Here is a 57671-nt window from a genome sequence, read left to right as displayed (position 1 = left end):
CTGCGCGCGGCGCGACACGGATGCCGCGAGCGCGCGGTTGCGGGCGGCGCCACACGGATGCCGCGAGCGCGCGGTTCCGCGACGACCGCGCGCCGCCCTACCCGCGCACCCGTCGCGCAGCCGCGCGCTCGGCGGATGGCCGGCGCGGCGGCGGCGGGCGCCGGGCGCCGGGCGACGCCCCACGGATGCCGCGAGCGCGCGATTTCGCGACGAGCGCGCGCCGCTCTGCCCGCGCACTCGTCGCGCAGCCGCGCGCTCGGCGGGCGACCGGGGTGGCGGTCGGTCGGCGGAGGGCCGGCGCGGCGCGCGGCGCGCGGCGCTACGCCTTGGCGGCCTTCGCCGCGGCCTTCGCGGCCTGCTTCGTCGCGCGCACCTTCTGCAGCGACTCCGGGTCGCGGATGTCGGCGACCGACGCGAACGAGCCCTCCTCGCCGTAGTGGCCGGCGGCCTCGCGCCATCCGCTCGCCTGCAGCCCGCACTGCTTGCCGAGCAGCGCCAGGAAGATCTTCGCCTTCTGCTCGCCGAAGCCCGGCAGCGCCTTCAGCCGGCGCAGCACCTCGGGGCCGTCGGGGTCGCCCTGCGTCCAGATCGCCTCGGCGTCGCTGCCCCAGTCGTCGCGCACCGCGTTGGCGAGCGCCTGCACGCGACCGGCCATCGACCCCGGGTAGCGGTGCACGGCCGGCGGCTGCTTGAACACGTCGACGAGGTGGTCGGGGTCGACGGCCGCGATGGTCTCGGGCTTGATCGAGCCCACCCGCTCGCGGATCTTCGCGGGCCCCGCGAAGGCGGTCTCCATCGCGACCTGCTGGTCGAGCAGCATCCCGACGAGCAGGGCGAACGCGTCCTCGCTCAGCAGCTGGTCGGCGGCGGCATCCCCGGTGATGTTCAGCGTGGTCATGGGCTCCATCCTCCCATCCGTATCGGGGGCGGGCCCGATCGTTCCGCAGCATCCGCTTTGCGAATGCGGACAGGAACTGACCGGATGGCACGCCAGACTGGCCGCAGGACATCACCCGCCGGCAGCACGACCACCGGCCTGACCAGGAGGACCACCATGGACTGGAAGATCGAGCTCATCTTCGTGCCCGTCACCGACGTCGACCGCGCGAAGGAGTTCTACGTCGAGAAGCTCGGCTTCAACGCCGACTTCGACCAGCGCGTCACCGAGGAGCTGCGCTTCGTGCAGCTGACCCCGCCCGGATCGGCGTGCTCGATCGCGATCGGCGAAGGGCTCGGCGGCTCGCTCGCACCCGGCTCGCTCGACGTGATCCAGGTCGTGATCCCGGATGCCGACGCCGTGCTCGCCGAGCTCCGCGCGAAGGGCGTCGAGGCCGAGGGCGTCGACGAGCAGCCGTGGGGCCGCTTCGTGACGCTCCGCGACCCGGACGGCAACCGCTGGACGCTCCAGCAGCTGCCCGACTACTCGGCCGCCTGACGCCGCGGGCGCGCGCCGCGCGGCGGAACCAGGTTGTCGCGCGGGAACCACGTCGTTGGCCGGTTCCGCTGCCAGAACTTGGTTCCGCGCCGCGGGGCGGGGCGCCGCGGGCTGGCGCCGCGGGGCGGGTGCGCGCGCCCGTCCCCGCGCCCGCGCCCGCGCCCGCTAGAGCCCCTGCGCGAGCCGGTAGTACGCCTGGTTCCAGCGCACCTCGCGCTCGAACGCGCGCCGCTCGGTCGACTCGTCGATGACGAGCAGCTCGAGCTTGGCCATCTCGGCGAAGTCGCGGAACACCTCGACGCCGACCGCGGTCGACATGACGGTGTGGTGCGCGGCGCCCGCGGCGAGCCACGCGGCGGCCGAGGTGGCGAAGTCAGGGGCGGGCTTCCAGACGGCGCGTCCGACGGGCAGCTTGGGCAGCGGATGCCGCAGCTCGACGTTCTCGACCACGTTGGCTGTGAGGCGGAACCGGTCGCGCAGGTCCGACATCGCCACGACCACGGCGGGCCCCGGGTCGGCGGTGAAGACCAGGCGCACCGGGTCCTCCTTGCCGCCGATGCCGAGCGGGTGGATCTCGAGCGACGGGCGAGCCGTCGTCAGCGACGGCGACACCTCGAGCATGTGCGCGCCGAGGATCAGCTCGTCGCCCGGCGTGAGGTCGTACGTGTAGTCCTCCATGAGCGACGCGCCGCCGGGGAGCCCCGCGCCCATGACGTTCGCGATGCGCACGAGCACGGCCGTCTTCCAGTCGCCCTCGGCGCCGAAGCCGTACCCCTCGGCCATGAGCCGCTGCACGGCGAGGCCCGGCAGCTGCTTCAGCGCGCCGAGGTCCTCGAACGACGTGGTGAACGCGCCGAAGCCGCCCTCCTCGAGGAACGAGCGCAGCCCGAGCTCGATCGCGGCGCCGTCGCGCAGCGACTGGTGCCGCTCGCCGCCGGCCCGCAGCTCGGGCACGACGTCGTAGAGCTCCTCGTACTCGGCGACGAGCGCGTCGACGTCGGCGTCGCGTGCCGCGGCGACCGCGTCGGCGAGCTCGTTGACGCCCCACGTGTTGACCTGCACGCCGAGCCGCAGCTCGGCTTCGGTCTTGTCGCCCTCGGTGACGGCGACGTAGCGCATGTTGTCGCCGAACCGGGCGAGCTTCATCGAGCGGGATGCCGCGAGGCCGGCGGCAGCGCGCTGCCACGTGCCGAGCTCGCCCTGCACGCGCGGGTCGCTCGCGTGGCCGACGATGGTGCGGCGCGGCACGCCCAGGCGCGTCTGGATGTACCCGAACTCGCGGTCGCCGTGCGCGGCCTGGTTGAGGTTCATGAAGTCGAAGTCGATCTCGCCCCACGGCAGCTCGACGTTCGCCTGGGTGTGCAGGTGCGCGAGCGGCTTCTGCAGCGCGTCGAGCCCGGCGATCCACATCTTGGCGGGGCTGAACGTGTGCATCCACGCGACGAGCCCGATGACGCGGTCGTCGGCGTTCGCCTCGAGCATGATGCGGCGGATCGCGTCGGAGTCCGTGAGCACGGGCTTCCACACGAGCCGTACGGGCACGTCGGATGCCGCGTCGAGCGTCTCGGCGACCTGCCGCGACTGGTCGGCGACCTGCTGCAGCGTCTCCGGGCCGTAGAGGTGCTGGCTGCCGGTGACGAACCAGACCTCGTAGCCGTCGAGCGAGGTGGTGAGCGGGGTGCGGGTCATGCGCGTGTCTCCTTGGTGCGAAGTTCGTGAAGCGGATGACGCGTCAGAGCGCGTCGACGGCGGCGGCCTCGGCGGCGAGGCCCGCGCGGTAGCGGTCGAGGTAGGCGGCGAAGCCGGCGACATCCGCCGGGTCGGGCTCGACGGTGGTGACGTCGGCGCCGGTGAAGACGTGCTCGTCGAGGTACCGGCCGAGGTCGACGTCGTCCGCGGCGCCGAGGTACGACGCGAGCACCGCGATGCCCCACGCCCCGCCCTCGGAGGCGGTCTCGCCGACGGCGACGGGCGCGTCGAGCGCACCGGCGAGCAGGCGCTGCGCGACGCCCGCGGTGCGGAAGATGCCGCCGTGCGCATACATGCGGTCGAGTTCGACGCCCTCGCCGTCGAGCACGCGCATCCCCAGCGCGAGCGTGCCGAACACGCCGTACAGCTGGGCGCGCATCAGGTTCGCGAGCGTGAGGCGGCTGTCGGGCGTGCGGACGACCATCGGCCGACCCTCGGCGAGGCCCGCGACGGGCTCGCCGGCGAGGTGGTTGTAGGCGAGCAGGCCGCCGGCATCCGCTTCGCCATCGAGCGCCTCGCGGAACAGCACCTCGAACACGGCGTCCGTCGAGAGCCCGGCTCCGGCCGCCTCGGCGAACCGGCCGAACACGCCCGCCCACGCGGCGAGCTCGCTCGCGCCGTTGTTGCAGTGCACCATCGCGACCGGGTCGCCCGCGGGCGTCGTCACGACGTCGATCTCGTGGTGCGCGCTCGCGAGCGGCCGCTCGAGCACGACCATCGCGAAGATGCTCGTGCCCGCGCTGACGTTCCCGGTGCGCGGGCGCACGGCGTTCGTCGCGACCATGCCCGTGCCGGCGTCGCCCTCCGGAGGGCAGAGCGGCACGCCGGCCTGCAGCGCCCCGGACGGGTCGAGCAGCGCGGCCCCATCGGCGGTGAGCCGACCGGCCTCGCGACCGGCGGGCAGCACCTCGGGCAGCAGGTCCGCGGCCCGCAGGCCGGGTGCGCGCTCGGCGACGAGCCCGTCGAACGCCTCGATCAGGCGGGCGTCGTACCCGGCGCCGTCAGCGTCGACGGGGAACATGCCCGACGCGTCGCCCACACCCAGCACGTCGCGACCAGTGAGCAGCCGGTGCACGTACCCGGCGAGGGTCGTGAACGAACGGATGGCGGACACGTGCGGCTCCTCGTCGATCACCGCCTGGTACAGGTGGGCGATCGACCAGCGCTGCGGGATGTTGAACCCGAACCGCTCGCTGAGCTCGGCCGCGGCCGGACCCGTCGACGTGTTCCGCCACGTGCGGAACGGCACGAGCAGCTCACCGTCGGCATCGAACGCGAGGTAGCCGTGCATCATCGCCGAGACGCCCATCGCACCGAACGTCGTCGGCGTCACGTCGTACCGCCGCTGCACGTCGGCGACCAGGTCGGCGTAGGCGGCCTGCAGGCCCGCCCGGATGTCGTCGAGGGTGTACGTCCACACCCGGTCGACGAACCGGTTCTCCCACTCGTGGCTGCCCACGGCGAGCACCTGCGTCGGGTCCTCCCCCACGAGGCACGCCTTGATGCGGGTCGAACCGAGCTCGATGCCGAGCGACGTGCGCCCCTCGACGATCGCGGCCGCAGCGGCCCGCGCGTCGGCCGGCACGCCGTCCGGCCGGGTGGTGGTGGTCATTCCCCCGGGTGTCCTCTCCGGTTCCGTGCGAGGGGCGGATGCCACGCGGCATCCGCCCCTCGTCTCCGGCTGCGCGAACGGGCTCAGCGCCCGCCCGACCGCCGCTTGTTGTAGACGTCGAACGCGACCGCGAGCAGCAGCACCAGGCCCTTCACGGCCTGCTGCCACTCGATGCCGATGCCCATGATCGACATGCCGTTGTTCAGCACGCCGATGATGAGACCACCGATGATCGCGCCGCCGATCGTGCCGACGCCGCCCTGGACGGCCGCGCCGCCGATGAACGCCGCCGAGATCGCCTCGAGCTCGAAGCCGTCACCGGCCTTCGGACCGGCGAGGTTCAGGCGCGCCGTGAAGATGAGGCCGGCGAGCGCCGCCAGCAGGCCCATGTTCACGAACAGGAGGAAGTCGACCCGGCGGGTCTTGATGCCCGACAGCTCGGCCGCGTGGCGGTTGCCGCCGATCGCGTAGATGTGTCGCCCGAAGACCGTGCGGTTCATGATGACGCTGTAGACCAGCACGAGGAAGCCGAGCACGATGAGGGTGATCGGGATGCCCTTGTACGAGGCCAGCGAGTAGGCGAAGAACAGAATCGCCGCGCCGATGAGCACGAGCTTCGTGATGAACCACGCGATGGGCTCGACGTCCTGGCCGTACTTCTGGCGGCCGCGGCGCGTGCGCACCTGCTGCACGACGAGGATCACGATGGCGAGGATGCCGATGCCGAGCGTCAGCGGGTCGATCTCGAACTCGCCGAACACGTCGGTCACGAAGCCGTTGCCGAGCGCGCGGTACTCGGCCGGGAACGAGCCGATGTTGGCGTTGCCGAGGACCACGAGCGCGAGACCGCGGAAGATGAGCATGCCCGCCAACGTCACGATGAACGCCGGGATGCCGACGTAGGCGATCCAGAAGCCCTGCCAGACGCCGACGAGGGCGCCGATGCCGAGCGACAGGATGATCGCCAGCCACCACGGCAGGCCCCATTGCACCGCGAACACGCCCGACACGGCGCCGATGAACGCGGCGACCGAACCGACCGACAGGTCGATGTGGCCGGCGATGATCACCATCACCATGCCGATGGCGAGCACGAGGATGTACCCGTTCTGCACGACGAGGTTCGAGATGTTCTGCGGGCGGAGCAGGATGCCGTCGGTGAGCACGGCGAACAGCACGACCACCGCGATCAGCGCGATGAAGATGCCGTTCTTGCCGAGGTCGGCGAGCACGTGGCTGAGTCGGTCGGTGAACTTGTTCTCGACGGGGTTGACCTGTGCCCCGACGGCCTGCGACTCCTGCGTCGGAGTCGGGTTGGGATTCGACATGGTGTCTCCTGGTTTCGATCCGCGAGCGTCGGGCTAGCGGGGCTTTTCCATGGTCATGAGCTTGAGCATCGACTCGGGCGTGGCCTCGTCGACGGGGAGTTCGCCCGTGATGCGCCCCTCGGAGAGCGCGTACAGGCGGTCGCAGATGCCGAGCAGCTCGGGCAGTTCCGAGGAGATGACGATGATGCCCTTGCCGGCCGCGGCGAGCTTGTTGATGATCGTGTAGATCTCGTACTTCGCGCCGACGTCGATGCCGCGCGTGGGCTCGTCGAGGATGAGGACGTCGGGGTCGGAGTAGATCCACTTCGACAGCACGACCTTCTGCTGGTTGCCGCCGGAGAGCTTGCCGGTCTTCACCAGGACGTTCGGCGCCTTGATGTTCATCGACTTGCGGTACTCGTTGGCGACCGCGTACTCCTCGTTGTCGTGCACGAGGCCGTACTTCTCGAGCTTGCGCAGCGACGCCATCGAGATGTTCCGCTTGATGTCCTCGATGAGGTTCAGGCCGTAGGTCTTGCGGTCCTCGGTCGCGTAGGCGATGCCGTTCTCGATCGCCTCGGCCACCGTGCGGGTCTTGATCTCCTTGCCGCGCAGGTACACCTTGCCGGAGATCTTCGAGCCGTAGGAGTGGCCGAACAGGCTCATCGCGAATTCGGTGCGGCCGGCGCCCATGAGCCCGGCGATGCCGACGATCTCGCCCGCGCGCACGTGCAGGTTGACGTTGTCGACCATGACGCGCGAGGTGTCCTGCGGGTGGTGCGCGGTCCAGTCCTCGACGCGCAGCAGCTCCTCGCCGATGTGCGGCGTGTGGTCGGGGTAGCGGTGCTCGAGGTCGCGACCCACCATGTCCTTGATGATGCGGTCCTCGGTGACATCCTGCTTGGCGATCGTCTCGATCGTCTTGCCGTCGCGGATGACGGTGACGGTGTCGGCGACCTTCTTGATCTCGTTCAGCTTGTGGCTGATGATGATCGACGTGATGCCCTGCCCCTTGAGGTGCAGGATCAGGTCGAGCAGGTGGTCGGAGTCCTCGTCGTTCAGGGCGGCCGTCGGCTCGTCGAGGATGAGCAGCTTCACGCGCTTGGACAGCGCCTTCGCGATCTCGACGAGCTGCTGCTTGCCGACGCCGATCTCGCGGATCTTCGTGGTCGGGTTCTCCTTCAGGCCCACCCGGGCGAGGAGCTTCGACGCCTCGAAGTTGGTCTTGTTCCAGTCGATGAGGCCGCCGGCGCCCTTCTGCTCGTTGTTGAGGAAGATGTTCTCGGCGATCGACAGGTAGGGGCTGAGCGCGAGCTCCTGGTGGATGATCACGATGCCCTTGGCCTCGGAGTCGGTGAGGTCCTTGAACTCGACCGTCTCGCCCTCGAAGACGATCTCGCCGTCGTAGGTGCCGTGCGGGTACACCCCCGAGAGCACCTTCATCAGGGTCGACTTGCCGGCCCCGTTCTCGCCGCAGATGGCGTGCACCTCGCCGCGCTCGACCGCGAGGTTGACGTTCGCGAGGGCCTTCACGCCCGGGAACGTCTTCGTGATGCCGCGCATCTCGAGAATGTGGTTGGTCATCCTTGCTCCTGCTCCATTGCCGGTGCACCGTCCGGTGCGACGGATGCCGCGGCCGGGACCTGAGGCGAGGGTACTCCCGCCTCAGGTCCCGACACGCGGTGTCCGGTCATGCGGTTCGGCTCAGCGGCGAATCAGCCGTTGATTTCCTCTTCGGTCCAGTAGCCCGAGTCGACCAGGACCTCGGTGATGTTGTCCTTGACGACGATCACCGGGTCGAGGAGGTACGACGGCACGACCTTCACGCCGTTGTCGTAGTCCTCGGTGTTGTTGACCTCGGGCTCCTCGCCCTCGAGCAGCGCGGTCGCCATGTCCACGGCCACGGTCGCGAGCTCGCGCGTGTCCTTGAAGATGGTCGCGTACTGCTCGCCGGCGTTGATCGCCTTGACCGAGTCGAGCTCGGCGTCCTGGCCGGAGATGATCGGCCACTCCTCGCCCGTCGAGTAGCCGGCACCCTCGAGCGCCGAGATGATGCCGCGCGAGATGCCGTCGTACGGCGAGAGCACCGCGTCGACCTGCGAGCCGTCGGAGTAGTTCGCCGTGAGGATGTCCTCCATGCGGCTCTGGGCGGTCTCGCCGTCCCAGCGGAGCGTGGCGACCTGCTCGATGTCGGTCTGGCCCGACTTCACGACGAGCGTGCCGTCGTCGATCAGCGGCTGGAGCTCGTTCATCGCGCCGTCGAAGAAGAAGAACGCGTTGTTGTCGTCAAGCGAACCGGCGAACAGCTCGATGTTGAACGGACCCTCGGGCGCGCCCTCGATCGGGGTGCCGTCGAGCTCGGTGAGGCCGAGGCCGTTGAGCACCGACCACGCCTGCTGCTGGCCGACGACGAAGTTGTCGAACGAGGCGTAGTAGTCGACGTTCTCGGAGTCGCGGATGAGGCGGTCGTACGAGATGACGGGGATCTCGGCGTCGGCCGCGGTCTGCAGCACCTCGGAGAGCGTGGTGCCGTCGATGGCCGCGATGATCAGGGCCTCAGCGCCCTTGGTGATCATGTTCTCGACCTGCGAGACCTGGGTGGGGATGTCGTCCTCGGCGTACTGGAGGTCGACCTTGAAGCCCTGCTCCTCGAGCTGCTCCTTGACGGAATCGCCGTCCTGGATCCAGCGCTCGGAGCTCTTGGTGGGCATCGCGACGCCGATGAGGCCGCCGTCGCCGCCGCCTTCGCCCCCGCCGCCGCCGGCGCCGCCCGAGCACGCGGCGAGCGCGAGCATCGAACCGGCCGCCATCGTGGCGAGGAGCACCTTCTTCGTGCTGTTCACGGTGTGTCCTTTCACTGTGTGGTCATGGACGTCGTCGTCTTGGTGACGGTTTCGGAACCCGGCCTCGTCCATGACGACCGGCTTCCCTGCGGCATCCGTTCGGGACCACGGGTGCCGCAAGCTCTGTTCAGTTGGGGACGGCACGGCGGGTGTCGGATGACTGGCCGTACACGTTCTGGTACCGGTCGTACAACCGGTCGATGGCCTCCTGCGGGATCGGGATGAGCTCGCCGGCCTCGCGCGCGAGGTGCACGGTGCGCGCGACGTCCTCGACCATGACGGCGGCCTTCACCGCGTCCTTCGCGTTCGCGCCGATGGTGAAGGGGCCGTGGTTCTGCATCAGCACCGCGCGGGAGCGGTGGCCGGAGAGCGTCTCGACGATGCCGCGGCCGATCGAGTCGTCGCCGATGATGGCGAACGGGCCGATGGGGATCGGGCCGCCGAACTCGTCGGCCATGGCCGTGATGACGCAGGGGATCTCCTCGCCGCGCGCCGCCCAGGCGGTCGCGTAGGTGGAGTGGGTGTGCACGACGCCGCCTACCTCGGGCATGTTGCGGTACACGTAGGCGTGCGCGGCGGTGTCGCTCGACGGGCTGCGGTCGCTGCCGGGGGTGCCGGCGATCACGGTGCCGTCGAGGTCGCAGAGGATCATGTTCTCGGGCGCGAGGTCGTCGTACGAGACGCCCGAGGGCTTGATGACGAACAGGTCGGCGCCGGGCACGCGGCCCGACACGTTGCCGCCGGTCCACACCACCAGACCGTAGCGGGTCAGCTCGCCGTGGAGCCGGGCGACCTCGGCCCGCACGCGCGCGATCGCGACCTCGATCTGCGGGCCGAAGCTGGTCACGCGAGACTCCCTCGTCGGTGGTGCGGTCGCCGGGCGGCGGTGGACTCGAACCATGCGACGGCTGATGTGACCGTTCACATGGCGCGTCACATGTTAGCCACACGATCGCGGACCGTGTCAACTGACCGATGGTCACGGAACGGTAACGCCGTGCGATCGCTCAGAATGCGGGAGCCCCGACCGAGTCGCGCACGATGAGCTCGGGCTCGATCGTGCCGCGGTACTCCGGCGCGCTCGAGTCGAGGTCGCCGAGGAGGAGTGCCACGCACCGCCGGCCGACCTCGGGGAAGTCCTGGCGCACCGTCGTGAGCGGCGGCCAGAAGTGCGCCGCCTCCGGGATGTCGTCGAAGCCGACGATGGACACGTCGCGCGGGATCTCGAGGCCCGCGTCGCGGACGGCGTGCATGACGCCGAGGGCCATCTGGTCGTTCGACGCGAAGATCGCGGTGAAGTCGCGCACGGTCAGGAGCTCGCGCCCCGCGTGGAAGCCGAACTCGGCCGTCCAGTCGCCGAGGATCGGCGCCGTCGTCGGCACGTCGTTGGCGCCCATCTCGTCGAGGAACCCGCGCATGCGGGCCTCGGCCTCGATCCAGTCCTGCGGGCCCGCGAGGTGGTAGATCATCCGGTGTCCGCGGTCGATCAGGTGCCGCGTGGCCTTGCGGGCGCCCGCGATCTGGTCGACGGACAGGGTGTGCTCGGGGTCGCGACCCGTGGACTGGAGCGTCACGTAGGGCACGTCGATCGAGAGCTCGGCGAGCGTGTCGAACACGCGCACCTGCGGCGCGATCACCACGAGCCCCTCGATGCCCTGGGCCCGCAGGTGCGCGAGTCCGTCGGCGATCGAGCCCGCGTCGGACGACTCGATGTTCGCCGTGCTCACCCAGTACCCGGACTCGCGCGCGGCCGCCTCGATGGCGGCGATGCTCGACGCCGGGCCGTAGTGGGTGCTCGACGCCGACAGGATCCCGATCGTGCGCGACCGGCTCGTGACGAGGGCCCGGGCCGCGCGGTTGGGCTTGTACTGCAGTTCGGCCATCACGTCGAGGACGCGCTGCTTCGTCTCGGGACGGATGCTCGGATGCTGGTTCAGCACCCGCGAGACGGTCTGGTGCGAGACGCCGGCAAGTCGCGCGACATCCCGGATGCTGGGGGCGCGGACGCGAGTCGGCTCCTGCGGCGGCTCTGACACGGTGACCTCGGGATCGATCTCGGCATGTTCACGGTCACACATGCCGGCGAGACCATTATGCACATCCCCGCGCGGAATGTGACCGTCACAATGTGACGGTCACATGAACTCTGCCCTACGCGGCTGCGGGACGGACCCGCGAGGCGAGCGCCACCCCGACGACGGCGATGGCGACGGTCACCACGAACTCCGCCGTGAAGGCCCCGCCGACCACCGAGCTCGCGACGAGCGCCGTCACCGCGAGCGCCACCGCGGCACCGAGCGACTCGCCGATCGTGAGCGCCGCGCTGTTGAAGCCTTGGGCCGCCTTCGGCGAGAGCTCGAGGACCGACACCGAGAAGCGCGGGTACATGAATCCCATGCCTGCACCGGCCGCCGTCCATGCGACGAACGCGATGATCGGCGAGAGCCCGAGCATGGCGACGAGCAGCACGACGACGAGCGCCGCGGCCAGGACGCCGGTGCCGATGCGCACCGCGTCGACGTTCGAGACCCGGTCGCCGAGCCGCCCCTGCAGCCACGACGCCGTCGCCCACGACAACCCCGCGCCCGTGAGCACCGCGCCCGCGAGGCCCGGCGAGAAGTCGTATCGGTCGATGAGCAGGTACGGCAGGTAGATCTCGGTGCCGAAGAACGCTCCGGCCACCACCGTGCGCATCAGCACCGTCGCCGGCATGCCGCGGGCGGCGCGCAGCGTGCCCACGGGGAACAGCGGCCGCACCGCGACGACCGTCAGCGCGATCGAACCGAGGGCGACGACCCAGCGCCACGGGTCGGCGAGCTCGGTCGACAGGCTCACCCCGAGCGCCGCCGTCGCCGCCAGCACCGACCAGGCGAGCCGGCTGCGGCTCCACGGCACGCTCGGATCGCCCGCGACGAGCTCGCGCACGCGCAGGAGCGGCACGAGCATCATGGCGCCCGCCGGCAGCACGAGCCCGATCACCCCGAGGAACACCCACCGCCAGTCGAGCTGCTCGGCGAGGAACCCGGCGATCGCGGGACCGATGATCGACGGGATCACCCACGCCGCCGCGAAGCCGGCGAACACGCGGGCGCGCACCGACTCGGGATAGACGCGCGCGACGATGACATAGAGCGGCACGATGACCGCGGCCCCGCCGATGCCGTGCACGAGCCGGCCGAGCACGAGGATCGGCATCGTCGGCGCGAGACCGGCGATCACGAGCCCGATCACGAAGAGGGCGCCCGCCGCGAGCAGCGGAGCGAGCGGACCGGAACGGTCGGTCCAGTTGCCGGCGACGACCATGCCGACGACGCCGGCCGCGAGCGGCACCGAGAAGGCGAGCGCATACAGGCTCTGCCCGTCGAGGTCGGCCGCGACGAGCGGCATGACGGTCGTCACCGCGAGCACCTCGAACGCCGCGAGGAAGATCAGGGCGAACATGCCGAGCGACAGCCACCGCCAGGGACGAGCGAGCGGCCCGCCGACGGGCTCGGTCTCGATCGGGGCGGTGGTGGAGCGTTCGGTCACTTGATCGAGCCTACGACGGCCCCGCGACATCCGCCCCGCCGGCGACGGTCGCCGAGCGTCGAGATGCTGCCGAGCTAGAGCTCCTCGTGCTCGTCCGGGTCGGCGCCCCAGAGGCGCCCCCGCTCGAGGCCCGAGATCGCGTCGACCTCGGCGTCGTCGAGCTCGATGTCGAAGACGTCGAGGTTCTCGCGTCGACGCGCGGCATCCGACGACTTCGGGATCGGCACCGCGCCGAGCGCCAGGTGCCAGGCCAGCACGACCTGGGCGGGCGTCGCCTCGTGCGCCGCGGCGATCTCGGCGAGCACCGGCTCGCCCAGAAGCTCGGTGCGCTTGGCGAGCGGGCTCCAGCTCTCGGTGCGGATCGAGTGCTCGGCGTGGTACGCCCGGAGCTCGGTCTGCGGGAAGTACGGGTGCAGCTCCACCTGGTTCACCACCGGGAGCAGCCCCGTCTCCTGCGCGAGCCGGTCGAGCATGGCGGGCGTGAAGTTCGACACCCCGATCGAGCGGACGACGCCGCGCTCCTTGAGCTTGATCATCGAACGCCAGCTGTCGACGTACCGGTCGCGCTTCGGGTTCGGCCAGTGGATCAGGTAGAGGTCGACCCAGTCGAGGTCGAGCCGCCGGCGCGACTGCTCGAAGCTCGCGAGGGTCTCCTCGAGCCCGTGGTGCCGGCCGGGCAGCTTCGTCGTGACGAACAGGTCGCTGCGGTCGACGTCGGTGCGGCGGATGGCCTCGGCCACCACCTCTTCATTGCCGTAGTTGTACGCGGTGTCGATCAGCCGGTAGCCGTCGTCGATCGCGGAGACGATCGCCTCGACCCCCGCCTGGTCGTTCAGCCCGTACGTTCCGAGGCCGATCGCGGGGATCGTGTTGCCGTCGGCGAGCGCGTACGCATGGGCGGTCATGGGGAACATCCTCACCCGGAACCACCCGCCGATGCCAGCCGCCGCGCCCGATCCCCAGCGCTTCGGCAGCGATCGGCGGCGTGGTCAGCGGACGGCGACAGGGCCGCGTGGCGCGCGGACCCGCCGCACGACGGTGACGACGACGGATGCCGCGGCGAGCGCGAGCGGCACGTACAGGTTCTGCCACGCGAGCACGAGCAGCCCCGCTGAGAGCACGGTCGCGACGACCGCAAGCCACCAGCCCACCGACCAGCGCCGGAGCAGGAGGGTCGCGGCGAGCATGCCCGCGGCGTAGATCGCGACCATGTTGCTCGTGTGGATGAGGATGAACGGCGCGAGGTCGAGTTCGAGCACGAGCGCGAAGCCGAAGTAGACCGCCATGAGCGTGCCGGTGAGCACGAGCGCGCGGCGCGGGACGGCGCCGTCCTCGGCACCCTTGGCGAAGAAGCGCGGCAGGTCCCCGTCGCGTCCGAGCGCCGCGCCGAGCTTGCCGAACGCGGGCAGGTAGGCGTTCAGCACGCCGACCGTGACGATCGCGGCGACGATCGCGACGAGCACCGGTCCGATGCCGGGCACGGTCGTGGCGACGAGGTCGACGAGCGGGACCTGGCCGTCGCCGGCCCGCTCGCCGAGGACGCCGACGGTGACGACCTGCAGCGCGAGGTAGCCGACGCCGACGATGACGATGGCGATCGCGGTGGCGATGGGGATGGTGCGGCGCGGGTCGCGGAACTCCCCCGCGATGTGCGTGCCGACCTCCCAGCCCGCGAACGCCCACACGAAGAGGCTGATCGCGGTGCCGACGCCCGCCCAGCCGTTCGGCAGGAACGGCGTGAAGTTCGACGGCTCGACCGCGGGGAACGTCGCCGCGACGACGCCGATGACCACGGCGAGCAGGAGGCCCGTGAGCGCGAACTGGACCCAGCCGGCCACGCGCACGCCGAACCAGTTGGCGAGGTAGGGCGGCACGTACACGGCGAGGGCGATGACGGGCACGGCGGCGCGGTCGACGCCGAGCACGGCGACGACGTACTCGCCGCCGAGGATCGCGACGACGGGCGCGCCGACGCACACGCCGAAGAAGAACCAGTACCCGGTCATGCGCGCGGCCGTGGCGCCGAGGGCGCGGCGCACGTAGCTGGCGACGCCGCCGGCGTCGGGGAAGCGGGAGGCGAGCGCGGCGAAAGTGCCCGCGAGCGGGATCGACAGCAGGAGCACGGCGGCGACCGCGACGATCGAGGCGGGGCCGGCGGCTTCGGCGGCGAGGCCGGGCAGCACGAGGATCCCGGTGCCGAGGACGCTCGCCACGTACAGTGCGGTGCCCTGCCCGAGACCGAGGCGGCCCCGGTGCACGGGGCCGGCGGTGACGTCGACGGATGCCGCGGCATCCAGCGTTCTCGTACTCACCCGTTCATCGTGCCGGATGCCGCCGACGCCGCGCGCTGGCAGGCCTGACACCCTTGCGCGAGATCCTGCCAACGGTGGTGGGCGGTCTCGGTACGCGGCTCCGCCGCCACTCGACCAGCGACGTCAGAGCCGGGCCAGCGCCTGGTCGATGTCGGCGAGCAGGTCGTCGACGTCCTCGATGCCGACCGAGAGGCGCACGATCGACTCGGGCACCTCCGCCTCGGTGCCCTTCACCGACGCGTGCGTCATCTCGGACGGGTAGTTCACGAGCGACTCGACGCCGCCGAGCGACTCGGCGAGCGTGAACAGCTCGGTCGACTCCGCGAACCGGCGCGCCGCCTCGCCGCCGCCGGCGAGGTCGATCGAGACCATGCCGCCGAACCCTGACATCTGCCGTGCCGCCAACTCGTGCCCGGGGTGCGACGGCAGGCCCGGGTACAGGACGCGCGCGATGCCCGCGTGCTCCGAGAGCCGCTCGGCGATCGCCTGCGCATTTCGGCTGTGCCGCTCCATCCGGATGCCGAGGGTCTTGATGCCGCGCGTCGTGAGGAACGCGTCGAACGGGCTCGACACGGCACCCGCGGCGAACTGGGTGAACCCGACGCGCTCCGCGAGCTCCTCCTGGCCGGCCGCGAACACGAGGCCGCCGCCGACCACGTCGGAGTGGCCGCCGAGGTACTTCGTGGTCGAGTGGATGACCACGCCCGCCCCGAGCGACAGCGGCTGCTGCAGCGCCGGGCTCGCGAAGGTGTTGTCGACCACGACGAGCACGCCCGCCTCGTCGCCGAGCTCGGCGAGCGCCGCGACATCCGAGATCTTCATGAGGGGGTTCGACGGCGTCTCGACCCACAGCACCTTGGTGGTGCCGAGCTCGATCGCCGCCCGCACCGCGTCGAGGTCGCTCGTGTCGACGGTGGTGTGCCGCACGCCCCAGTCGCCGAAGATGCGGCGGATGAGCCGGTGGGTGCCGCCGTAGACGTCGTTGCCGATGACGACGTGGTCGCCGGGCTTCAGGGCGGTGCGCAGCAGCGCATCCTCCGCGGCGAGCCCGGAGGCGAACGACAGGCCGCGGATGCCCCCCTCGAGGGCCGCGAGCTGCGTCTCGAGCGCGGTGCGGGTCGGGTTGCCGCCGCGCGAGTACTCGTACCCGCCGCGGAGCCCGCCGATGCCGTCCTGCGCGTAGGTCGAGGTGACGTGGATGGGCGGGATCACCGCGCCCGTCGTCGGGTCGAAGTCCTGCCCGGCGTGCACCGCGCGGGTGTCGAAGCGTGCGTCGCTGTTCATCTGGGGTCCTTACGAGGAGAGGTACGAGAGCAGGTCGGTGCGCGAGATGACGCCGAGCGCCTTGCCGCCGTCGGTGACGAGCATCGCGGGCGCGGTGCCGAACGCCTGGCGCGCGGTCGCGACGGGCTCGTTCACGCCGATGAGCGGCAGCGGCTCCCCCACGACGGTGGACACCTCGTCGGTGAGCTTCGCGCGGCCGGAGAAGACCTGCTCGAGCAGCTCCTCCTCGTGCAGGGCGCCGACGACCTCGCCGAGCACCACGGGCGGCTCGGCGGCGAGCACGACGAGCTGAGAGACGCCGGCCTGCGTCATCCGGTCGATCGCCTCGCGAACCGTGTCGTTCGGGTGCACGTAGACGAGCGGTGCCGTGCGATCGGCCTTGGCCGACAGGATGTCGCGGATCGTGTGCCCCGCGGGCGCGTTGCCGAAGCCGTACGCGCGCATCCACTTGTCGTTGAAGATCTTGCCGAGGTAGCCGCGACCCGAGTCGGGCAGGAGCACCACGAACACGTCGTCGGCCGTGACCTCGGGCCGGGCCGCGGCCTTCAGCGCCGCGACGACGGCCATGCCGCTCGACCCGCCGACGAGGATGCCCTCCTCGCGCGCGAGGCGCCGGGTCATCTCGAACGACTCGGCGTCTGAGGCCGCGATGATCTCGTGCGGCACGCTCGGGTCGTACGCGCTCGGCCAGAAGTCCTCGCCGACGCCCTCGACGAAGTACGGCCGGCCCGTGCCGCCCGAGTACACCGATCCCTCCGGGTCGGCGCCGATGATCCGCACCCGGTCGCCGGAGACCTCGCGCAGGTACCGGCCCGTGCCGGTGATCGTGCCGCCCGTGCCGACGCCCGCGACGAAGTGGGTGATGGTGCCGTCGGTGTCGCGCCAGATCTCGGGGCCGGTCGTCTCGTAGTGCGACCGCGGCCCGTTCGGGTTCGAGTACTGGTCGGGCTTGAACGCGCCCGGGATCTCGCGCGCGAGCCGGTCGGAGACGCCGTAGTACGACTCCGGGCTGTCGGGCGCGACTGCGGTCGGCGTCACGACGACCTCGGCGCCGTACGCCGTGAGGACGTTGCGCTTGTCCTCCGAGACCTTGTCGGGGCAGACGAAGATGCACTGGTAGCCGCGCTGCTGCGCGACCAGGGCGAGCCCGACGCCGGTGTTGCCGGACGTCGGCTCGACGATCGTGCCGCCGGGCTTCAGCTTGCCCTCGCGCTCGGCCGCGTCGATGATGCGGGCCGCGATGCGGTCCTTCGAGGAGCCGCCGGGGTTCAGGTACTCGAGTTTCACGAGCACCGTTGCGGGGGTCACCCCCTCGGTCACGTGGTTGAGCTTGACGAGGGGCGTGTCGCCCACGAGGTCGGTGATGTGCTGCGCGTACTTCATGCCGGTGTTCTGTCCTTGGTGTGGATGGGCGTCGAGCGGCGCCGATCGGCGCGCGACGCGAGGAAAGGGGTCGCCTGCCTAGCGACGACAGCAACACCGGGGCGAGAAGCTCACCCGGCAAGCCTAGCGGGTGACGGATGCCGCGTGGCAGGCCCGGCTCGCGGCATCCGTCGACGCGCTCTCTGGTGTTCTCCCAGTCCCATGCGTTTGGATGTTGGGTGATCCCCGTCAGGAAAGGCCACCCGTGACCACGCCCCCGCCCGGAAAGAAGCTCACCGTCAAGCAGCAGCGCGCAGCGGAGCGCGAACGCAAGCTCGAGGAGTTCAAGAAGCGCGAGGCGCGCATGAAGCGCAATCGCCGGATCGCCATCGGGGCGTCGCTCGCCGCCGGTCTCGCGATCGTCGCGCTCATCGTCACGACCGTCGTGCTCACGCCGCAGCGCCCGAGCTACACCGCCGGCGGTGAGGGCGTCGAGATCGACGGCGTCGAGACGTTCCAGAACGCGTCCGAGCACGTCGAGGGCGTCGTCGACTACGAGCAGACCCCGCCCGCGGGCGGTCAGCACAACCCGGCCTGGCTGAACTGCGGCATCTACGAGGAGCCCGTCCCGAACGAGAACGCCGTGCACTCCCTCGAGCACGGCGCGATCTGGGTGACCTACGACGCCGAGGCGCTCTCCGAGAGCGAGCTCGAGACGCTGCGCTCGAAGCTGCCCGGCACGTACGTGATCCTCTCGCCGTTCGAGGGCCTGCCCTCGCCCATCGTGCTCAGCGGATGGAACGTGCAGCTGCAGGTCGACGAGGCCGACGACCCGCGCATCGGCGAGTTCCTCGAGGAGTACTGGCAGAGCCAGAACGTGCCCGAGCCGGGCGCGCTGTGCACGGGCGCCATCGACGGCCCCGGCAAGGTGTCGTGACCGACCGCTCCACCGACACGCGGTCGAACGGCGGGGTCGGCCGCTGGGTGATCGTGCTCGCGGCATCCGTGGCGCTCGTCGTCGTGGCCGCCGTCGCGTTCTCGATCGGCCGGCTGTCGACGCTCGGCGACCCGACGCCCGCCAACGCGAGTGCCGAGGCCGGCTTCGCGCGCGACATGCAGGTGCACCACCAGCAGGGCGTCGAGCTCGCGATGATCGTGCGCGATGCGACCGACGACGAGGCCACCCGGCTGCTCGCGTACGACATCGCCACGGCGCAGGCGCAGCAGTCCGGCCAGATGTACGGCTGGCTCGCCGAGTGGGGCCTGCCCCAGGCCGGGCCCGAGCCGTCGATGACGTGGATGACGCGGCCCGCCGCCGACGGCTCGCACGACGACCACGGCTCGGCAGACGGCGACGGCCCGGCCCACGAGCCGGGCGAGCCGATGCCGGGCCTCGCGACCCCGGAGCAGATCGAGGAGCTCCGCTCGCTCGAGGGCGTCGAGGCCGAGCGCGCCTTCCTCGAGCTCATGATCGCCCACCACCGCGGCGCGGTGGAGATGGCCGAGGCCGTGCTCGCCCGGTCCTCCTACCCGGTGGTCGTCTCGCTCGCCGAGTCGATCGTTCGCAGCCAGGAGTCGGAGATCCGCCTCATGGAGGACATGCTCGCGGCGCGGTCGTAGCCCCGACTCAGCGGAAGTACTCGGGCCGGCTCACGGCCGTGTCGGAGACGAACATCACGCCCGATCCCGCCTCGAGCACCGGTCGGAGCCCGTCGACGAGCGTCTGCGCGCGGTCGGCCGGGACGACGGTGATGAGCAGCGTGAGCGCATCGCGGTCGTTGAAGAGCATCCGCCCGCCGTGGGCGCCGTGGTGACCGAAGCCCGACACCCCGCCGAGCGCGGTGTAGCCCGTCGCGCCGATCGAGCGCATCAGCGCGGTCACGGCGTCCACCTCAGCGGTGGGGATGACGAGTTCGATCTTGGTCATGGGCGTGAGGCCGTCGATGGTCATGGGTGCTCCTCGGCGTGGACGGGTCGGGCGGGTCGGGGTTCGGTTCGTGCGGCGGGGTGCTCGGCGACCTCGCCGATGCCCTCGCGGGTCCAGCCGAGCGGCCCGTAGCGCAGCCACGGGTGGCGTTCGCCGGAGCGCACGCGGAGCGCGATCCAGCCGCCCTCGAGGAGGCCGCGGACGAGGCTCGAGCGGTCGACGATCTCGCACACGCGCGCGACCGGCGCCTGCACGAACACCTGCAGCCGGACGGGCTCGTGGACCGCGCGGCGCCCCACGCCGACCGACTGCCAGGGCAGACCGGTCCGCAGGTCGCCGCCGTAGCCGGCCTGCACCGCGAGGTCGCCGACGACGTTGGCGAGCGGCTTCGGCCCGGCGCCCCAGCGGTCGGGGTCCACCGTCGAGGCGAGGTACTGCGCGTTGATCCATTGCGCGACGATCATGGGCGCGGTGAGGATCGTCTCGAGCGCGGCGCCGTCGGGGTCGGCGTCGGGCTCGTAGCTGTGCAGGAAGGTCCGGCGGCCGAGGTCCATCCGACGCGTGGCGCGACGAGGTGCGACGATGAGCGCGGCGTTGCCGGCGAGGCCCCACTCGGGGTACGCCTCCGACCAGTCGGCGGCGCGCCGCTCGGCGTCGCCCGCGAGCGCGTCGGCTTCGTCGCCAGCGGATGCCGCGTCGGGAGCGCCCGGCAGGGTGGCGAGCCGTTCCCGCAGCGAGGCGGCTCGCGCTGCCGCCAGCAGCTCGTCGCACCGCGCCAGGTCGGCCAGGTGCGAGGCGGGGACCGACCACGGCTCGCACGTCGTGACGCGGTCGGTGACCGTGTCGTGCTCGACGGCGACGAACACGGTGTCCTCCGGCACCCGGATGCCGCGGGCGGCGAGGCCCGCGCGCGTGCCGGGGTCGTTGAGGATCGCGGCGGCGGCGCGCGCGTTGCTGCCGCCCGGGTGCCCGCCGCAGGCCCCGCAGTGCAGCGCCGACGCGAACGGGTTGTTGACGGTCGCGGCGCCGTGGCCGGCGAGCAGCACGAGCCGGGCGAACCCGTCGACGAGGCCCATCATCCGCAGCGCGGCCTCGGCGTAGGCGATCCGCTCGTCGAGCGCGAAGACGGCGTCGGCGTCGGCACGCGTGGCCGGCCGGGCGGCACTGCCGCGCCAGGCCTCGACGAGGCGGCTCCAGCCGACCGGGGCCGCGGTGCGGGCCGCGGCAGCGAGGCCCATGGGCCAGCCCGCGGTCTCGGCGAGCGCGTACGGGGCGAGCGTGGAGTCCTTCGTGCGCGCGACCACCGCGGAGGCGGCGGAGCGGGCGCGGACGCCGTCGAGGTATCGGGCGGCGCCGGCCGAGTCGGCGGCGAGCTCGGTGACGTCGCGCCGCGGTTCGAGCAGGACCGGGCAGGCGGCGGCGGGCGGGGCCCCGTCGAGGTCGTGCCAGCGCATGGCGACGGCGAAGAACCCGGCGAACCCGAGCGTCTCGACGACGACGCCGCTCCGGTCGGCCTCGCGCTCGAGCGCGCGACGCAGGCCCTCGGACCGCGGGTCGATGCAGAACACCGCCTGCGCGAGCGGCCGCGGCGACGGCTCGGCGTCGCGGTCGGGGGCGCGGTCGTCGTCGCGCTCGTCCGCCGCGCGGACGCGAGGCGGGGCGAGGGTGCGCGCGGCGCTGCGATCGAGCGCCTCCTGCCAGATCGTGGTGCGCTCCTCGGGAGGCACGAGCGAGAGCACGCGCCCGACGGTCGAGCGCGCGGTCGCGTCGTCGCGGTCGAGGCCCAGGCGGTCGAGGACCGCGTCCACCCGTCGGGCCTCCGCCGCCGCCGGGTCGCCGGCACCGCCGCGGGACTCGGGGCGCGTCGGCAGCCCGGCGTGGGTCGCGGGCAGGAGCAGCCGCTCGTACGTCGCCCGCACGGCGACGAGGTCCACGAGGTCGATCGCGCGTCCGACGCTCGCGGCGTGGGCGACGTGGCCGGCGAGTCCGGGCAGCGCGGTCAGGTGCGCACGCAGGAACCGGTCCGCGTCGTCGCCGAGCAGCCGCCAGTGCGCGAGCGCATCGGCGATCGCGTCCTCGGGGTGCACCGCGAGTCGACGGATGCCGCGGCGCACGCGCCGGGGAACCCACGGATCGCGCGCCGCGAGCCGCTGCCAGGCGGGCCAGAACGCCTCGTGGCGCATCGGCGACCAGGTGCTGCTGCCGCTGCCGAGGTAGGCGGTGACCCACCGCAGCACGAGGTCGTCGACCCGTGCCGCGACGCGGGCGTCGGCCGTCTCCGCGGGCGTCGCGAGCTGCCGCTCGGGCGCCGGCGCGGGCGGCGCCGCGACGAGGTCGGCGAGCAGGATGTCGGCGACGGCGAGGCCGTGCCGGCCGGGGCTCGGCGACCGCCGCTCGCGGTCGCGGGCCTCGGTGACGTGGCGCTCGAGGGCGCCGCGGAGGTCGGCGTCGTCGATGCCGCCGTCGCGGTGGCGGCTGCGGAACCCGGGCTCGTCGAGGGTGAGCCGGGTGCCGTGCTCGGTCGCGACCCGCGCGGCCGCCTCGTCGAAGCTCCAGCGCTCGTACCCCGCGAGCGGGTTGCGGGCGATGAAGGCCGTGAGCGGTCGATGCGGGGCGACGACGCGGTCGGCGGCGGCCACCATGCCGCGGAGCACGGCGCGCCGCGCAGCGGGATTCGGCTCGCCGTCGACGCGGGCGGTCGGCGGGGTCGCGGGGCTGATCTCGGGCTGGTCGGTCATGGACGGCTCCCGTACTCGGAGGGGACGGCGGATGCGGGCCGGCGGCGGTCCGCCGGCGGAAGGGGCGGGCGCGCCCAGCCGAGCGCGAACCCGTACAGGGCGGCCGCCGCCCGGCTGCGGCGCAGGGCGAACGCGAGGAGCGCGAGCACCGCGGCGACGGCGGGCACCACGGGCCACGGCAGGGCGCCGCCGGGGGCGTCGAGGGCGAGCCAGTCGCCGAACGCGTGGGTGACGAGCACGTAGGCGACGCCCACTCCGGCGGCCGCGGCGGCCAGCGCCCAGGCCACGCCGGGACGTCCAGCGAGCCCGCCGAGCGCGCCGCCGGCGGCGACGGCCACGGCGAGGACGGTGAAGAGCAGCATGGCCGCCGAGGCGGCGGTCGCGCCGCCGAGTGCGAGCGCCGCAGCGACCGGCGCCAGCGCGGCGACGGCGACGGCGCCGAACCGGACGGCGGGGTGCAGCGGCCCGGAGGGGGCCGGCGCGCCATCCGTCGTCTCGGGCTTGGGCACGACCGTGCCGGAGCCGAGGAACAGCGCCGCCTTGAAGAGCCCGTGGGCCATGACGTGGAAGATCGCGAGGTACCAGGCGCCGATCGCGCAGGCGAGGAGCATGAAGCCCATCTGCGCCGCCGTCGAGTGCACGAGCCGGCCCTTGACGTCGGGACGCGTGAGCATCGCCGTGCCCGCGATCGCGACCGTGGTCGCGCCGGCGGCGCCCGCCACGAGGCCCGCGACGGGGCTCGGCAGGTCGGCCGTGCGGAGCAGGAGGACGGCGCCCGCGTTGACGAAGCCCGCGTGCAGCAGCGCGGACACGGGAGTGGGCGCCGCGAGCGAGGCGGGGAGCCAGCCGTGGAAGGGGACGGCCGCGGCGCGGGAGATCGCGGCGAGCGCCACGCCCGCGCCGGCCAGCGCGGCGGTGGCCGGGGCCGCGTCGGCGAGCCCGCCGAGCGCGGATGCACCGACGTCGAGCCGGACGGCGACGACCGCCAGCCACAGGCCCGCGTCCCCCACCAGGAGCGCGACGGCGGCGCGACGACGGGCGATGCGCGCCTGCCCCCAGTCGCCCGCGTGGCCGAGGAGCGCGATCACGACGACCGTGCCGGCGGTCCACGCGAGGGCGATGGCGACGAGGTCGGCGGCGGACGCGACGAGACCGGAGGCGAGGGCGAGCCACGCGGCGAGCGCCGCGAAGCGCCCGGCGGCGGGGTCGCCGCGGAGGTTGGCGCGCGCGAAGCCGAGCACGAGCGCGGTGACGGCCAGCACGAACACGACGAGCACGGCGCCGACGCGGTCGCTGTCGCGCAGCGTCGCGTCGACGAGCGCGGCGAGGGCGACGAGCGCGGCGGCGATGCCGCCGCGCAGGGCGATGCGGGCCGCGGTCGCCGGGCGGCGGATGGCGGCGCTCGTCGCGATCGCGGTGGCCGCCTGGACGGCGAGGGCGGCGATGAGGAGGAGCGACATGCGAAGCAGATTACCGGCGTTGTTCTTCGCATGTCAAACTATTCCGGTCTTTTGTTTCTGGTTATGGCGAGCGGGGTAGCATGGGCGCATGAGCGGATGGACGTTCCTCACCAACCACGCCCACGTGCTCATCTGCCTCGCCCGCGACCCCGAGATCCGCGTCCGCGACATCGCCGACGCCGTCGGCATCACCGAGCGCACGGCGCAGGGCATCATCACCGACCTCGTCGACGCGGGCTACGTGCACCGCGAGAAGGACGGGCGGCGCAACCGCTACGAGACGGTCGACGAGCTGCCCCTCCGGCACCCCATCGAGTCCGACCACCGCATCGGCGAACTCCTGGAGGTGCTCGCCGCCACCCGGACCGACTCGAGCGCCGACACCGGGCCACGGGCCGGCTGATCACCCGCCCCGGCCCGCTCGGCGCGCCCGCCGTCAGGAGGGCGCGACCGGGACCTCGGGCCGCTCGGCCTGCTGGCGGTACAGCGACGCGTACACGCCGCCCGCGTCGATGAGTTCCGCATGCGTGCCGCGCTCCGCGATGCGCCCCGCGACGATCACGAAGATCACGTCGGCCCCCACCACGGTCGACAGCCGGTGCGCGATCGCGATCGTCGTGCGCCCGCGCGATGCATCGTCGAGCGCCTGCTGCACGACCCGCTCGCTGATCGTGTCGAGCGCGCTCGTCGCCTCGTCGAGCACGAGCACGGCCGGGTCCTTGAGCAGCACGCGCGCGATCGCGATGCGCTGCTTCTCGCCACCCGAGAGCCGGTAGCCGCGCTCCCCCACCACGGTGTCGTACCCCTCGGGGAACGACGCGATCGTCTCGTGGATGTTCGCCGCGCGGGCCGCCGCCTCGAGCTCCGCGTCCGTGGCATCCGGCTTGGCGTACCGCAGGTTCTCGGCGATCGACGCGTGGAACAGGTACGTCTCCTGGCTCACGATCCCGATGTGCGACATGAGCGAGACCTGCGACAGGTCGCGCACGTCGACCCCGGCGAAGCGCACCGCGCCGCTCGACGCCTCGTACAGCCGCGGCACCAGGTACGACACCGTCGTCTTGCCCGCCCCGCTCGGACCCACGAACGCCGCGAACTGGCCGGGCTCGATCTCGAACGACACGTCGTCGAGCGTGGGCCGCTGGTCGTCGTCCGCGTCGGGGTACCGGAACGAGACGTGGTCGAACTCGATGCGGCCGAGCAGCGGCCGGCCCGCGGCATCCGTGCCCGTCGGCACCTCGCGCGCGTCGGGCCGGTCGGTGATCGCCGGCTTCAGGTCGAGGTACTCGAAGATGCGCGCGAACAGCGCGCTCGAGGTCTGCAGGTCGAGCGCGACGCGCATGAGGCCCATGAGCGGGAAGAGCAGGCGTGCTTGCACCGTGGTGAACGCGACGATCGTGCCCGCCGTGATGTCGGCGCCGCCCGTGATGAGCCAGCCGGCGACGAGGTACACGATCGCCGGGATCGACGACATGAAGATCGACACCATCGCGAAGAACCACTGGCCCGACATCTGCTGGCGGACCTGCAGCGAGATCTGGTTGCGGTTCTCGTCGGCGTACCGGTCGATCTCGCTCGCCTGCCGGGTGAAGCTCTTCGAGAGCAGGATGCCGCTCACCGACAGCGTCTCCTGCGTGATCGCGGTCATCTCCGACAGCGACTCCTGCGTCTTCGCCGCGATGCGCGCCCGCACCTGCCCCACCCGCCGCTGCGCGATGACCATGAACGGCATGAGCACGAGCGCGATGAGCGTGAGCTGCCAGTTGAGCAGCAGCATCGCCACGAACGCCGAGATCACCGTGACCGTGTTGCCGAGCACGCTCGACACCGTGTTGGTGAGCACGGATGCCACGCCGCCGACGTCGTTCTGCAGGCGCGACTGGATGACGCCCGTCTTCGTGCGCGTGAAGAAGCTGAGCTCCATCGACTGGAGGTGGCTGAACAGGCGCACGCGCATCGCACCCATGACCTTGTTGCCGATGGTCGCGGTCAGGTACGTCTGCCACACGCCGAGGAGCGCAGAGACCAGGAAGACGGCGATCATCGCGCCCACGATCCACGCGAGCGCCTCGAGGTTCGGCGGGGCGATCCCGCCCGCGCCATCCGTCGGGAACAGCGCGTCGTCGAACGCGCGCTGGGTCAGCAGCGGCGGGATGACGCTGAGCGCCGCGCCGACCAGCACGAGCACGACCGTGACCGTGAGGGCCGCCTTGTGCGGGGCGAAGAGCTCGACGATGCGACGGAACAGGTGCGGGATCTTCGGCGCCGCCGCGTTCTCGGCGCGCTGCGCCTCCTCGTCGGCGCTCGAGATGCGCCCCCGCGGGCCGGGACCGCGACCCGGCCTCCCGCCCGAGCCCCCCGCTCCCCCGCCGTGCATGCTCATGGATTCACCCTAAGCGGCGCCTCCGGCACGCCGGCCGGGACGGGCCGCCCCCAAGCGGGGTGTTCGCCGAGGGCGTGCGCGCCGCTCAGCTCGCGGTGATCGCCTTGTCGCGCGCAGCCGGAACGAGGATCGAGGCGACCTCCTCGAGGCGCGGGTCTCGCTCGCGCCCGTCCTCCACCACGCCGCGGTGCCACGTCATCGCGAGGCCGTCGGGTTCGTCGCGCAGGAGCGCCAGGTTGTTGTCGAACCACGGCCCCTCGACGGTCCGCCACTGGAACGGCGGATCCGGGACCTTCGCCGAGCGCGCGACGAGCGCACCGACCGGGGTCGCCACCCCGTAGGAGGTGACCACCGTGAACCAGCGCAGCACGCGCGGCAGCGGATTGCGCACGGGCGAGCAGACCGCCTGCACGATGCGGCTGCCGCCGTCGCGCTCGACCTCGGCGAGGTAGGAGTAGTGCACGTCGCCGGACAGGAAGGTGACGCTCTCGGGCGCCGGGCCGCGTTCGCCGTCGGCCAGCTCGATGATCATGCGCGCGACCGCCTGGAAGCTGTTCTGCCACGCCGCCCAGTGCTCCAGGTCGACCGCCTGACGCAGCCGCTCGCCGATCCACGCCGCCGGGCGGCCCCACGCGCCCTGCGAGATCGCCTCGTCCCAGGCCTCGACGTGGTGCAGTCCCATCGGCAGCAGGTACGGCAGCGAGGTGGCCACGAGCACGTGACGGATGCCGCCGCGCAGGCGTTCGTCGAACCACTCCAGCTCCGGCGGGTCGACCAGTCCGCGCGCGTCCGGTCGCAGGTCGCGGGCCGCGCGCGAGTCGACCACGACGAGGCGGATGTCGTCGAAGTCGCGGCTGTAGCTGAACCGGTACGTCGTCGGGTCGGCGTCGACGCGCTCCGCGAACTCGTCGACCGCCTGCGTGAGATCGAGCTCGGCATCGCCGTCGTGCGACGCCACGCGCTGCCACAGCGGGTCGGTCGCGCGCTCCTCGGGCGACAGGTTGCCGAGGTGCTGGTAGACCCAGTACGACCCGAGCCCCGCGACGATGCGCCCGTGCCACCACGAGGTGGCCTCCATCTTGCGCTTCCAGTCGAGCGACGCGTTCCAGTCGTCGCGCACGTCGTGGTCGTCGAAGATCATCGCGCTCGGCACCGTCGACAGCAGCCACCGGTTCGCGTCATCCGACCAGGCCAGCCGGTAGAGGTGCGCGTACTCCTCGTAGTCCTTGAGCTCCTTGCCGGGCGGCTCGCGGAGGCTGCGACGCGCACGGATGAACTCCTGCATCTCCTTCGACGTCGAGTCGGCGTACACCTGGTCGCCGAGGAAGAGCACGAGGTCCGGCCGCGGCTGCTCGTCGGCGGCGAGCGAGAGGGCGAAGGCGCGCAGCGCATCGACGCCGTGCGTCCGGTTGCCCGAACGGTCGTGGGGCACGCTCGTGCGGCACGAGCCGAACGCCATCCGCAGGGGGCGACCGGGCTCGCGCGTCGCGATCACCGGCGGTGGTCGGTCGGATCCTTGCTCGGGCCACACCGTCGCCCCGTCGAACCGGACCTCGTACGCCAGCTCGGAGCCGGCCTCGAGTCCGTCGACCTCGACGAGGGCGTAGTGGTGCCCGTGTACCGCGAACGTGCGCGCCGACCACGAGCGGCCGCCCGCGTGCACCGCGACCACGCCGCCCGCGCGCGTCTCGACCCAGATGCTCGCGGATCGCTCGTCGACGTACCGGAGCATCGGTCCCAACAGGAGCGGGGAGCTCGCCATGGTCCTGTTCTACCCTGCGCGATGCGTCGTGACCATGGGTTGCGCCGGCTCGATCGACGGCGAAGGGGCGGGTGCCGAAGCACCCGCCCCTCCGAGGCGTCCGAGCGGATGCCGCGGCATCCGCTCGCCCGTCAGCCCTTCGTCGAGCCCGCCAGCAGGCCGCGCACGAAGTAGCGCTGCAAGCTGAAGAACACGATGAGCGGAACCACCAGCGACACGAACGCCGCCGCCGTGAGGCGTTGCCACTCCTGGCCGCGACTGCCGACCAGCTCCGCCAATCGCTGGGTCAGCGGGGCGGTGTCGGCCGTGCCGTCGGTGAAGACGAGCGCGACCAGCAGGTCGTTCCACACCCACAGGAACTGGAAGATCGCGAACGACGCGATCGCCGGAAGCGCCAGCGGCAGCACGACCCGGAAGAAGATCTGCGAATGGCTCGCGCCGTCGACGCGCGCCGCCTCGATGACCTCGCCCGGGATCTCCGAGATGAAGTTGTGCAGCAGGAAGATCGCCAGCGGCAGCGCGAACACGGTGTGTGCGATCCACACCGGGAGGAAGCTGTCGTCGGGCAGGATCGGGATGACCTCGTTGACCTGCCGCTGCCACGGGAGGATCGTCGCCGAGAAGATCTGGAGCAGCGGGATGAGCGCCATCTGCAGCGGGACGATCTGCAACGCGAACACCAGGACGAACAGCGCCGCCGAACCCTTGAACTTGATCCACGCGAACGCGTACGCGGCCATCGATGCGATCACGAGCGGGAAGATCGTGGCCGGGATGGCGATGACGAGCGAGTTCACGAAGTACGACCCGAGCTGTGGCGCCGACCCGGACGCCGAGAACAGCACCTCCTGGTAGTTCTCGAGCGTGAAGCCCGGGTTCTCGAAGATCGTCCACCACCCGGTGGTCTTGATCAGCGGCTCCGGGCGGAACGACGAGATGAACAGGCCGAACGTCGGGATCGTCCAGAGGACCGCGATGATCAGCGCCACGACCGTCGCGGTGCGCGAGGTGAGTCGGCGCTTGACGCGCGCGGCCTTCGGCTCGCGCATGACGTCGACTTCGAGTTCCCCCTTGCCGCCTGCGACCGGGAGGTCGGCGGGTGCGACGCTGCTCATCGGATCTCCCTCTGCTTCCTCAGGATGTTGACGTTGTAGATGACGATCGGCAGGACCATGAGGAAGAGGATCACGGCGAGCGCCGCGCCGCGTCCGGCCTCGTTGGCGCGGAACGCCTGCGTGTACATCTCGTTCGCGACGACCGAGGTCTCGAAGTTGCCCGCCGTCATCGTCCGGACGATGTCGAAGACCTTCAGTGTCGCGATCGAGATCGTCGTGACGACGACCACGAGCGAACCGCGGATCGAGGGGATCGTGACGTTGGTGAACCGCTGCCACGCGTTCGTGCCGTCGAGCTCGGCCGCCTCGATCTGCTCGGTCGGCACGCCCTTGATGGCGGCCGACAGGACGACCATCGCGAATCCGGTCTGCACCCAGATCATCACGACGATCAGGAAGAAGGTGTTCATCGGCGCTTCCTGCAACCAGCGCACGGGTTCACCGCCGAGCCCGGTCACGATCGCGTTCAGGAGGCCGATCTGCTCCTGGTTCGGTCCGCGGTACTCGTACACGAACCGCCAGATCACGCCGGCGCCCACGAAGGAGATCGCCATCGGCATGAACACGAGCGACTTGTAGACCCGCTCGCCACGGGCCTTGTCGATGAACACGGCGTAGGCCAGGCCGATCGCCGTCGACAGCAGCGGCACGAGGATCACCCAGATGACCGAGTTGCGGATCGAGATGAGGCCCGCGGGCTGGGTGAAGGCCCAGACGAAGTTGTCGAGGCCGATGAACTCACCCGCGCGATTCGCGAACGCGAGGGTGGTGGTCCGGATGGCGGGGTAGATGAGGCCGAAGCCCAGCAGCAACGCGGTCGGGAGCAGGAACCCCGCCAGTTGCCAGTAGTCGCGTCCGCGCTTGGGCGCGCGGTCGACGAAGAAGAGGATCAGCCCGATGATCGCGGCGAAGACGGCGACACCCAGGATCACCACGAAGATCTTGCCGATGAGGTCGGCGGTCGTCATTGCACTCCCTCCTCGTTGAGGAAAAGGGGGCCGCGCGATGGTCGCGCGACCCCCCGTTGGTTGATGGTAGGACCCGAATGGGCTCGGTGGCTACTGCGGCCAGCTCGCTTCGATCTGGTCCACCACCGTCTGGGTGTCGGTGCCGCTGATCCAGTCGACGATTCCCGCCCAGAACGAGGCGGAACCGACCGCACCGGGCATGAGGTCCGAACCGTCGAACCGGAACGTCGTGTTCTCGTCCTGCAGGATGGCGTACGCCTCGCGCAGCAGGTCGCTCGACAGGTTCTCGGGGTCGACACCGCTGTTGGCGCTGATGACGCCGCCCTCGGAGACGCGGTTGTTGGCCCACAGCGGGGTCGACAGGTACGTCTGGAACGCCTGGACGGCCTCGCCGTCGGTGAACGCGCCGACGATCTCGCCACCACCGGTCACGTCCGAGGCGCCCGCCTCGGTGCCCGGGGTGATGAACGCCCAGATGTCGCCGTCCTCGGCCACGGTCGTACCTTCGGGCCAGAGCCCCTCGTAGAACGTCGCCTGGTGGTGCATCGCGCACTGGCCGTCGAGGATGGTCCAGCCGCCCTCGTTGAAGGTGATGTCGTTGATCGAGCGGACGTCGCCGTAGCCGCCGTTCACGTAGTCCTCGTTCTTGAGGATCTCACCGGCGGCATCGAACGCCTCGACGATGCGCGGGTCGTTGAACGCGATCTCGTGGTTCACCCACTGGTCGTAGACGTCGGGACCGTGCAGTCGGAGCACCATGTCCTCGACCCAGTCCGTGCCGGGCCAGCCGGTGGCCTCACCCGAGCTGAAGCCCGCGCACCACGGCTTGTCGACCGCGCCTGAGCCCGCGATCTCCTCGGTCAGGGCCATGAGGTCGTCGAGCGTCTCCGGCTGCTCCCAGCCGTTCTCCTCGAACATCGAGGGCGAATACCAGACGAAGCCCTTGACGCTCGCCATGAGCGGCGCGCCGAGGAAGGTGCCGTCGACGGTGCCGAAGCCCTTCCAGTCCTCCGACCAGTACTCGTCGACGTTCGCCTCGACCTCGGCGGGAGGAGCGACGAGGTCGTCGGCGAAGGTGCCGAAGAGGCCGGGCTGCGGGAAGATCGCGAGATCGGGAGCGTTGTCGCCGTCGACGAGCACGCGGACCTGCGTCTCGAACTCCTGCGTGCCCTGGTAGGTGACGTCGACGCCGGTGCAGGTCTCGAAGTCGGCCCACGAGGCCTCGAGGCGTTCCGCCTCGACCTCCACGATGGTGCCGTAGACGCTCACCTCTTCGCCGTCGAACGTGCCGTACTCCTCGTAGTCGCTGCAGTCGGTGTCTGCCGCGTCCTCTGCCGCGATGTCGCCCGTGCAGGCCGTCAGGGTCAGCCCGAGGGTCGCCGCCGCTGCGATCGGAACGATCCAGCGACGATGCCGAATGGAACTCATCTCTCATCTCCTCGTCGAGTGGTGCGAGTCGGTGCAGGGCGGAACCGGGAACCGGTTCCAGCGACAACGCTAGGCGAGGATGGAGAAGGCGGCAAGAGCCGCGCCGGTCACGATCCGGTGACGGGTCCGCGCGATGGGAACGGTTCCACATCGGCTCGATTTCGGCGTACACTCCGATTCGCAGGCCCGATGGAGGGAGGCGAGGATGGCCGCGATCACCGACGTGGCCCGTCTCGCCGGGGTCTCGAAGTCCACGGCGTCGCGAGCGCTCTCCGGCCACGGATACGTCTCCGAGGCGACCCGCCGCCGGGTGACGGCCGCCGCTGCCGAGATCGGCTACATCGCCTCACCCAACGCGGCGAGCCTCGTGACCGGCCGGACGAAGAACGTCGGCATCGTCATCCCGTTCGTGAACCGGTGGTTCTTCGGCGAGGTGCTGGAAGGCGCCGAGCGGGCACTGCTGGCCGCGGGCTACGACCTCACGCTCTACAACCTCGCGCTCGAGGGCCCCGAACGCGACCGCGTGTTCGACTTCTTCCTCGCGCGCAAGCGCGTGGACGCGGTCATCGCCGTCGGCGTCGACCTCGACCAGCGCGAGGTCGACGTCATCGGGCTGCGCGGCAAGCCCATCGTGGTGCTCGGCGGCGACGCTCCGGGAGCACCGCGCCTCGCGGTGGACGATCGCGCGGCCGGACGCCTCGCGACCGAGCACCTCATCCAGCTCGGCCACACGCGCATCGCCCACCTCGCGGGCGCGGCCCCGGGGTCCGCGGCACGCAGCGTGCAGCGCCTGCGCAGCGAGGGCTTCCTCGACGCGATGCGCGCCGCCGGCCTCGAGCCCGCGGGCGTCGACGGCGGCGTCCTCGAGGCCGAGATGACCCTGCCGGGCGGCTACTCGGCGGGGCTGCAGCTGCTGGGTCATCCCGCTGCGCGCCCCACGGCCGTGTTCGCGGCATCCGATGAGATCGCGTTCGGCGTGATGCGCGCGGCCGAGCGACTCGGCATCGCGGTGCCCTCGGCGCTGTCGGTCATCGGCTTCGACGGCCACGAGTACGCCGAGCTGTTCGGCCTGACGACGGTCGAGCAGTACCCCGAGGACCAGGGCCGCATCGCCGTCGAGGAGGTCATGCGGGCGCTCGGCGAGAGCCCGTCCGGCGACGAGCGCGGCTGGGCCGATCGCCCGCTCGCGACCCGGCTCGTGGTGCGCAGCAGCACCACCGCTCCCCCGCGGTGACGGATGCCGAGGCATCCGCTGCCCGCAGACGACGGATGCCCCGTGGTCGCATGGACCACGGGGCATCCGTTCGTTTCAGGTGACGCAGGTCACCTCAAGCTGCGGACCCGCTGACGCGGGCGCGGATTACTTGAGGGTGACGGTCGCGCCGGCCTCCTCGAGCGAGGCCTTCGCCTTGTCGGCGGTCTCCTTGTTCGCGCCCTCGAGCACGGCCTTCGGAGCACCGTCGACGACGGCCTTCGCCTCGCCGAGGCCGAGCGAGGTGAGCTCGCGGACGACCTTGATGACCTGGATCTTCTTGTCGCCGGCAGCCTCGAGGATGACGTCGAACGAGTCCTTCTCCTCGACCTCCTCGGCAGCGGCGCCGCCGCCGGCGGCAGCGGGGCCGGCAACGGCGACGGGGGCGGCCGCGGTGACCTCGAAGGTCTCCTCGAACGCCTTGACGAACTCCGAGAGCTCGATGAGGGTCAGGCCCTTGAACTGCTCGAGCAGCTCCTCAGTGGACAGCTTCGCCATGATTTCTTCTCCTTGGATTCTCTGGTTACTCACCGCTTGAGAGGCTCGCGCCTACGCAGCGGACTCCTGCTTCTCACGCAGCGCGTCGACCGTGCGAACGGCCTTCGAGAGCGGTGCGTTGAACAGATATGCGGCTCCGAACAGCGAGGCCTTGAAGGCGCCGGCGAGCTTCGCCAGGAGCACTTCGCGGGACTCGAGGTCGGCGAGCTTGCCTACCTCTTCGGCGGTCAGGGGCTTGCCATCGAAATAGCCGCCCTTGACCACGAGGAGAGGGTTCGCCTTGGCGAAGTCGCGCAGCGCCTTCGCGACGGCGACCGGGTCGCCGTGCACGAACGCGATCGCGGACGGACCGGCGAGCTCGTCGTCGAACGACGAGATGCCGGCGTTGTTCGCCGCGATCTTGGTCAGCGTGTTCTTCACCACGGCGTAGCTCGCGTCCCCACTGATGGACTTGCGCAGCGTCTTGAGCTGGGCAACAGTGAGGCCGCGGTATTCGGTCAGCAGAACGGCGGTCGAGCTCTCGAACAGGTTCGTGAGTTCGGCAACCGCGGCTTCCTTGTTCGCCATGGCCACTCCTTGTGTCTTCAACGTGCATCGCGGTGGCGGTGCACGGCCTCGGAGCGCTGGCCGGTTCTCACGAACACGGGCCGGAAATGGAACGAGCTCCGGCGCAGACGCGCGGAGCTCGATTCGGGAAACCCGGAAAGTCTTCGTCACACCTGCGCGGGCCCCTGCATTCGCAGAGCTTCGGTCGGCCCGTCTTGCGACGCGCACGACGACCAGCGGTCTTCGGCTCCGACAAGGGTAACGGATGCCGCGGGCGCCGCCAAATCGACGCAACCGGGCGCCGTGGGAATAGTTGACCGAGGTCCACCGGTTCTCTATAGTTGACCTTTGTCAATCAGATCAGGAGCCCCATGACCGACGCCGCCCGCACCGCCCCGCCACGCACCGACTCCGGCATGACCCACCGCGAGGTGCTCACCGCCCTCTCCGGGCTGCTCCTCGGCATGTTCGTGTCCATGCTCGCGTCGACGGTGGTCGGCAGCTCGCTGCCGGTCATCATCAGCGACCTCGAGGGCGACCAGTCGGCGTTCACGTGGGTCGTCACCGCGACGCTCCTCGCGACGACGGTGTCGACGCCCGTCTGGGGCAAGCTCGCCGACCTGTTCGACCGCAAGCTGCTGCTGCAGCTCGCGCTCGTGGTCTTCGTGGTCGCGTCGGCGGTGGCCGGTTTCTCGCAGGACACCGGCACCCTCATCACCATGCGCGTCCTCCAGGGGCTCGGCGCCGGCGGCCTCGCCGCCCTCAGCCAGATCGTGATGGCCGACATCATCAGCCCGCGCGAGCGCGGGCGGTACGCGGGGCTCTTCGGCGCCGTCATGGCCGTCGCGACCGTGGGCGGCCCGCTGCTCGGCGGCGTCATCACCGACGGCATCGGCTGGCGCTGGAACTTCTTCGTCGGCCTGCCCATCGCCGTCGTCGCGCTCGTGCTCCTGCAGCGCACGCTCCACCTGCCCAAGCGCCCCAGGACGAAGGTGTCGATCGACTACGCCGGCATCGTCCTGATCTCCTCCGGCGTCTCGCTCCTGCTGCTCTGGGTCACCTTCGCCGGGAACGACTTCGAGTGGATCTCGTGGGCGACGCTCGCGATGGTCGGCGGCGCCGTCATCCTGCTGGCGATCGCCGTGGTCGTCGAGCTGCGCGCGGCCGAGCCGCTCATCCCGCTCGGCCTCTTCCGCAACCGCACGTTCACGCTCTCGGTCGTCGCGTCGGTGTCAGTGGGCGTCGCGATGTTCGGCACGGCCGTCTTCCTCAGCCAGTACATGCAGCTCGCCCGGGGCGCGACGCCCACCGAGTCGGGCCTGCTCACCATCCCGATGATGGCGGGCGTGCTCATCGCCTCCACCGTGATCGGCGCGCTCGTGAGCCGCGGCGGCAAGTGGAAGGCGTTCATGGTGACCGGCGGCATGCTCCTCATCACGGGCAGCGTCGGCCTCTCGCAGCTGCACTACGACACGCCCTTCTGGTACGTCGGCATCTCGATGTTCGTGCTCGGCGCGGGCGTCGGCATGCTCATGCAGAACCTCGTGCTGGTCGTGCAGAACACGGCCGAGGTGCGCCACCTCGGCGTCGCGACGAGCGCCGTCACGTTCTTCCGAAGCCTCGGCGGCACGGTCGGCGTGGCCGTCATGGGCTCGATCCTCGGCACGGTGGTCGCCGACCGCATCCGCGAGGGCGTCGGCGCGCTCGAGCCCGAGCAGCAGCTCGAGGCCGCACGCACCCTCGGCGAGGGCACCATCCCGCAGATCGCCGCCCTGCCCGACTTCCTCCGCATCGTGGTCGAGTCGGCCTACGGCACGGGCGTCGGCACCGTCTTCCTCGCCGCCGTGCCCCTCGCGATCGTGACGCTCATCGCCGTGGCCTTCCTGCCGAACGTCGACCTCGGCACGCAGAACGCCATCCAGCGCGCGAAGGCCGAGCACGGGCCGGATGCCGCTGCCGGGCGCGAGCGGGAGCTCGAGGATGCGGAGGATGCCGCGATCGACACGGCCACGGCATCCGTCGCCCTCACGCCCGTCGGCCTCGCGCACGACCCCGCCGTCGACGGCGCCGGCCGTCCCGCCGGGCGGACCGGGCAATAGGATCGGCCGCATGCCCGCCACCCCCGCGGCCGACCCCCGCTCGGCCACCGACGAGGAGATCGCGTCGGTCGAGGAGCAGCTGCGCCTGCTCTTCGTCCGCGTGCGCGCGGTGTGGAAGGAGGCCGCGGCCGCCGTCCACCCCGACCTGCAGCCCGTCGGGTACAAGATCCTCTCCGCGGTGGTGCGGCGCGGCGCGATGAACGCCGGCGCCGTCGCCGAGGCGCTCGAGATCGACAAGAGCGTCGTCAGCCGCCAGCTCAAGCAGCTCGAGGCGCTGGGTCTCGCGACGAGCGTCCCGGACCCGAAGGACGGCCGGGCACGCATCATCCAGCCCACACCCGTCGCCGTCGAGCGCGTCGGGCAGCGCAGCTCGCGCATGCAGCAGCAGCTGTACGCCAAGCTGCGGACCTGGTCCGCCGACGACGTCGAGCAACTCGCTCGCCTGCTCGCCCGCCTCGGCGGCGACGTGCTCGGCGAGCGCGAGGCTCAGGACCCCGCCGCATCCTGAGCCCCGCGTCCAGCGACCCCTGAGGCGCCGCGCCGTCGGCGAGTCGATGTCGAATGCACCGCTCGGTCGCGCGAGCGGTGCAGTTCGCATCAACTGGCGCTCTGCGGAGCGGGGGTGCGGGCGCGGGTGCGGCGGGGGTCAGTCGACGGGGAGCTGGACCGCGAACTCGGTGCGGCCGGGCTCGCTGTCGACCGCGACCGTGCCGCGGTGCGCCTCGACGACCGCGCGCACGATGGCGAGGCCGAGGCCCGTGCTGCCCGCGCGACGGGAGCGCGACGCGTCCCCGCGGGCGAAGCGCTCGAACAGGGTCGCCCGCACGTCCGGGCCGATGCCCGGACCGTCGTCGGTCACGGTGACGCGGACCCGGTCGCCTGCGGCATCCGTCGACGGCACCGGCTGCAGGCGCACGACGACCTTCGTGCCCTCGGGCGTGTGCACGCGGGCGTTCGCGAGCAGGTTCGCGAGCACCTGGTGCAGTCGCGACGCGTCGCCCGCGACGGTCACGGGCTCGGCGGGGACGGCCACGCGCCAGTCGTGGTCGGGTCCGGCGACCTGCGCGTCGCCCACGGCGTCGACCACGAGCTGTCGCAGGTCGACGGGATCGCGGCGCAGCTCGCGGCCCTCGTCGAGCCGTGCGAGGAGGAGGAGGTCCTCGACGAGCTCGGTCATCCGCAGCGACTCGGACTCGATGCGCCCGATCGCGTGCACGACGTCGGGCGGCAGCTCACCGCCGTGCATGCGGGTGAGCTCGGCGTAGCCGCGGATCGAGGCGAGCGGGGTGCGCAGCTCGTGGCTCGCGTCGGCGACGAAGCGTCGCACCTTCCGCTCCGACTGCTCGCGGGCCGACAGGGCGGATGACACGTGGCCCAGCATCCGGTTGAAGGAGGTCGCGAGGCGGCCGACCTCGGTCCGCTCGTCGTCGACGGGCACCTGCTCCGGCAGTTCGACGTCACCCCGCGCGAGCGGCAGTTCGGAGACGGCCGTGGCGGTCTCGGTGACGCGGTCGAGGGGCTGGAGCGCGCGGCGCACCGTGACGGCGCCGAGCGCGAGCGCGCCCGCGAGCCCGGCGAGCGCGACGATCCCGATCGTGATGCCGAGCTGCGCCGTGGTCGCGTTGACCTCGTCGAGCGGCAGCGCCACCACGAAGGAGTACCCGCCGTTGGTGGGCGCGGCGATCGCGCGGTAGTCGCCGAGTCCCTCGAGTTCGACCGTGCGCGGTTCGCGGTCGACGGGCACGGCGGCGAGGGTGCGCAGCGCGTCCGGCGACGGCTGGACGAGCTCGCCCTCCTCGTCGATCGTGCTCGACGCGAAGATCGTCCGGTCGACGACGAGGGCGGCGACGGTGCCCACGGGCTGGCCGGGGATCCGCAGCAGCACCTCGGCGCCCTCGGGCGGGATCGGCAGCGGTCCGCCCGGGTCGTCGAGCGCGCGTCCGGCGCGGTCGGTGGCCTGCTCGAGTGCGGCGTCGAGGCGGGCGACGAGCTGGTTGTGCAGCACCGCGACGCTGACGAGGCCCACGATGGCGCTGACGAGCACGACGAGCGCCGCCACCACGATGAGCAGCCGGCGGCGCAGGGTCTTCGGCGCGGGACGCCCGGCCGCGGCATCCGTCACCCCGGCCGCCTCGGCCCGCCCGGCCGCGGCGCGCCGGGCCGCGGCCGCGTGGCCGGGGTCGCCGGGATTCGTCACGTCGCGGCCTTGAGCATGTAGCCGGCGCCGCGCACCGTGTGGATCATCGGCTCACGGCCCGCGTCGATCTTCTTGCGGAGGTAGGAGATGTAGAGCTCCACCACGGTCTCGCGACCGCCGAAGTCGTAGCTCCAGACGCGGTCGAGGATCTGCGCCTTCGACAGCACGCGCCGCGGATTGCGCATGAGGAAGCGGAGCAGCTCGAACTCGGTCGCGGTGAGCTCGATGGGCGTGCCGCCGCGCTCGACCTCGTACGAGTCCTCGTCGAGGGTGAGGTCGCCGACGCGCAGCACCGGATCCTTCGCCTGGGCGAGCGTCAGCGTCGAACGGCGGATCAGCCCGCGCAGGCGGGCCACGACCTCCTCGAGGCTGAATGGCTTGGTGACGTAGTCGTCGCCGCCCGCCGTGAGGCCGGCGATGCGGTCGTCGAGGGAGTCCTTCGCCGTGAGGAACAGGACGGGCGTCTCGGTGCCGTCGGCGCGAACCCGTTGCAGCACCTCGAGGCCGTCGATGTCGGGCAGCATGATGTCGAGCACGATCGCGTCGGGACGGAACTCGCGCGCCACGCGCACGGCGCCGAAGCCGTCGGACGCGGTGCGCACCTCCCAGCCCTCGTAGCGGAGGGCCATCTTCAGCAGGTCGGTGAGCGAGTGCTCGTCGTCGACGACCAGCACGCGCACGGGGCTGCCGTCGGCCTTCGCGATCTGCGGGCGCTGGCCCGCGCCGGGGGCGGTGGTCGACTGGCTCATGGTTCCGAGTATGCGCGCGTTCCTGTGCGCTTCCTATGACGCGAGCGGATGCCGCCTGTGATCCCGCCATGTGACCAAGGTCGGGTGCCGCCCGGGCGCGACGGCGTACGGTTCCGGTGAGGGGCGGTGACGCGATGGGGTTCCTCGGGCGGACGACCACCGCCGCGGCGACGGCGGCGGCCGTGCTGCTGCTTGCCGGCTGCGCGACCGGCGGCGGCCCCGCTCCCTCGACGTCGGCGCCGCCCACCGGGTCGCCGTCGGCCACCTCGACCACCGAGCCCGCGCCGACGCCCCCGGGACCCGACGCGACCCCCGCACCGCTCACGCTGTACCTCGTCCGCGTCGGCGACGACGGGGCGTCGGGCGAGCCGATCGGCTGCGGCGACAGCCTGGTGGCCGTGCCGACCGGGCCCATCACGACCGACGACCCGCTGCGTGCGAGCATCACCCGGCTGCTGCAGACGCCCGAGGGCGAGACCGTGGACACCGGGCTGTACACGGCCGTGCCCGGCGGTTCGCTCGACTACGTCGACGGCCGCCTCGAGGCCGACGGGACCGTGACGGTCGAGCTCACGGGTCGGCCGCTGCTGCGCGGCGTCTGCGACGACCCGAGGTTCGAAGCACAGCTCGAGCGCACCGCCACGACGGCCACCGGGGCGTCCGAGGCGCACATCCTCATCGACGGGGTGCCCCTCGAGGAGTACCTGCGACTCGACTGAGGTCGGCATAGCCGACGCAGGGGCGACGCATCGCCGGACCACAGCGGGCGTGCCTAGCGTCCGGAGTGAGCCCGCCGACCGGCGGGTGCACGCCGACCTCGAGGACCCCACCATGTTCTTCACCTACCTCCGGCGCGAGCTCGCCGGGCGTCGCAGGCAGACCGCGATCGTCGCGGCCGGCATGGCGCTCGCGATCGCCCTGGTCATGATCGTCAACGCCGTCTCGACGGGCGTGCGCGACGCGCAGGCCGCCGCGCTCGAGTCCGTCTACGGCGTCGGAACCGACCTCACCGTGTCGCAGGCGCCGACGGCGCCCGGCGACGGCGAGGGCCCGCCCGGCGTCCGCTTCGAGTTCGGGCAGGAGGATGGCGCGACGGCCGAGGACGGCAGCACCACGGAGCTCAGCAACTCCATCCTCACGCCCGGCCCCGGCTCGTCGACGTTCGACGCCTCGACGCTCGGGACCGCCCGGTCGGTCGACGGCGTGGCCGCGGCATCCGCGACGCTCAGCCTCACGAACGTCGCCTTCGACGGCGAGCTGCCCGCGCCCGCCGGCGGTGCCGACGGCGACGTGGCGCTGCCCGCGCCCGGGGACGGCGGCGGCTTCGCCGGCGGCGCGTTCGACGTGTCGAGCACGACCGTGACCGGCGTGGACCCGGCCGCCGATGCCGTCGGCCCGCTCAGCGCGGTGGAGGTCGTCGACGGTCGCGGCCTCGACGCCGACGACGCCGGACAGGCGGTCGCCGTGCTCGACGCCGACCACGCCACGAGCGAGGGGCTCGCCGTGGGCGACACGATCGACCTCGGCGGCACCGAGTTCGAGGTCATCGGCACGGTCGCGTCGACCTCGGCGGATGCGACGACCGCATCGAACGCCTACATCCCGCTCGACGTCGCGCAGGAGGTGTCGGGCCTCGAGGATCAGGTCTCCGACATCGCGGTGCAGGCGGAGTCGGCGTCGATGATCGGCTCGGTGAAGGCCGACCTCGAAGCGGCCCTGCCCGACCAGCAGGTCAGCACGCAGGAGGACCTCGCGGCCACCGTGTCGGGCTCGCTCGGCACCGCGTCGCAGCTCGTCTCGAACCTCGGCCTGTGGCTGTCGGTCGCGGTACTCGCGGCGGCGTTCCTCATCGCGATCCTGTTCACGATCCAGGGGGTCACCCGGCGCACGCGCGAGTTCGGCACGCTCAAGGCGATCGGCTGGTCCAACCGCCGCATCACCGGCCAGGTCGCGGGCGAATCGCTCGTGCAGGGCCTCATGGGCGGCGCGGCCGGCCTCGTGCTCGGCTTCATCGGCATCGCCGTCGTCAACGCGATCGCGCCGACGCTCGCCACCACGTCGGCACCCGGTGCCGCGGCCGACGGACCCGCCGGCTTCGGCGGCGGCAACCCGTTCGACGCGATGCAGGCGTCGACCGAGGTGGTGCTCACCGCACCCGTGACCGCCGCCGTCGTCGCCCTCGCCGTGGGCCTGGCCGTGCTCGGCGGCCTCCTCGCCGGCGCGATCGGCGGATGGCGCGCGAGCCTGCTCCGCCCGGCCGAGGCGCTTCGCAGCGTCGCCTGAACGGATGCCGCCGGCATCCGCTCGACCACCCACCACCGCACCACGGAAGGACCCACCCATGTACACCCTCGAGAACGTCTCCAAGACCTACCGGCAGAAGGAGCGCACGGTCGCCGCGCTGACGGACGTGAACCTGACGATCCCGCGCGGGCAGCTCGTCGCCGTCCAGGGCCCGACGGGCGGCGGCAAGTCGACGCTGCTGCAGTTGCTCGGCGCGCTCGACCGGCCGACATCGGGACGCGTCGCGCTCGGCGAGTCCGACCTGTCGACCATGCCCGATGCGAAGCTCGGCGACGTGCGGGCGAGGGAGATCGGCTTCGTGTTCCAGGGCTTCAACCTGATCCCCACGCTCACCGCGCTCGAGAACGTCGAGACGGCGCTCGACCCGCTCGGCGTCCCGGCCGAGGAGCGCCGCCGCCGCGCGACCGCCGCACTCGAGTCGGTCGGGCTCGGCGACCGGGCGCATCACGTGCCCGGCGAACTGTCGGGCGGCCAGCAGCAGCGCGTCGCGATCGCTCGCGCGCTCGTGAAGGAGCCCGAGGTGCTGCTCGCCGACGAGCCGACGGGCAACCTCGACGAGCAGACCCGCGACGAGATCATGGACCTGCTCGAGGGCCTCTGGCGCGACCGCGGCCTCACGCTCGTGATCGTCACCCACGACTCTGCCGTGGCCCGGCGCGCCGAACGGCGCCTGCACCTGAAGCAGGGCACCGTCACCGAGCGCCGGTAGCCGTCGCCGAGCGGTCGTAGACTCGGCCCCACGGAACCGGCGGCACGGGCGGGAGGCGCATGGACGCGACGACGACGAGGCCCGACGCGCCGGTGGACGAGGTCGCCGCGGGCGAGCGGTACCTGCTCATCGCCGACATCTCCGGCTTCACCGGGTTCATGGCGAGCGTCGAGGAGGCGCACGGCGTCGACTTCAGCGGCGGGATCCCGACGGCCTACTCGCTGCTCGGGGCCCTGCTCGACAGCGTCGCGACCGGCGTCGAGCCCGACTTCCAGCTCGTGAAGCTCGAGGGCGACGCGGTGTTCGCGTGCGCGCCGGCTGCCGCCCTCGACGGCAGGGGCGATGCCGTCGTCGAGCGGCTGCAGCAGATGTACGAGCGCTTCCGCAGGGCGCGGACGAACGCGACACCGGGACCGGAGCACGACTGCACGGCCTGTCCCAACGTCGCGTACCTCGACCTCAAGGTGATCCTGCACCGCGGGATGTGCGTCCGGCAGTCCGTCGGAACCGGGAGCGACCTGCTCGGACCGGCGGTCACGGTCGCGCACCGCCTGCTCAAGAACGCCATCCGCGAGCGCGTCGGATCCCAGCCCTACCTCTTCGTGACCGATGCGGCGGCGAGCGGCCTCGGTCTCACGCCCGGCGGGCTCCCCCACCGCGAGCAGTACCCGGACGCGGGCGAGGTGAGCGGGACCGTCCTCGACCTGCGGGCGGCCGGCGCCGAGACGTAGCGCCGAGCCGCCCCGCAGGTCGCGGCATCCGCTCGCCTACTGGTTCGAGAACGCCGCGTCGAACGACGCGGTCGGGCGCGGCCAGATGAGCGAGCGCACGAACTCGAGCGCCCGCGGGCCGCCGTGCAGGCGGTCCATGCCGGCGTCCTCCCACTCCACCGAGATCGGGCCGGTGTAGCCGATGGCGTCGAGCGCACGGAACGCGTCCTCCCACGGCACGTCGCCGTGGCCGGTCGACACGAAGTCCCAGCCGCGTCGCGGGTCGCCCCACGGCAGGTGCGAACCGAGGATGCCGGAGCGGCTGTTGGCCGTGCGGATGCGGGTGTCCTTGCAGTCGACGTGGTAGATCCGGTCCTGGAAGTCCCAGATGAAGCCGACCGGGTCGACGCCCTGCCACATCATGTGGCTCGGGTCCCAGTTGAACCCGAACGCCGGGCGGCGTTCGATGGCCTCGAGGGTGCGCACGCTCGTCCAGTGGTCGTACGCGATCTCCGACGGGTGCACCTCGTGCGCGAACCGCACGCCCTCGTCGTCGAACACGTCGAGGATCGGGTTCCACCGGTTCGCGAAGTCCTCGTAGCCGGCGTCGATGACCGACGCGGGCACGGGCGGGAACATCGCCACGTACTGCCAGATCTTCGACCCCGTGAAGCCGACGACGGTGTCGACGCCGAGCTTCCGCGCCACGCGCGCCGTGCGCTTCATGTCCTCGGCGGCCCGCTGCCGCACGCCCTCGGCGTCGCCGTCGCCCCAGGTGTAGGGGCGCACGATCGCCTGGTGGCGGAAGTCGATCGGGTCGTCGCACACCGCCTGGCCCGTGAGGTGGTTCGAGATCGCGTAGACCTTCAGGTCGTAGCGCTTCAGGAGCTCGAGCTTCTCCTTCAGGTAGCCGGGCTCCTCGTCGGCGAGCTTCGTGTCGAGGTGGTCGCCGCCGATGCCGATCTCGAGGCCGTCGTAGCCCCACTCGGAGGCCAGGCGCGCGACCTCCTCGAACGGCAGGTCGGCCCACTGGCCGGTGAACAGGGTGACGGGGTGCGTGGAGGCGGGCGAGTCGGTCATGCTCGGATCCTTTCGTGGGGGTCGGACGTGGCGGACGCTCCGAGGCCCTGCCAGTGCAGGACCAGGTCGCGGACGTCGGTGGCGTGGACGCGGTCGCCCGCGCCGTCGAGGAAGCGGGGGTCGGAGGCGAGCAGCAGCGGGGTGTCGGCCGCCGAGTCGGGCAGTCGCCCGTGCGTGCCGCGCACGCACGACGGGTCGAGGGGCACGGTGCTCATCGCGTAGCGGAGGCCGAGCGCCTTGCGGGCGAGGTTGCCGGCCGCCTTGGCCTTCGCGAGCCGGTCGGCGGGGTCGAAGAACAGCTCCGCGGGGTCGTAGCCGGGCTTGCGGTGGATGTCGACGCCGCGCGCGTACTCGGGCGCGCGGTCGTCGTCGAGCCAGAAGTAGTAGGTGAACCAGGCCCCGGGCTCGGCGACCGCGACGAGCTCGCCCGAGCGGGCGTGGTCGAGCCCGTACCGGGCCTGCGCCTCGCGGCCCAGGACCTCGTCGACGCCCGGGAGGCCGCGGAGGATCGCCGCGACGCGAGCCTCGTCGGCCGGGTCCGCGACGTACACGTGCGCGACCTGATGGTCGGCGACGGCGAACGCGCGCGACGTCCATGGGTCGAGCTGCTCGCGGCCGTCCTGCACGTACACCTCGAGCAGGCCCTCGCGGCGCAGTGCCCGGTTGACGTCGACCGGCCGGTCGGCCCGCGCGATGCCGTACTCGGCGAGCGCGACGACCGTGACGTCCTGCGCCTCGGCCTGGTCGAGCAGCGGCGCCATGGCGGCGTCGAGCTCGACGGCGGCGCGACGCCCCTCCGGCGAGTCGGGACCGAAGCGCTGGTGGTCGTAGTCGAGGTGGGGCAGGTACGCCATCGTCAGGTCGGGCGCATCCGGGCGATCGAGCACGCGCCTGGTGGCGTCGACGATCCACTGCGTGGACCGGATCGACGCGGTCGGCCCCCAGTACTGGAACAGGGGGAACTCGCCGAGCTCGTCGCGCAACTCGTCGTGCAGCGCGGGCGGCCGGGCGTAGAAGTCGGGCGACTTCCGCCCGTCGGCGTGGTAGATCGGGCGGGGTGTCACGGTGAGGTCGGTCGTCGCGCCCATGGCGTACCACCAGCCGAGGTTCGCGCTCGTGTAGTCGCCGCCGCGGCGCCGGCGGGCGGTCTCCCAGAGCTTCTCGCCCTCGACCAGGCGGTTGTGCTGGCGCCACAGCAGCACGTCGCCGAGTTCCCGGAAGTACCATCCGTTGCCGACGATGCCGTGGCCCGAGGGCATGCGCCCGGTGAGCACGGACGACTGCACCGAGCAGGTGACGGCCGGCAGCACCGTGCCGAGCTCGGCGCGCGCCCCCGCACGGGCCAGGTGGGTGAGTCGCGGCATGTGCCGCAGGGCGTCGGCGGTGAGGCCGACCACGTCGAGCAGGAGGACCTTCGCGCTCATGCCGGCTGCTCCGCTCGCTCGAGGAGCTCGGCGTTCGCCCACCGGAGCTCGGCCGCGATGCCGTCGACGAGGTCGACCGGCGCCCCCGGGAGCACCGACCACGTGTAGGTCTCGACGTCGAGGTGCACCTGGTCGACGTCCTGCACGGCGCGCACGGCGGCGAGCGCCGTGCGGAGCACGTCGGTCGTCGACGCGAGCGGCGGCTCGGGCACGAGATGCAGCGGCACGTGGAAGTGCACGCGCCACGGCGCCGTCGCGGGCAGTTCCGCGAGTGCCTCGGGCAGGTCGTCGACGCGGATGACGCCACCCGGGGCGTCTTCGCGAACCTGGTGCAGGTAGCGGTCCTCCGCGTAGGCGCCGACGGCCCGGCGCGCGTCGGCGTCGGCCGGGCGCTCGACGTGCAGCGCGGCGGAGGCCTGCACCTTCACGACTCGGATACCGGCGGCGGCGATCCGCTCGACGGCCTCGGCGGGGTCGGCGAACGAGACCGCGAGGTGGCACGTGTCGAGGCACACGCCGACGAGGTCGAGGTCGAGCCGGTCGCGCCGCGCCGCCAGCCACGCCACGACGTCGTCGACGTCGTCGAGGGTGCAGCCCGGCTCGGGCTCGACGGCGAGGCGGATGGTGCGGCCGGTCTCGGCGCGGATCGCGCGCAGCTCCGCCCCGAGCGCCGCGAGCGCCTCGGTCGCCGCGCGGTCGGCCGCGGCGTCCCACCCGTCGCGCCAGCCGAGCGGCAGCGTCGAGATGGAGCCGTCGGCGCCGTCGGGCAGCAGCGCCGCGAGGACGCGGGCGGCGTCGACGGTGTATTCCAGCCGCGCGGGGTCGGTCCAGTCGGGGCGGTAGACGTCGAGCTTCACGACCTCGGCGTGGAACGCCTCGTACGGGAACGCGTTGAGGGTGCGGACCTCGAGCCCCTCGTCGTCGAGCGTGCCGCGGAGTCGCGCGAGCGCCTCCGGCTCGGACGCGAGCCGTGCCGCGAGCGGCGCGGGCAGCCAGAGTCCGACGCCGAGCACCGCGAGGCCCGCCGCGCGGCGCACCGGCCCGGCGGCCTCGCGCAGTTGGCGGATGACGCCGTCGAGGTCCTCGGCCGGGTGCACGTTCGTGCAGTACGACAGGTGCATCAGCGCACCGCCTCGGTCACGGCCGGCACCGTGGCATCCGCCCCACCCCGTCGCACCGAGTTGCCGGAGAACGTCTCGGGCGCGTTGGCGAGCGCGAATCCGGGCAGCGGCGTGAGGTCGAGCCGGCCGCTCTGCGCGAAGAACTCGACCGGGTTCTGCCAGAGCACGCGGTCGACGTCGGCTGCGTCGAAGCCGGCGTCGAGCATGGCCGCGCCGGTCTTCGCCGTGAGGAGCGGGTCGGAGCGGCCCCAGTCGGCCGCCGAGTTCACGAGCACCCGCTCGGTGCCGTACCGCTGCAGGAGCGCCACCATGCGGTGGGGGTCCATCTTCGTGTCGGGGTAGATCGAGAAGCCCATCCAGGCGCCCGACTCCTTCACCATCTCGATCGTCACCTCGTTGAGGTGGTCGAGGACGACGAGGCCCGGCTCGATGCCCGAGTCCGCGACCACCTCGAGCGTTCGGCGGGTGCCGTACTTCTTGTCGCGGTGCGGGGTGTGGACGATGACCGGCAGGCGGTGCTCGACGCCGAGCGCGAGGTGCGCCTCGAGCACCTCGTCCTCCTCGGCGGTCATCGAGTCGTAGCCCGTCTCGCCGATCGCGACGACCGACTCCCGGCGGAGGAATCGCGGCAGTTCCGCGAGCACCTCGCGGCAGCGCGCGTCGTTCGCCTCCTTCGGGTTCAGCGCGACGGCGCAGTGGTGGCGGATGCCGAACTGCGAGGCCCGGAACCGCTCCCAGCCCGTGAGCGCGTCGAAGTAGTCCACGAACGAGCCGACGCTCGTGCGCGGCTGGCCCAGCCAGAACGACGGCTCGACGAGCGCGCGCACGCCGGCGGCGTACATGGCCTCGTAGTCGTCGGTCGTGCGCGAGGACATGTGGATGTGCGGGTCGAAGATGCGCATCTCAGCGGCCTTCCTCTCGTGCGGCGCCGACCGGCGGCAGCAGCGACCGCAGGTCGTCGGGGACGGGGCGACCGGCCGCCTCGCGCTCCTCGGCGAGGTCGGCGGCCATGCGCGACAGCTCGGCGTCGCGCCGGTCGACCAGGCGGTCGACCGTGGTCAGCGGCACCTCCATGAACACGAGCTTCATGACGCCGTGCCGCCAGTCGTGGTCGCCGAGGTGGCGCCCGGCGAAGGCGCCCATCGCCGCCGACACGAGGCGCGGGTCGTTGGCGCGCAGGGCGTCGCGGACGAGCCCGAGGCCCGCCTCGCGCTCGTCATCGGCGAGGGCGCCGTCGTACGCGTGCCGGTTCAGGTCCTCGAGCACCGCGATGCGCTGCTCCGTGTCGCCGTCGCGGTAGCGCGCTTCCATGCCGTCGGTGCCGGTCATCGTCCGATCCTCTCCATGACGTCGGTCAGCCGCGCCATGCTCTCCTCGGCGCAGCGGGGTGCCGCGTGCGAGTGCCGCGGCAGTTCGACCGCGGCCACGCCCGCGTAGCCGAGGTCGGCGAGCGTGCGGAACGCGAGGTCGAGGTCGAGGCTTCCGGTGCCGAGCTCGAGGTGCTCGTGCGCGTGTGGGAGCATGTCGTCGACCTGCACGTTCACGAGCAGGTCGCCCGCGGCACGGAGCGCCCCCGCGACCCCGTCCGGCTCGACGACCTCGCAGTGGCCGAGGTCGACCGTGAGGCCGAACTCCGGCGGGTCGCCGAGCGCGGCCCGCAGGCGCAGGGCGTCGGCCACGGTCTCGACGAGCATCCCGGGTTCCGGCTCGAACCCGAGGCGCACGCCGTGCTCGCGGGCGGCTTCGACGACGGGCCGCAGGCGTCGCACGAGGCGGTCCCACGCGGCATCCGTCGCCAGCCCCTCGGGACGCACCCCAGCCCACAGCGACACGCACTCGGCGTCCAGCACGGCGGCGACCTCGACGGCGCGCACGAGGAAGGCCACGCGCACCGCGGCATCGGCGTCGTCGTCGAGCAGGTTCGGCCGGTGCTTGCGGAACGGGTCGAGCACGTAACGCCCGCCGGTCTCGACGACCACGCGCAGGCCCCGGCGCCGAAGGTCGACGCGCAGCGCGATCGCCCGGTCGAGCCATCCGTCGGCGACGACGTCGAAGTGGGGGTGGCCGAGCGTGAGCGCCACGGCACGGTAGCCGTGCGCCTGCATGACGTCGAGCGCGGCGTCGAGCGGATGGTCGGCGAAGCCGTTCGTGCCGTACCCGAGCACGGGGCGGGCCGGTGCCGCGGTGGCGTTCATGTGATCTCGCGCCCCTTCGCGCGGCGGCCGAGCACGACCCCGAGCGCGTCGATGCCGAGCAGCACGAGGGCGTCGACCGGACGGCCGGCCCGCGCGGTGAGCGCCGCCTGCAGGGGCACCATGGCGAGGATGCCGCGGCGCGTGGCCGAGCGGACGACGGGTGCCGACGGGTCGGCGACCGCGTCCGCCTGGGCCCGGAGGGTGGGCACCGCGTACCGCAGCGCCGCGACGATCGAGACCAGCCCCGCCGCGGTCGGCTCGGGCCGCACCGCGGCGACCCCGGCAGCGAGGGTCGTGGCGGCCGCGACGGCGGCGGTCGCGGGCTCGGCGCCGTGCACCTCGCCGCGCGACAACGTGGTGACGCTCGCCGTGTGCCCGGCCATCACCAGCGCCGGCCGTGCCGCCGCGGCGGCGCCGTCGCGTCCGGCGCCGAGCAGCACGTCGAGGCCGCGACAGGCCCCCATCACGAGCGGCCCGGTCCAGCCGCGCTTGGCGACGAGATCGTACGTCCACACGGAGGCGGCGAGCGGCACGGCCACGGCGAGCGAGGACCGTCCGCCCGTGAGTCCCGCCACCGCGAGGCCCGCGACCGTGAGCGCTCCCGCGACGCCCACTGCGCCGCGACGGCTGATCCGCCCCGAGGGGATCGGCCGCTCGGGCCGTTCGACCCGGTCGAGCTCGGCGTCGGCCGCGTCGTTCAGCGCCATGCCGCCCCAGTAGAGCAGCACGGATGCCACGGGCAGCCCGAGCCGCGGCACGAGCCCCGTCCGGCCGGCCGAGGCCATGCCCGCCGTCGCATCGCCGACGACCGTGAGGCCGGCGGGCGCACGCACGAGCTGCAGGAACGAGCGGAGGTCCACGTCAGGCCGCCTGCGTCGCGTTCCTCCGTACGGCGGTGCGCAGCGCCCACGAGACGAGCTCGTCGGCCTGGCGCGCGAACGCGTGCACGTCGCTGCCCCACGGGTCCTTGAAGAAGTAGCCGAGTTCGGGGACGGGCCCGACGAGACCGGCCTCCTCGGCGAGCGAGAGCAGGCGCGCGAGGTCGATGACGAGCGGCGCGGCGAGCGTCGAGTCGTAGGCGGTCCAGGTGGTCTGCAGGGTGATGCGCGTGTCGAGGAAGCCTTCGGCGTGCACGTGGTCCCACGCGGTCTTGACGTCGCCGAGGTCGGGGACGTTGTCGATGTGCAGCGGCGTGACCACGTCGTGGCCGAGCAGGTCGTGCAGGCCGCGGTTCTTCGACGCGAGCTTGGACTGCACCGCGGCGGGGTCGGCGAGCGTGGCGCCGTCGCCGCCGCCCAGCAGGTTCGCGCCCGCCCACGAGAGCACGCGCATGCCGCGGGACGCGAACATGGGCGCGAGCACCGTGCGGAGCAGGGTCTCGCCGGTCTTGCCGTCCTGTCCGGCGATGGGCACGCCGGCCTCGGCCGCGGCGTCCTGCAGCGCGGGGATGCCGAGCGAGATCGACGGGGTGAAGCACGCGTAGGGCGACCCCGCCTCGAGCGCGGCGAGCGCCGACAGGGTGCTGGAGGGCAGCAGGTCGCGGCCCGCCTCGTCGAGCGCGGCGTCGAGTGCGGCGCGGTCGTGGAATTCCGGCCGGTCGGCGGGCAGGGGCTCGGTGGAGGCGACGTCGATGACGACGACGCGGCGCAGGCCGTGGCGCTCGCGGAAGGACCGGATGTCGTCGGCGCGCAGCCCGATCTCGCGCCGCTGGGAGCCGCGCGCCTCGCGCGGGACCAGCCGGATCTCGCCGTCGATGGCGTCGAGGCGCGCCGCGACCGCCTCGACGGTCGCGGGGGCGATCATGCCGCCGGCCGCGAGGCGACGAGCACGCTCGAGGAGCGGGGTCTCGTCGACGTCGTGGCCGCCGACGACGAGATCGGCGAACGCGGGCAGCGCGACGTCGTCGAAGTCGGGGGCGGCGGTGGTCAGGCCGACCGGACGGATCCGCCCCTCGACCAGCGCGGCGAGCCCGATGGCCGCGGTCGTCGCGACACTGCCGCGCGCGCCGACGAACCAGATCCCCGTACGTCCTTCGTTCATCGTCGAACCTCTCCGTTCCCGTCTGCACCGTTGCGCCGAGCCGCGGCGGCCCTGGGCCGCCGGTCCGACGCTAGCGGAGCTTGCATCCTTGGTCAAACACAAGTTGCGCATGAAGTGCGCAAACCCGATGTTCCGTCATCGAAAGTCACGACGACCGGCCCGGGACCGCCCGGGCGATCACCTGCAGGTAGCCGTGCAGCTCGACCGGCAGGCGGGCCGACTCGAGCGCCGAGACCGCCGCCGCCGCGTGCTCCACGATCAAGTCGCGGTGCGCCTCCAGCGCCCCGCACTCGCGGAGGATCACCCGGATCCGCTCGACGCCCGCGTCCGGCAGGTCCGCCCGGCCGACGTCGCGGTCGAGCACGCGCCGGGCCGCCGGATCCGCCGAGTCGAGCGCGAACTGCAGGAGGGCGGTCCGCTTGCCGCCGCGCAGATCGGACGAGACGGACTTGCCGGTCCGCGCCGGATCGCCGAACACGGCCAGCTCGTCGTCCTTCAACTGGTAGGCCACGCCGAGGTGACGCCCGTACGCCGTCAACCCGGCCAGTATCGCGGCATCCGCCCCACCCGACGCGATCGCCCCCAGCCGCAGCGGCAGGACCACGCTGTACCTCGCCGTCTTGAGCTCGGCCGTGCGGACCGGCCGGGCCTCGTCGACGGGCTGCTGCTCGCCGCGCACGTCGAGCCACTCCCCCGCGATGGTCTCGTCGAGCGCGTCCAGCAGTTCGAGCGCGAGATCCGAACGGATGCCAGGCGGCAGCGCCGCCCCCGCGAGCGCTCGAACGCTCGCCCCGATCGCGAGGTCGCCCGCGAGCAGGCCCGCCGCCGACGCCTGCCGTTCGGCGACCCCCGGGGGATCGCCGTCGGCCGCCCGCGCGGCCCGCACCGTTCCGACCACGTTGGACCGACCGTGACGGCGGTCGTCGCCGTCGATGAGGTCGTCGTGGATGCAGAGCCCGAGGTGCAGCAGCTGCACCGCGCTGCCCAGTGCGTCGCAGACCGCCTCGGACGTGCCGCCCAGGCCCAGGTACGTGGCGCACGCGAGCCGGGCCCGCAGGTGCTTGCCACCGCCTTGCACGGCGACGGCCGCGACGAGCTCGCCCGCCTCGGCGCCCGCCGGCGTGGCGCGCAGACGCCGCCAGGTGGCGGAGACCGATGCGGGCACGCGCCCCACGGCGCGCTCCACGAGCTCCCCCAGCGCCGGTGCGTCGGCGTCGGCGATGTCGCTGCGCTCACGCTGCCCGAGCGGCATGCGAGCCTCCTCTCCCCGGCGCCCCATCGCGCCGGTCCGAGCGTCGGCGGGTCCGGATCAGCCCTCGCCGCCGACGACCTCCACCCACGCGCCGTCACCCTCCGAGCTGCGCTCGACCGCGTCGAGGACGCGCTGCACGTGCAGCCCGTCCGCGAAGGACGGGCTCGGCGACTGCCCGGCGGCGATCGCGTCGACGAAGTCCTTGGCCTGGTTGGCGAAGCCGTGCTCGTACCCGAGCATGTGGCCGGCGGGCCACCACGCCGACACCCAGGGGTGCTCCGGCTCGGTGACGATGATCTTGCGGAAGCCCTGCTCACCGGCCGCGTCGGTGGCGTCGTAGAACTCCAGCGCGTTGAGGTCCTCGAGGTCGAACGCGATCGCGCCGGTCGACCCGGACACCTCCACCCGAAGGGCGTTCTTGCGCCCCGTGGCCATGCGGGACGCCTCGAAGGTGCCCAGCGCACCCGAGTCGAATCGGCCGTGGAAGAAGGCCACGTCGTCGACGGTCACCTCGCCGTATTCGGCCGAGGGCGTACCGGACGACGCCGCGGCGATCGCGCCCGACGAGGATCCGCCGATCGGGCGCTGGCGCACGAAGGTCTCGAGCACGCCCGAGACCCGGCCGAGCTGGAGGCCCGTCATGTACTCGGCGAGGTCGACCGCGTGCGCGCCGATGTCGCCGAGCGCGCCCGAGCCCGCCCGGTCCTTCTGCAGGCGCCACGTCATGGGGCTCGCCGGATCGATCAGCCAGTCCTGCAGGTACGAGGCGCGGACGTGCCGCACCTCGCCGATCCGCCCGTCGGCGATGAGGCGCCGGGCGAACGCCGTCGCGGGCACGCGACGATAGGTGAAGCCGAGCATCGAGCGGATGCCGCGCTCGGCGGCCGCTTCGGCGACCCGGGTCATGCCCTCGGCCTCGGCGGACGAGTTGGCGAGCGGCTTCTCGCAGAGCACGTGCTTGCCCGCCTCGAGGGCGGCGATCGCGATCTCCGCGTGACTGTCGCCGGGGGTGACGATGTCGACGACGTCGATGTCGTCGCGTTCGACGACCTCGCGCCAGTCCGTCGACGATTCGCGCCATCCCCACTTCTCGGCTGCGGCCTGCACGCTCTGCGGGTTGCGACCGACGAGGACGTCCATGGAGGGCTGGACGGGGAGGTCGAAGAATCTCGGGGCGACGCGCCATCCCTGCGAGTGGGCGGCCCCCATGAAGCCGTTGCCCACCATCGCGACGCGGAGCAGTTCACGCATGCGGATCGAAGCCGCCTTTCAGGTGTAGGGAAGGCTGGGCGCCCTGCCGGGCGCCCAGCCTGTGGATCGGGTCAGGACTCGAATGCGAAGTCGATGTAGTCGTCGACGTTGTCCTTCGTGACGACCGGCGCGTCGAGCACGATGCGGTAGGGAACGCTCGGCGTGTACAGGTCGCCCATGGTCTTCGACTGCGCGATGAGGCGCGCGAGCGCGATGCCGTCGGCGGCCTGCGTCGACGGGTAGATCACGGTCGCCTCGAGGACCGAGTCGCCGGACTCGATCGCGCGCATCGCGTTCGCGCTGCCCGCGCCGCCGACCATGAAGAACTCGTCGCGTCCGGCGGCGTCGATCGCCGCGAGGACGCCGACGCCCTGGTCGTCGTCGTGGTTCCAGATCGCGTCGATCTGCGGAGCGGCCGAGAGCAGCTGCGAGGTGACCGCCTCGCCGCCCTGGATGGTGAAGTCCGCTGCGACGCGGTTGTTCACCTCGAGGCCGCACTCGGAGAGCGCGTCGGCGAAGCCGCGCGAGCGGTCCTGCGTCAGCGGCAGCGAGTCGATGCCCGCGATCTCGGCGACCACGGCGTCGGGCTGGTCGCCCAGGCGCTCGCAGATGTAGCTGCCGGCCGAGACGCCCATGCCGTAGTTGTCACCGAGGATCGTGGCGCGCGCGGCGGCGGGCGACGAGAACTCGCGGTCGACGTTGATGACCGGGATGCCGGCCTCCATGGCCTTGGTCGCGGCCTCGGTGAGCGCGGCGCCGTCGGTGGGCAGCAGCACGATCGCGTCGACGCCCTCGTTGACGAACGTCTCGACCTGGCTGATCTGGAGGTTGGCGTCGTTAGTGCCCTCGGCGACGCGCAGCTCGACGTCGGGGTAGCTCTCGGCGGCGGCGATCGCGGCCGAGTTGATGGCGCCCAGCCACCCGTGGTCGGCGGCGGGACCCGAGAAGCCGATGACGACCGTGTCGCCTGCCTCCGCGTTCTGCTCGGCCGAGCCCTTGTTCTCCACGACGGCGGACTCCGAGCCGCCGGCGGTGCAGCCGGCCAGCAGACCGGCGACGGCGAGCGAGGCGCCCGCCATGACCAGGGTGCGGGCGCGGGAAGTGCGCGTGACACTCATTGTTGTTGTCCTCTCATTGGATGTGACGCATCGCCGCCAGATGGACCCCATCCGCCGGGGGTGTGTCGCACCCACGAACCGAGTCCACGCTGACGTGCGGCGAGCGTAACAGAAGATCGCGGCTCGTGCGCAACTTATGTTTGGAAATCGGCAAAAGTGCCACGAGGGCCCGGATCGCTCCGTGCCCCTCGAACACGGGCCAGATGCGTCATCGGAAGCCCCGAGGGCTTGCGTCATCGCGAGTTGCAGTTATGCTGTGCGAGTGATCAAAGACGACCATTCTCCGGCATTACTCCGCATGAGCGGCATCTCGAAGGCCTTCTCAGGCGTTCAGGCGCTCAAGGGCGTCGACCTCGAGATCGTCGCGGGCGAGGTGCACTGCATCCTCGGCCAGAACGGCGCGGGCAAGTCCACCCTGATCAAGACGCTCGCGGGCGTGCACGCCCCCGATTCCGGAACCATCGTCTGGAACGGCGAGGAGGTGGCGCTCTCCTCCCCGCAGGACGCCATCGACCTCGGCATCGCGACGATGTACCAGGAGCTCGACGTCGTCGACGGGCTCACCGTCGCCGAGAACATCTTCCTCGGCCACGAGCTCGCCGTCGGCGGGTTCACGCGGTCGGGCGAGGCCAACGCGCGCGCACGCCGACTGCTCGAGCGCCTCGGCCACGGCACCCTCCCGCCCACGCGCGAGGTGGGGTCGCTGAGCGCGGCGAACAAGCAGATCGTGAGCATGGCCCGCGCCCTGTCGCACGACACGAAGCTCATCATCATGGACGAGCCCTCCGCGGTGCTCGACAGCGAGGAGGTCAAGAACCTCTTCCGCGTCGTGCGGGAGCTCACCGCCGCCGGGATCGCCGTCGTCTATATCACCCACCGCCTCGAGGAGATCCGCGAGATCGGCGACCGCATCTCCGTGCTGAAGGACGGACGGAGCACGGCGAACGGACTCCCCGTCGGCGACACCCCCACGTCCGAGCTCATCCGCCTCATGACGGGACGGTCGGTGGCCAACGTCTTCCCGCCCGCCGTCCCCGTCCCCGGCGACGCCGAGGTCCTCCTCGACGTGCGCGACCTCGGGCTGGACGGCGTCTTCCAGGATGTGAGCTTCACGGTCCGGGCCGGTGAGATCGTCGGGCTCGCCGGGCTCGTCGGCTCCGGCCGTTCCGAGATCCTCGAGACCGTCTACGGCGCGCGACGCGCCACCTCCGGCACGGTCCGCGTGAAGGGCCGCCAGCTCCGCCGCGGCTCCGTCCGCGACGCCGTGCGCTCGGGCATCGGGCTCTCGCCCGAGGAGCGCAAGAGCCAGGGCCTGCTGCTCGACGAGCCCATCTACCAGAACGTGACGCTCTCGTCGTTCGCCCGCTACGCCCGCGGCGGGTTCGTCAACGAGAAGGCGGAGCGGCGCGTGGCGACCGAGCAGATCTCGGCGCTGCAGCTCCGGCCCGCCGATCCGGACCGTCCCGCCCGGACCCTCTCGGGCGGCAACCAGCAGAAGATCCTGCTGGCCCGCTGGCTCGTCAACCGCACCTCGGTGCTGCTGCTCGACGAGCCCACCCGCGGCGTCGACGTCGGGGCGCGCGCCGAGATCTACGCGCTCATTCGCCGGCTCGCGGCGAACGGCGACGCCGTCGTCATCGTCTCGAGCGAGATCGAGGAGGTGCTCGGCCTCGCCGACACCGTGCTCGTCATCGCCGACGGGCGGGTGCTCAGCACCGTGCAGGCAGATCAGATCGACGAGCACCGCGTGCTCGACCTCATCATGGAAGGAACCGCCGCGTGAGCGAGCAGCAGACCATCACCCCCGCCGAGCCCGCACCCGCGAGCGAGACGGCCGCCCCGGCGTCGCGTCGCTTCGACGCCCGCGCCCTCCTCAGCGGCTCCGTCGGCCGCAACCTCGGCCTCATCCTCGCCCTCGCCGCGCTCTTCGCGGTGGGCGCGATCACGGCCGGCGACCGGTTCACCGCGATCGACAACATCCTCGTCATCCTGCGGCTCGCCTCGATCATCGGGGTCATCTCGATCGGCATGACGTTCGTGATCATCGGCGGCGGCATCGACCTGTCGGTCGGCTCGGTCATGGGGCTCGCCTCGGTCGTGGCCACCCTCTCGGCCGTGCAGGCCGCGGCGGAGAGCTCGACCTGGGTCGTCATGGTCTTCGTCGCCCTCGCCGTCGGCCTGGCCGCGGGCTTCATCAACGGCTTCGTCATCGCGTACGGCAAGGTCGTGGCGTTCATGGCGACCCTCGCGATGCTCGTCGCCGCGCGCGGTCTCGCCGAGATCCTCGCCAACCGCCAGACCCAGGTCGTGCGCGTGCCCGAGTTCCAGAAGTTCATGAACCTCGACCTGCTCGGCATCGACATGCTCATCTGGATCTTCATCCTCGTCGCCGGCGCCGGCTGGATCCTCCTGAACCGCACGACCTTCGGCCGCCGCACCGTCGCGGTCGGCGGCAACCGCGAGGCGGCGCGCCTTGCCGGCGTCGCGGTCCGGCGCCACACCATGTACCTCTACGCGCTCGCGGGGCTCACCGCCGGCATCGCGGCCATCATGATCCTCGGCCGCACCACGGCGGGCACGTCGACGCACGGCACGCTCTACGAGCTGGACGCGATCGCCGCGGTCGTCGTCGGCGGCACGCTCCTCGCGGGTGGCCGGGGCACGATCACCGGCACGGTGTTCGGCGTGCTCATCTTCGCGACGCTCACGAACGTGTTCACGCAGAACAACCTCTCCACCTCGGTCCAGGCGGTGGCGAAGGGCGTGATCATCGTGGTGGCGGTGCTGCTCCAGCAGCGCTTCTCCGGGCAGAACACACGATCGCACTAGACCGGGCCCGGATGGGCCCGAACCCGGCAACCGCATGCGAAGTCATGGGAGTTCCGCCACCGCATATGGGAGAATCGGCATATGAATGACAGAAGTCCGGGCGACGTGCGGCCCCACGTGAATGCGCTGGGGTCCACGGCGATGAGCGATCTGTTCCAGATCCTCCGCGACGGGCAGCCGCGCACCCGCAGCGAACTCGCCGCGATCACCGGACTCGCGCGCACGACCGTCGCCATGCGCATCGACGCGCTCACCGACCTGGGCCTCGTCGGCCCGGTCGGCGAGGCCGCGTCGACCGGCGGCCGGCCGTCCTCCCTCTTCGCCATCACGGCGAGCGACCGGTACGTGATCGGCATCGACATCGGCGCCTCGCACGTGCGGGCCGCGCTGAGCGACATCACGGGCCGCATGCTCGAGGAGACCAACTCGACGATCGCGGTCGCCGAGGGTCCGCGCGTCGTCCTCGACGCGGCGATCGCCGCATCCCGCGAGCTGATCCAGCGCGCCGGACGCCGCATCGACGACCTGCTCGCCATCGGCATCGGCCTGCCGGGCCCCGTCGAGTTCAGCACGGGCCGTCCGATCAACCCGCCGATCATGCCGGGGTGGGACCGCTTCGACGTGGCGGGGTGGATCCGGCAGGAGCTCGACGTGCCCGTGCTCGTCGACAACGACGTCAACATCATGGCCCTCGGCGAGCGCGAGCGCGCCTGGCCCGACGTCGACCACCTCCTGTTCGTCAAGATCGCGACGGGCATCGGCGCGGGCGTCATCTCCGGCGGCTTCCTGCAGCGCGGCGCGCAGGGCACCGCCGGCGACATCGGGCACGTCTACGTCTCCCGCGGCGCCGAGATCGCCTGCAACTGCGGCAACTTCGGATGCCTCGAGGCGCTCGCCTCGGGCAGCGCGATCGCGCGATCGCTCACCGCAGCCGGCATCCCCGCCCAGAACTCCCGCGACGTCGTCGACCTCGTCAAGAACGGCAACGTCAACGCCATCCAGGCGGTCCGACAGGCCGGGCGCGACGTCGGCGAGGTCCTCACCACGTGCGTCAGCCTCATGAATCCGTCGGTGATCGTGCTGG

The 57671-nt window shown here is 72.1% G+C and carries 50 protein-coding genes (1 of these 50 only partly in view); 14 read left to right on the top strand and 36 right to left on the bottom strand.

The annotated features are described in order from the left end of the window. Positions 1–319 precede the first annotated feature (319 nt). A complete protein-coding gene (locus tag RH861_RS04040; protein ID WP_310519858.1) occupies positions 320–907 on the bottom strand; it encodes an HhH-GPD-type base excision DNA repair protein in 588 nt (195 codons plus the stop codon). Between the two features lie 147 nt (positions 908–1054). Here RH861_RS04040 and RH861_RS04035 point away from each other — a divergent pair, with 147 nt between their 5' ends. Then, complete coding sequence (locus tag RH861_RS04035; RefSeq protein ID WP_310519857.1) at positions 1055–1435, top strand: glyoxalase superfamily protein; 381 nt, start codon at positions 1055–1057, stop codon at positions 1433–1435. 165 nt (positions 1436–1600) lie between these two features. Here RH861_RS04035 and araA read toward each other — a convergent pair whose 3' ends face one another. The 12 genes from araA to RH861_RS03975 all read right to left on the bottom strand — a co-directional run bounded on the left by araA (position 1601) and on the right by RH861_RS03975 (position 17453). Continuing rightward, complete coding sequence (gene araA / locus RH861_RS04030; RefSeq protein WP_310519856.1) at positions 1601–3124, bottom strand: L-arabinose isomerase; 1524 nt, start codon at positions 3122–3124, stop codon at positions 1601–1603. Between the two features lie 43 nt (positions 3125–3167). Further along, the gene (locus tag RH861_RS04025) at positions 3168–4796 is read right to left on the bottom strand and encodes a xylulokinase (protein ID WP_310519855.1); all 1629 of its coding nucleotides are present in this window, start codon (positions 4794–4796) and stop codon (positions 3168–3170) included. An 83-nt stretch (positions 4797–4879) separates the two neighbouring features. After that, positions 4880–6124, bottom strand: coding sequence for a multiple monosaccharide ABC transporter permease (gene mmsB, locus RH861_RS04020; RefSeq protein ID WP_067950645.1), 1245 nt, complete (start codon positions 6122–6124; stop codon positions 4880–4882). A 33-nt stretch (positions 6125–6157) separates the two neighbouring features. After that, positions 6158–7687, bottom strand: coding sequence for a multiple monosaccharide ABC transporter ATP-binding protein (gene mmsA / locus RH861_RS04015; protein ID WP_310519854.1), 1530 nt, complete (start codon positions 7685–7687; stop codon positions 6158–6160). Positions 7688–7818: 131 nt separating this feature from the next. After that, positions 7819–8913 (bottom strand): multiple monosaccharide ABC transporter substrate-binding protein, encoded by a 1095-nt coding sequence (gene chvE / locus RH861_RS04010; protein ID WP_310520279.1) that lies wholly within the window; start codon positions 8911–8913, stop codon positions 7819–7821. Positions 8914–9073: 160 nt separating this feature from the next. Next, positions 9074–9847 (bottom strand): L-ribulose-5-phosphate 4-epimerase, encoded by a 774-nt coding sequence (locus tag RH861_RS04005; protein ID WP_374760945.1) that lies wholly within the window; start codon positions 9845–9847, stop codon positions 9074–9076. A gap of 106 nt (positions 9848–9953) precedes the next feature. Beyond that, positions 9954–11024 carry a LacI family DNA-binding transcriptional regulator gene (locus RH861_RS04000; protein ID WP_310519852.1) on the bottom strand — a complete coding sequence of 357 codons (1071 nt, stop codon included), beginning with the start codon at positions 11022–11024 and terminating at the stop codon, positions 9954–9956. A 73-nt stretch (positions 11025–11097) separates the two neighbouring features. Continuing rightward, positions 11098–12474, bottom strand: coding sequence for an MFS transporter (locus RH861_RS03995; protein ID WP_310519851.1), 1377 nt, complete (start codon positions 12472–12474; stop codon positions 11098–11100). 74 nt (positions 12475–12548) lie between these two features. Continuing rightward, positions 12549–13379 carry an aldo/keto reductase gene (locus RH861_RS03990; RefSeq protein WP_310519850.1) on the bottom strand — a complete coding sequence of 277 codons (831 nt, stop codon included), beginning with the start codon at positions 13377–13379 and terminating at the stop codon, positions 12549–12551. 84 nt (positions 13380–13463) lie between these two features. Then, positions 13464–14786 carry an APC family permease gene (locus tag RH861_RS03985; RefSeq protein ID WP_310519849.1) on the bottom strand — a complete coding sequence of 441 codons (1323 nt, stop codon included), beginning with the start codon at positions 14784–14786 and terminating at the stop codon, positions 13464–13466. 123 nt (positions 14787–14909) lie between these two features. After that, positions 14910–16070 (bottom strand): cystathionine gamma-synthase, encoded by a 1161-nt coding sequence (locus RH861_RS03980; protein ID WP_310519848.1) that lies wholly within the window; start codon positions 16068–16070, stop codon positions 14910–14912. Between the two features lie 9 nt (positions 16071–16079). Next, a complete protein-coding gene (locus RH861_RS03975; protein ID WP_310519847.1) occupies positions 16080–17453 on the bottom strand; it encodes a cystathionine beta-synthase in 1374 nt (457 codons plus the stop codon). Between the two features lie 244 nt (positions 17454–17697). Between RH861_RS03975 and RH861_RS03970 the strand changes: the two genes are divergently transcribed. Together RH861_RS03970 and RH861_RS03965 are read left to right on the top strand one after the other, a co-directional pair. Further along, entirely contained in the window at positions 17698–18369 is a 672-nt protein-coding gene (locus tag RH861_RS03970; protein ID WP_310519846.1) for a thioredoxin-like domain-containing protein, read from the top strand. Next, positions 18366–19052 (top strand): DUF305 domain-containing protein, encoded by a 687-nt coding sequence (locus tag RH861_RS03965; protein WP_310519845.1) that lies wholly within the window; start codon positions 18366–18368, stop codon positions 19050–19052. The genes RH861_RS03970 and RH861_RS03965 overlap by 4 nt, the downstream gene beginning before the upstream one ends. A gap of 7 nt (positions 19053–19059) precedes the next feature. Here RH861_RS03965 and RH861_RS03960 read toward each other — a convergent pair whose 3' ends face one another. From RH861_RS03960 to RH861_RS03950, 3 genes are read right to left on the bottom strand one after another with little or no spacing between them, the layout of a single operon-like run. After that, positions 19060–19383, bottom strand: coding sequence for a P-II family nitrogen regulator (locus RH861_RS03960; RefSeq protein WP_067950663.1), 324 nt, complete (start codon positions 19381–19383; stop codon positions 19060–19062). After that, positions 19380–22097, bottom strand: coding sequence for a putative inorganic carbon transporter subunit DabA (locus RH861_RS03955; protein WP_310519844.1), 2718 nt, complete (start codon positions 22095–22097; stop codon positions 19380–19382). The genes RH861_RS03960 and RH861_RS03955 overlap by 4 nt, the downstream gene beginning before the upstream one ends. Then, a complete protein-coding gene (locus tag RH861_RS03950) occupies positions 22094–23557 on the bottom strand; it encodes a proton-conducting transporter transmembrane domain-containing protein (protein ID WP_310519843.1) in 1464 nt (487 codons plus the stop codon). Before RH861_RS03950 ends, RH861_RS03955 begins: the two co-directional genes overlap by 4 nt. An 88-nt stretch (positions 23558–23645) precedes the next feature. Here RH861_RS03950 and RH861_RS03945 point away from each other — a divergent pair, with 88 nt between their 5' ends. Then, entirely contained in the window at positions 23646–23960 is a 315-nt protein-coding gene (locus RH861_RS03945) for a helix-turn-helix transcriptional regulator (RefSeq protein ID WP_067947908.1), read from the top strand. Positions 23961–23993: 33 nt separating this feature from the next. Here RH861_RS03945 and RH861_RS03940 read toward each other — a convergent pair whose 3' ends face one another. The 5 genes from RH861_RS03940 to RH861_RS03920 form a co-directional block, all read right to left on the bottom strand. Continuing rightward, positions 23994–25940 carry an ABC transporter ATP-binding protein gene (locus RH861_RS03940; RefSeq protein WP_374760944.1) on the bottom strand — a complete coding sequence of 649 codons (1947 nt, stop codon included), beginning with the start codon at positions 25938–25940 and terminating at the stop codon, positions 23994–23996. A gap of 85 nt (positions 25941–26025) precedes the next feature. After that, positions 26026–27702: an alkaline phosphatase D family protein gene (locus tag RH861_RS03935; RefSeq protein WP_310519842.1), complete on the bottom strand. Its 1677-nt coding sequence runs from the start codon at positions 27700–27702 to the stop codon at positions 26026–26028. A 131-nt stretch (positions 27703–27833) separates the two neighbouring features. Continuing rightward, a complete protein-coding gene (locus tag RH861_RS03930; RefSeq protein WP_310519841.1) occupies positions 27834–28817 on the bottom strand; it encodes a carbohydrate ABC transporter permease in 984 nt (327 codons plus the stop codon). Beyond that, on the bottom strand, positions 28814–29785 hold the full coding sequence (locus tag RH861_RS03925; protein WP_310519840.1) for a carbohydrate ABC transporter permease: 972 nt from the start codon (positions 29783–29785) through the stop codon (positions 28814–28816). The genes RH861_RS03930 and RH861_RS03925 overlap by 4 nt, the downstream gene beginning before the upstream one ends. 90 nt (positions 29786–29875) lie before the next feature. Continuing rightward, positions 29876–31213: an ABC transporter substrate-binding protein gene (locus RH861_RS03920; protein WP_310519839.1), complete on the bottom strand. Its 1338-nt coding sequence runs from the start codon at positions 31211–31213 to the stop codon at positions 29876–29878. Between the two features lie 205 nt (positions 31214–31418). On the opposite strand from RH861_RS03920, the gene RH861_RS03915 reads away from it, so the two are divergent. Beyond that, entirely contained in the window at positions 31419–32447 is a 1029-nt protein-coding gene (locus RH861_RS03915) for a LacI family DNA-binding transcriptional regulator (protein WP_067947899.1), read from the top strand. Between the two features lie 126 nt (positions 32448–32573). Here the strand turns inward: RH861_RS03915 and rplL are convergent, their stop codons facing one another. Then, positions 32574–32963: a 50S ribosomal protein L7/L12 gene (gene rplL, locus RH861_RS03910; RefSeq protein WP_067947898.1), complete on the bottom strand. Its 390-nt coding sequence runs from the start codon at positions 32961–32963 to the stop codon at positions 32574–32576. 51 nt (positions 32964–33014) lie between these two features. Then, a complete protein-coding gene (gene rplJ / locus RH861_RS03905; protein ID WP_067947896.1) occupies positions 33015–33530 on the bottom strand; it encodes a 50S ribosomal protein L10 in 516 nt (171 codons plus the stop codon). 350 nt (positions 33531–33880) lie between these two features. Between rplJ and RH861_RS03900 the strand changes: the two genes are divergently transcribed. Continuing rightward, positions 33881–35608, top strand: a complete 1728-nt coding sequence (locus tag RH861_RS03900) for a DHA2 family efflux MFS transporter permease subunit (RefSeq protein ID WP_310519838.1) — start codon at positions 33881–33883, stop codon at positions 35606–35608. Positions 35609–35618: 10 nt separating this feature from the next. After that, positions 35619–36116, top strand: coding sequence for a MarR family winged helix-turn-helix transcriptional regulator (locus tag RH861_RS03895; RefSeq protein ID WP_310519837.1), 498 nt, complete (start codon positions 35619–35621; stop codon positions 36114–36116). Positions 36117–36254: 138 nt separating this feature from the next. On the opposite strand, the gene RH861_RS03890 is transcribed toward RH861_RS03895, so the two are convergent. Both RH861_RS03890 and RH861_RS03885 read right to left on the bottom strand, forming a co-directional pair. Continuing rightward, positions 36255–37805, bottom strand: coding sequence for a sensor histidine kinase (locus tag RH861_RS03890; RefSeq protein ID WP_310519836.1), 1551 nt, complete (start codon positions 37803–37805; stop codon positions 36255–36257). After that, positions 37802–38554: a response regulator transcription factor gene (locus RH861_RS03885; protein WP_248598164.1), complete on the bottom strand. Its 753-nt coding sequence runs from the start codon at positions 38552–38554 to the stop codon at positions 37802–37804. Before RH861_RS03885 ends, RH861_RS03890 begins: the two co-directional genes overlap by 4 nt. A 134-nt stretch (positions 38555–38688) precedes the next feature. On the opposite strand from RH861_RS03885, the gene RH861_RS03880 reads away from it, so the two are divergent. From RH861_RS03880 to RH861_RS03865, 4 genes are all read left to right on the top strand, one after another. Continuing rightward, the gene (locus tag RH861_RS03880; RefSeq protein ID WP_310519835.1) at positions 38689–39273 is read left to right on the top strand and encodes a GerMN domain-containing protein; all 585 of its coding nucleotides are present in this window, start codon (positions 38689–38691) and stop codon (positions 39271–39273) included. 112 nt (positions 39274–39385) lie between these two features. After that, positions 39386–40837: an ABC transporter permease gene (locus tag RH861_RS03875; RefSeq protein ID WP_310520277.1), complete on the top strand. Its 1452-nt coding sequence runs from the start codon at positions 39386–39388 to the stop codon at positions 40835–40837. Between the two features lie 58 nt (positions 40838–40895). Continuing rightward, positions 40896–41567 carry an ABC transporter ATP-binding protein gene (locus RH861_RS03870; protein WP_310519834.1) on the top strand — a complete coding sequence of 224 codons (672 nt, stop codon included), beginning with the start codon at positions 40896–40898 and terminating at the stop codon, positions 41565–41567. A gap of 59 nt (positions 41568–41626) precedes the next feature. After that, entirely contained in the window at positions 41627–42298 is a 672-nt protein-coding gene (locus RH861_RS03865; RefSeq protein ID WP_310519833.1) for a DUF2652 domain-containing protein, read from the top strand. A gap of 36 nt (positions 42299–42334) precedes the next feature. Here RH861_RS03865 and RH861_RS03860 read toward each other — a convergent pair whose 3' ends face one another. The 11 genes from RH861_RS03860 to RH861_RS03810 all read right to left on the bottom strand — a co-directional run bounded on the left by RH861_RS03860 (position 42335) and on the right by RH861_RS03810 (position 53758). Next, positions 42335–43357: a sugar phosphate isomerase/epimerase family protein gene (locus RH861_RS03860; protein ID WP_310519832.1), complete on the bottom strand. Its 1023-nt coding sequence runs from the start codon at positions 43355–43357 to the stop codon at positions 42335–42337. Beyond that, positions 43354–44781: an alkaline phosphatase family protein gene (locus tag RH861_RS03855; protein WP_310519831.1), complete on the bottom strand. Its 1428-nt coding sequence runs from the start codon at positions 44779–44781 to the stop codon at positions 43354–43356. Before RH861_RS03855 ends, RH861_RS03860 begins: the two co-directional genes overlap by 4 nt. Beyond that, entirely contained in the window at positions 44778–45902 is a 1125-nt protein-coding gene (eboE, locus tag RH861_RS03850; RefSeq protein WP_310519830.1) for a metabolite traffic protein EboE, read from the bottom strand. The genes RH861_RS03855 and eboE overlap by 4 nt, the downstream gene beginning before the upstream one ends. Continuing rightward, positions 45902–46804: a TatD family hydrolase gene (locus RH861_RS03845; RefSeq protein ID WP_310519829.1), complete on the bottom strand. Its 903-nt coding sequence runs from the start codon at positions 46802–46804 to the stop codon at positions 45902–45904. Before RH861_RS03845 ends, eboE begins: the two co-directional genes overlap by 1 nt. Before the next feature lies 1 nt (position 46805). Continuing rightward, a complete protein-coding gene (locus RH861_RS03840; RefSeq protein ID WP_310519828.1) occupies positions 46806–47231 on the bottom strand; it encodes an EboA domain-containing protein in 426 nt (141 codons plus the stop codon). Beyond that, the gene (locus RH861_RS03835; RefSeq protein WP_310519827.1) at positions 47228–48097 is read right to left on the bottom strand and encodes a sugar phosphate isomerase/epimerase family protein; all 870 of its coding nucleotides are present in this window, start codon (positions 48095–48097) and stop codon (positions 47228–47230) included. Before RH861_RS03835 ends, RH861_RS03840 begins: the two co-directional genes overlap by 4 nt. Continuing rightward, a complete protein-coding gene (locus tag RH861_RS03830) occupies positions 48094–48957 on the bottom strand; it encodes an SCO3242 family prenyltransferase (protein WP_310519826.1) in 864 nt (287 codons plus the stop codon). The genes RH861_RS03835 and RH861_RS03830 overlap by 4 nt, the downstream gene beginning before the upstream one ends. Before the next feature lies 1 nt (position 48958). Continuing rightward, entirely contained in the window at positions 48959–50137 is a 1179-nt protein-coding gene (locus RH861_RS03825) for an inositol-3-phosphate synthase (RefSeq protein ID WP_310519825.1), read from the bottom strand. 145 nt (positions 50138–50282) lie between these two features. After that, positions 50283–51389, bottom strand: coding sequence for a polyprenyl synthetase family protein (locus RH861_RS03820; RefSeq protein WP_310519824.1), 1107 nt, complete (start codon positions 51387–51389; stop codon positions 50283–50285). Positions 51390–51446: 57 nt separating this feature from the next. Beyond that, positions 51447–52640, bottom strand: coding sequence for a Gfo/Idh/MocA family protein (locus RH861_RS03815; protein WP_310519823.1), 1194 nt, complete (start codon positions 52638–52640; stop codon positions 51447–51449). Positions 52641–52711: 71 nt separating this feature from the next. Then, positions 52712–53758 (bottom strand): substrate-binding domain-containing protein, encoded by a 1047-nt coding sequence (locus RH861_RS03810; RefSeq protein ID WP_067950678.1) that lies wholly within the window; start codon positions 53756–53758, stop codon positions 52712–52714. Positions 53759–54056: 298 nt separating this feature from the next. On the opposite strand from RH861_RS03810, the gene RH861_RS03805 reads away from it, so the two are divergent. The 3 genes from RH861_RS03805 to RH861_RS03795 all read left to right on the top strand — a co-directional run. Beyond that, positions 54057–55541 (top strand): sugar ABC transporter ATP-binding protein, encoded by a 1485-nt coding sequence (locus tag RH861_RS03805; RefSeq protein WP_310519822.1) that lies wholly within the window; start codon positions 54057–54059, stop codon positions 55539–55541. Beyond that, a complete protein-coding gene (locus tag RH861_RS03800; protein WP_310519821.1) occupies positions 55538–56587 on the top strand; it encodes an ABC transporter permease in 1050 nt (349 codons plus the stop codon). Before RH861_RS03805 ends, RH861_RS03800 begins: the two co-directional genes overlap by 4 nt. Positions 56588–56728: 141 nt before the next feature. After that, a protein-coding gene (locus RH861_RS03795) for an ROK family transcriptional regulator (RefSeq protein WP_067950682.1) crosses the window boundary here: on the top strand, positions 56729–57671 show its 5' portion. The gene runs 236 nt beyond the window's last position; 943 of the gene's 1179 nt are visible here — the first part of the coding sequence; its start codon is at positions 56729–56731; its stop codon lies off the right edge, out of view.

The sequence above is a fragment of the Agromyces indicus genome (assembly GCF_031432295.1).
In the GTDB taxonomy this organism is placed as follows: Bacteria; Actinomycetota; Actinomycetes; order Actinomycetales; family Microbacteriaceae; genus Agromyces; species Agromyces indicus.
This window is presented reverse-complemented; position numbering and strand designations above follow the sequence as displayed.

Bases quoted from the DNA above. Each gene is read 5' to 3' on its own strand.
- RH861_RS04040 (WP_310519858.1), bottom strand. From the start codon at position 907: ATGGAGCCCATGACCACGCTGAACATCACCGGGGATGCCGCCGCCGAC.
- RH861_RS04035 (WP_310519857.1), top strand. From the start codon at position 1,055: ATGGACTGGAAGATCGAGCTCATCTTCGTGCCCGTCACCGACGTCGAC.
- araA (WP_310519856.1), bottom strand. From the start codon at position 3,124: ATGACCCGCACCCCGCTCACCACCTCGCTCGACGGCTACGAGGTCTGG.
- RH861_RS04025 (WP_310519855.1), bottom strand. From the start codon at position 4,796: ATGACCACCACCACCCGGCCGGACGGCGTGCCGGCCGACGCGCGGGCC.
- mmsB (WP_067950645.1), bottom strand. From the start codon at position 6,124: ATGTCGAATCCCAACCCGACTCCGACGCAGGAGTCGCAGGCCGTCGGG.
- mmsA (WP_310519854.1), bottom strand. From the start codon at position 7,687: ATGACCAACCACATTCTCGAGATGCGCGGCATCACGAAGACGTTCCCG.
- chvE (WP_310520279.1), bottom strand. From the start codon at position 8,913: ATGGCGGCCGGTTCGATGCTCGCGCTCGCCGCGTGCTCGGGCGGCGCC.
- RH861_RS04005 (WP_374760945.1), bottom strand. From the start codon at position 9,847: ATGGTTCGAGTCCACCGCCGCCCGGCGACCGCACCACCGACGAGGGAG.
- RH861_RS04000 (WP_310519852.1), bottom strand. From the start codon at position 11,024: ATGTGTGACCGTGAACATGCCGAGATCGATCCCGAGGTCACCGTGTCA.
- RH861_RS03990 (WP_310519850.1), bottom strand. From the start codon at position 13,379: ATGACCGCCCATGCGTACGCGCTCGCCGACGGCAACACGATCCCCGCG.
- RH861_RS03980 (WP_310519848.1), bottom strand. From the start codon at position 16,070: ATGAACAGCGACGCACGCTTCGACACCCGCGCGGTGCACGCCGGGCAG.
- RH861_RS03975 (WP_310519847.1), bottom strand. From the start codon at position 17,453: ATGAAGTACGCGCAGCACATCACCGACCTCGTGGGCGACACGCCCCTC.
- RH861_RS03960 (WP_067950663.1), bottom strand. From the start codon at position 19,383: ATGACCATCGACGGCCTCACGCCCATGACCAAGATCGAACTCGTCATC.
- RH861_RS03955 (WP_310519844.1), bottom strand. From the start codon at position 22,097: ATGACCGACCAGCCCGAGATCAGCCCCGCGACCCCGCCGACCGCCCGC.
- RH861_RS03950 (WP_310519843.1), bottom strand. From the start codon at position 23,557: ATGTCGCTCCTCCTCATCGCCGCCCTCGCCGTCCAGGCGGCCACCGCG.
- RH861_RS03945 (WP_067947908.1), top strand. From the start codon at position 23,646: ATGAGCGGATGGACGTTCCTCACCAACCACGCCCACGTGCTCATCTGC.
- RH861_RS03940 (WP_374760944.1), bottom strand. From the start codon at position 25,940: ATGAGCATGCACGGCGGGGGAGCGGGGGGCTCGGGCGGGAGGCCGGGT.
- RH861_RS03935 (WP_310519842.1), bottom strand. From the start codon at position 27,702: ATGGCGAGCTCCCCGCTCCTGTTGGGACCGATGCTCCGGTACGTCGAC.
- RH861_RS03930 (WP_310519841.1), bottom strand. From the start codon at position 28,817: ATGAGCAGCGTCGCACCCGCCGACCTCCCGGTCGCAGGCGGCAAGGGG.
- RH861_RS03925 (WP_310519840.1), bottom strand. From the start codon at position 29,785: ATGACGACCGCCGACCTCATCGGCAAGATCTTCGTGGTGATCCTGGGT.
- RH861_RS03920 (WP_310519839.1), bottom strand. From the start codon at position 31,213: ATGAGTTCCATTCGGCATCGTCGCTGGATCGTTCCGATCGCAGCGGCG.
- RH861_RS03915 (WP_067947899.1), top strand. From the start codon at position 31,419: ATGGCCGCGATCACCGACGTGGCCCGTCTCGCCGGGGTCTCGAAGTCC.
- rplL (WP_067947898.1), bottom strand. From the start codon at position 32,963: ATGGCGAAGCTGTCCACTGAGGAGCTGCTCGAGCAGTTCAAGGGCCTG.
- rplJ (WP_067947896.1), bottom strand. From the start codon at position 33,530: ATGGCGAACAAGGAAGCCGCGGTTGCCGAACTCACGAACCTGTTCGAG.
- RH861_RS03900 (WP_310519838.1), top strand. From the start codon at position 33,881: ATGACCGACGCCGCCCGCACCGCCCCGCCACGCACCGACTCCGGCATG.
- RH861_RS03895 (WP_310519837.1), top strand. From the start codon at position 35,619: ATGCCCGCCACCCCCGCGGCCGACCCCCGCTCGGCCACCGACGAGGAG.
- RH861_RS03885 (WP_248598164.1), bottom strand. From the start codon at position 38,554: ATGAGCCAGTCGACCACCGCCCCCGGCGCGGGCCAGCGCCCGCAGATC.
- RH861_RS03880 (WP_310519835.1), top strand. From the start codon at position 38,689: ATGGGGTTCCTCGGGCGGACGACCACCGCCGCGGCGACGGCGGCGGCC.
- RH861_RS03875 (WP_310520277.1), top strand. From the start codon at position 39,386: ATGTTCTTCACCTACCTCCGGCGCGAGCTCGCCGGGCGTCGCAGGCAG.
- RH861_RS03870 (WP_310519834.1), top strand. From the start codon at position 40,896: ATGTACACCCTCGAGAACGTCTCCAAGACCTACCGGCAGAAGGAGCGC.
- RH861_RS03865 (WP_310519833.1), top strand. From the start codon at position 41,627: ATGGACGCGACGACGACGAGGCCCGACGCGCCGGTGGACGAGGTCGCC.
- RH861_RS03860 (WP_310519832.1), bottom strand. From the start codon at position 43,357: ATGACCGACTCGCCCGCCTCCACGCACCCCGTCACCCTGTTCACCGGC.
- RH861_RS03855 (WP_310519831.1), bottom strand. From the start codon at position 44,781: ATGAGCGCGAAGGTCCTCCTGCTCGACGTGGTCGGCCTCACCGCCGAC.
- eboE (WP_310519830.1), bottom strand. From the start codon at position 45,902: ATGCACCTGTCGTACTGCACGAACGTGCACCCGGCCGAGGACCTCGAC.
- RH861_RS03845 (WP_310519829.1), bottom strand. From the start codon at position 46,804: ATGCGCATCTTCGACCCGCACATCCACATGTCCTCGCGCACGACCGAC.
- RH861_RS03840 (WP_310519828.1), bottom strand. From the start codon at position 47,231: ATGACCGGCACCGACGGCATGGAAGCGCGCTACCGCGACGGCGACACG.
- RH861_RS03835 (WP_310519827.1), bottom strand. From the start codon at position 48,097: ATGAACGCCACCGCGGCACCGGCCCGCCCCGTGCTCGGGTACGGCACG.
- RH861_RS03825 (WP_310519825.1), bottom strand. From the start codon at position 50,137: ATGAACGAAGGACGTACGGGGATCTGGTTCGTCGGCGCGCGCGGCAGT.
- RH861_RS03820 (WP_310519824.1), bottom strand. From the start codon at position 51,389: ATGCCGCTCGGGCAGCGTGAGCGCAGCGACATCGCCGACGCCGACGCA.
- RH861_RS03815 (WP_310519823.1), bottom strand. From the start codon at position 52,640: ATGCGTGAACTGCTCCGCGTCGCGATGGTGGGCAACGGCTTCATGGGG.
- RH861_RS03810 (WP_067950678.1), bottom strand. From the start codon at position 53,758: ATGAGTGTCACGCGCACTTCCCGCGCCCGCACCCTGGTCATGGCGGGC.
- RH861_RS03805 (WP_310519822.1), top strand. From the start codon at position 54,057: ATGAGCGGCATCTCGAAGGCCTTCTCAGGCGTTCAGGCGCTCAAGGGC.